Annotated in this window: 55 protein-coding genes (2 of these 55 only partly in view); 26 read left to right on the top strand and 29 right to left on the bottom strand. The window is 39.1% G+C overall.

All coding sequences use genetic code 11. From position 1 onward, the window contains the following. From hisD to PESP_RS19930, 10 genes are all read left to right on the top strand, one after another. A protein-coding gene (gene hisD, locus PESP_RS19975; protein ID WP_089349752.1) for a histidinol dehydrogenase crosses the window boundary here: on the top strand, positions 1 to 1,057 show its 3' portion. The gene continues 245 nt to the left of window position 1, outside the view; the window shows 1,057 of its 1,302 coding nt (coding positions 246–1,302); its start codon lies off the left edge, out of view; the stop codon is at positions 1,055 to 1,057. Next, positions 1,047 to 2,156, top strand: a complete 1,110-nt coding sequence (hisC, locus tag PESP_RS19970; protein ID WP_089349751.1) for a histidinol-phosphate transaminase — start codon at positions 1,047 to 1,049, stop codon at positions 2,154 to 2,156. The genes hisD and hisC overlap by 11 nt, the downstream gene beginning before the upstream one ends. Beyond that, entirely contained in the window at positions 2,153 to 3,214 is a 1,062-nt protein-coding gene (gene hisB, locus PESP_RS19965) for a bifunctional histidinol-phosphatase/imidazoleglycerol-phosphate dehydratase HisB (protein ID WP_058405289.1), read from the top strand. The genes hisC and hisB overlap by 4 nt, the downstream gene beginning before the upstream one ends. Next, positions 3,211 to 3,801, top strand: coding sequence for an imidazole glycerol phosphate synthase subunit HisH (hisH, locus tag PESP_RS19960; RefSeq protein ID WP_089349750.1), 591 nt, complete (start codon positions 3,211 to 3,213; stop codon positions 3,799 to 3,801). The genes hisB and hisH overlap by 4 nt, the downstream gene beginning before the upstream one ends. A 33-nt stretch (positions 3,802 to 3,834) precedes the next feature. Then, complete coding sequence (locus PESP_RS19955; protein ID WP_089349749.1) at positions 3,835 to 4,569, top strand: 1-(5-phosphoribosyl)-5-[(5-phosphoribosylamino)methylideneamino] imidazole-4-carboxamide isomerase; 735 nt, start codon at positions 3,835 to 3,837, stop codon at positions 4,567 to 4,569. Next, entirely contained in the window at positions 4,551 to 5,330 is a 780-nt protein-coding gene (hisF, locus tag PESP_RS19950; RefSeq protein ID WP_089349748.1) for an imidazole glycerol phosphate synthase subunit HisF, read from the top strand. Before PESP_RS19955 ends, hisF begins: the two co-directional genes overlap by 19 nt. Continuing rightward, on the top strand, positions 5,321 to 5,935 hold the full coding sequence (hisIE, locus tag PESP_RS19945; RefSeq protein WP_089349747.1) for a bifunctional phosphoribosyl-AMP cyclohydrolase/phosphoribosyl-ATP diphosphatase HisIE: 615 nt from the start codon (positions 5,321 to 5,323) through the stop codon (positions 5,933 to 5,935). Before hisF ends, hisIE begins: the two co-directional genes overlap by 10 nt. A gap of 121 nt (positions 5,936 to 6,056) precedes the next feature. Further along, the gene (locus PESP_RS19940) at positions 6,057 to 6,557 is read left to right on the top strand and encodes a hypothetical protein (RefSeq protein WP_089349746.1); all 501 of its coding nucleotides are present in this window, start codon (positions 6,057 to 6,059) and stop codon (positions 6,555 to 6,557) included. Next, complete coding sequence (locus PESP_RS19935) at positions 6,558 to 6,743, top strand: DUF1289 domain-containing protein (RefSeq protein WP_089349745.1); 186 nt, start codon at positions 6,558 to 6,560, stop codon at positions 6,741 to 6,743. It abuts the gene before it with no gap. Positions 6,744 to 6,806: 63 nt separating this feature from the next. After that, positions 6,807 to 7,613, top strand: coding sequence for a glycosyltransferase family 25 protein (locus PESP_RS19930; protein WP_089349744.1), 807 nt, complete (start codon positions 6,807 to 6,809; stop codon positions 7,611 to 7,613). 9 nt (positions 7,614 to 7,622) lie between these two features. Here PESP_RS19930 and PESP_RS19925 read toward each other — a convergent pair whose 3' ends face one another. The 3 genes from PESP_RS19925 to PESP_RS19915 form a co-directional block, all read right to left on the bottom strand. Next, positions 7,623 to 8,894, bottom strand: a complete 1,272-nt coding sequence (locus tag PESP_RS19925) for an O-acetylhomoserine aminocarboxypropyltransferase/cysteine synthase family protein (protein ID WP_089349743.1) — start codon at positions 8,892 to 8,894, stop codon at positions 7,623 to 7,625. Positions 8,895 to 8,997: 103 nt separating this feature from the next. Next, complete coding sequence (locus PESP_RS19920; protein ID WP_089349742.1) at positions 8,998 to 11,067, bottom strand: EAL domain-containing protein; 2,070 nt, start codon at positions 11,065 to 11,067, stop codon at positions 8,998 to 9,000. Positions 11,068 to 11,214: 147 nt separating this feature from the next. Continuing rightward, positions 11,215 to 13,002: a M61 family metallopeptidase gene (locus tag PESP_RS19915; RefSeq protein WP_089349741.1), complete on the bottom strand. Its 1,788-nt coding sequence runs from the start codon at positions 13,000 to 13,002 to the stop codon at positions 11,215 to 11,217. A gap of 204 nt (positions 13,003 to 13,206) precedes the next feature. Here PESP_RS19915 and PESP_RS19910 point away from each other — a divergent pair, with 204 nt between their 5' ends. The 6 genes from PESP_RS19910 to PESP_RS19885 all read left to right on the top strand — a co-directional run bounded on the left by PESP_RS19910 (position 13,207) and on the right by PESP_RS19885 (position 20,304). Continuing rightward, positions 13,207 to 14,742 carry a GGDEF domain-containing protein gene (locus PESP_RS19910; RefSeq protein ID WP_089349740.1) on the top strand — a complete coding sequence of 512 codons (1,536 nt, stop codon included), beginning with the start codon at positions 13,207 to 13,209 and terminating at the stop codon, positions 14,740 to 14,742. A gap of 80 nt (positions 14,743 to 14,822) precedes the next feature. Next, positions 14,823 to 16,166, top strand: coding sequence for a nucleotide 5'-monophosphate nucleosidase PpnN (ppnN, locus tag PESP_RS19905; protein ID WP_089349739.1), 1,344 nt, complete (start codon positions 14,823 to 14,825; stop codon positions 16,164 to 16,166). 10 nt (positions 16,167 to 16,176) lie between these two features. Further along, positions 16,177 to 16,950, top strand: a complete 774-nt coding sequence (gene xni / locus PESP_RS19900) for a flap endonuclease Xni (protein ID WP_089349738.1) — start codon at positions 16,177 to 16,179, stop codon at positions 16,948 to 16,950. A gap of 69 nt (positions 16,951 to 17,019) precedes the next feature. Further along, entirely contained in the window at positions 17,020 to 17,406 is a 387-nt protein-coding gene (locus PESP_RS19895; RefSeq protein WP_089349737.1) for a DUF3192 domain-containing protein, read from the top strand. Positions 17,407 to 17,412: 6 nt separating this feature from the next. Next, positions 17,413 to 19,107 carry a hypothetical protein gene (locus PESP_RS19890; RefSeq protein ID WP_089349736.1) on the top strand — a complete coding sequence of 565 codons (1,695 nt, stop codon included), beginning with the start codon at positions 17,413 to 17,415 and terminating at the stop codon, positions 19,105 to 19,107. 189 nt (positions 19,108 to 19,296) lie between these two features. Further along, complete coding sequence (locus PESP_RS19885; protein ID WP_006793428.1) at positions 19,297 to 20,304, top strand: isocitrate dehydrogenase; 1,008 nt, start codon at positions 19,297 to 19,299, stop codon at positions 20,302 to 20,304. A gap of 172 nt (positions 20,305 to 20,476) precedes the next feature. Here the strand turns inward: PESP_RS19885 and PESP_RS19880 are convergent, their stop codons facing one another. Beyond that, positions 20,477 to 23,497: an immune inhibitor A domain-containing protein gene (locus PESP_RS19880; RefSeq protein WP_089349735.1), complete on the bottom strand. Its 3,021-nt coding sequence runs from the start codon at positions 23,495 to 23,497 to the stop codon at positions 20,477 to 20,479. A gap of 443 nt (positions 23,498 to 23,940) precedes the next feature. Here PESP_RS19880 and PESP_RS19875 point away from each other — a divergent pair, with 443 nt between their 5' ends. Together PESP_RS19875 and ilvN are read left to right on the top strand one after the other, a co-directional pair. Then, positions 23,941 to 25,665: an acetolactate synthase 3 large subunit gene (locus tag PESP_RS19875; RefSeq protein WP_089349734.1), complete on the top strand. Its 1,725-nt coding sequence runs from the start codon at positions 23,941 to 23,943 to the stop codon at positions 25,663 to 25,665. After that, complete coding sequence (gene ilvN, locus PESP_RS19870) at positions 25,665 to 26,162, top strand: acetolactate synthase small subunit (protein WP_089349733.1); 498 nt, start codon at positions 25,665 to 25,667, stop codon at positions 26,160 to 26,162. Before PESP_RS19875 ends, ilvN begins: the two co-directional genes overlap by 1 nt. A gap of 109 nt (positions 26,163 to 26,271) precedes the next feature. On the opposite strand, the gene PESP_RS19865 is transcribed toward ilvN, so the two are convergent. The 16 genes from PESP_RS19865 to PESP_RS19790 all read right to left on the bottom strand — a co-directional run bounded on the left by PESP_RS19865 (position 26,272) and on the right by PESP_RS19790 (position 38,119). Then, positions 26,272 to 26,547: an HU family DNA-binding protein gene (locus PESP_RS19865; protein ID WP_089349732.1), complete on the bottom strand. Its 276-nt coding sequence runs from the start codon at positions 26,545 to 26,547 to the stop codon at positions 26,272 to 26,274. A gap of 206 nt (positions 26,548 to 26,753) precedes the next feature. Beyond that, positions 26,754 to 27,293, bottom strand: a complete 540-nt coding sequence (locus tag PESP_RS19860; protein ID WP_089349731.1) for a DUF3833 domain-containing protein — start codon at positions 27,291 to 27,293, stop codon at positions 26,754 to 26,756. 1 nt (position 27,294) lies between these two features. Then, complete coding sequence (locus tag PESP_RS19855; RefSeq protein WP_245852272.1) at positions 27,295 to 27,801, bottom strand: chalcone isomerase family protein; 507 nt, start codon at positions 27,799 to 27,801, stop codon at positions 27,295 to 27,297. A 14-nt stretch (positions 27,802 to 27,815) separates the two neighbouring features. Then, positions 27,816 to 28,325, bottom strand: a complete 510-nt coding sequence (locus PESP_RS19850; protein WP_089349729.1) for a DUF2878 domain-containing protein — start codon at positions 28,323 to 28,325, stop codon at positions 27,816 to 27,818. Beyond that, positions 28,300 to 29,562, bottom strand: coding sequence for an SAM-dependent methyltransferase (locus tag PESP_RS19845; RefSeq protein WP_089349728.1), 1,263 nt, complete (start codon positions 29,560 to 29,562; stop codon positions 28,300 to 28,302). The genes PESP_RS19850 and PESP_RS19845 overlap by 26 nt, the downstream gene beginning before the upstream one ends. 53 nt (positions 29,563 to 29,615) lie before the next feature. Further along, the gene (locus PESP_RS19840; RefSeq protein WP_089349727.1) at positions 29,616 to 30,353 is read right to left on the bottom strand and encodes a DUF1365 domain-containing protein; all 738 of its coding nucleotides are present in this window, start codon (positions 30,351 to 30,353) and stop codon (positions 29,616 to 29,618) included. Continuing rightward, the gene (locus PESP_RS19835; protein ID WP_089349726.1) at positions 30,346 to 31,602 is read right to left on the bottom strand and encodes an NAD(P)/FAD-dependent oxidoreductase; all 1,257 of its coding nucleotides are present in this window, start codon (positions 31,600 to 31,602) and stop codon (positions 30,346 to 30,348) included. Before PESP_RS19835 ends, PESP_RS19840 begins: the two co-directional genes overlap by 8 nt. Further along, positions 31,599 to 32,309, bottom strand: a complete 711-nt coding sequence (locus PESP_RS19830; RefSeq protein ID WP_089349725.1) for an SDR family NAD(P)-dependent oxidoreductase — start codon at positions 32,307 to 32,309, stop codon at positions 31,599 to 31,601. Before PESP_RS19830 ends, PESP_RS19835 begins: the two co-directional genes overlap by 4 nt. A gap of 2 nt (positions 32,310 to 32,311) precedes the next feature. After that, complete coding sequence (locus tag PESP_RS19825) at positions 32,312 to 32,740, bottom strand: nuclear transport factor 2 family protein (RefSeq protein WP_089349724.1); 429 nt, start codon at positions 32,738 to 32,740, stop codon at positions 32,312 to 32,314. A gap of 1 nt (position 32,741) precedes the next feature. Continuing rightward, on the bottom strand, positions 32,742 to 34,136 hold the full coding sequence (phrB, locus tag PESP_RS19820) for a deoxyribodipyrimidine photo-lyase (RefSeq protein ID WP_089349723.1): 1,395 nt from the start codon (positions 34,134 to 34,136) through the stop codon (positions 32,742 to 32,744). Continuing rightward, complete coding sequence (locus tag PESP_RS19815; protein ID WP_089349722.1) at positions 34,136 to 35,089, bottom strand: YbgA family protein; 954 nt, start codon at positions 35,087 to 35,089, stop codon at positions 34,136 to 34,138. The genes phrB and PESP_RS19815 overlap by 1 nt, the downstream gene beginning before the upstream one ends. Before the next feature lie 8 nt (positions 35,090 to 35,097). Beyond that, complete coding sequence (locus PESP_RS19810) at positions 35,098 to 35,769, bottom strand: ChrR family anti-sigma-E factor (RefSeq protein WP_089349721.1); 672 nt, start codon at positions 35,767 to 35,769, stop codon at positions 35,098 to 35,100. Next, the gene (locus PESP_RS19805) at positions 35,762 to 36,385 is read right to left on the bottom strand and encodes a sigma-70 family RNA polymerase sigma factor (protein WP_089349720.1); all 624 of its coding nucleotides are present in this window, start codon (positions 36,383 to 36,385) and stop codon (positions 35,762 to 35,764) included. The genes PESP_RS19810 and PESP_RS19805 overlap by 8 nt, the downstream gene beginning before the upstream one ends. 69 nt (positions 36,386 to 36,454) lie before the next feature. After that, positions 36,455 to 37,036, bottom strand: a complete 582-nt coding sequence (locus PESP_RS19800) for an LON peptidase substrate-binding domain-containing protein (protein WP_089349719.1) — start codon at positions 37,034 to 37,036, stop codon at positions 36,455 to 36,457. Positions 37,037 to 37,258: 222 nt separating this feature from the next. Beyond that, a complete protein-coding gene (locus PESP_RS19795) occupies positions 37,259 to 37,531 on the bottom strand; it encodes a hypothetical protein (protein ID WP_089349718.1) in 273 nt (90 codons plus the stop codon). A 228-nt stretch (positions 37,532 to 37,759) separates the two neighbouring features. Further along, positions 37,760 to 38,119: a hypothetical protein gene (locus PESP_RS19790; RefSeq protein WP_089349717.1), complete on the bottom strand. Its 360-nt coding sequence runs from the start codon at positions 38,117 to 38,119 to the stop codon at positions 37,760 to 37,762. Between the two features lie 185 nt (positions 38,120 to 38,304). Here PESP_RS19790 and trhA point away from each other — a divergent pair, with 185 nt between their 5' ends. The 3 genes from trhA to PESP_RS19775 all read left to right on the top strand — a co-directional run bounded on the left by trhA (position 38,305) and on the right by PESP_RS19775 (position 40,468). Beyond that, positions 38,305 to 38,934 (top strand): PAQR family membrane homeostasis protein TrhA, encoded by a 630-nt coding sequence (trhA, locus tag PESP_RS19785; RefSeq protein ID WP_089349716.1) that lies wholly within the window; start codon positions 38,305 to 38,307, stop codon positions 38,932 to 38,934. A gap of 278 nt (positions 38,935 to 39,212) precedes the next feature. Further along, positions 39,213 to 39,713, top strand: a complete 501-nt coding sequence (locus PESP_RS19780) for a hypothetical protein (RefSeq protein ID WP_089349715.1) — start codon at positions 39,213 to 39,215, stop codon at positions 39,711 to 39,713. Between the two features lie 359 nt (positions 39,714 to 40,072). Further along, entirely contained in the window at positions 40,073 to 40,468 is a 396-nt protein-coding gene (locus PESP_RS19775) for a hypothetical protein (RefSeq protein WP_089349714.1), read from the top strand. 529 nt (positions 40,469 to 40,997) lie between these two features. Here PESP_RS19775 and PESP_RS19765 read toward each other — a convergent pair. Both PESP_RS19765 and PESP_RS19760 read right to left on the bottom strand, forming a co-directional pair. Then, complete coding sequence (locus tag PESP_RS19765; RefSeq protein WP_089349712.1) at positions 40,998 to 41,309, bottom strand: MGMT family protein; 312 nt, start codon at positions 41,307 to 41,309, stop codon at positions 40,998 to 41,000. Then, a complete protein-coding gene (locus PESP_RS19760) occupies positions 41,293 to 42,195 on the bottom strand; it encodes a LysR family transcriptional regulator (RefSeq protein ID WP_089349711.1) in 903 nt (300 codons plus the stop codon). Before PESP_RS19760 ends, PESP_RS19765 begins: the two co-directional genes overlap by 17 nt. A 123-nt stretch (positions 42,196 to 42,318) precedes the next feature. Here PESP_RS19760 and PESP_RS19755 point away from each other — a divergent pair, with 123 nt between their 5' ends. The 5 genes from PESP_RS19755 (at position 42,319) to PESP_RS19735 (ending at position 48,511) form a co-directional block, all read left to right on the top strand. Beyond that, positions 42,319 to 43,401: an efflux RND transporter periplasmic adaptor subunit gene (locus PESP_RS19755; RefSeq protein ID WP_089349710.1), complete on the top strand. Its 1,083-nt coding sequence runs from the start codon at positions 42,319 to 42,321 to the stop codon at positions 43,399 to 43,401. Positions 43,402 to 43,403: 2 nt separating this feature from the next. Beyond that, positions 43,404 to 46,484, top strand: a complete 3,081-nt coding sequence (locus PESP_RS19750) for an efflux RND transporter permease subunit (RefSeq protein ID WP_089349709.1) — start codon at positions 43,404 to 43,406, stop codon at positions 46,482 to 46,484. A gap of 305 nt (positions 46,485 to 46,789) precedes the next feature. Then, positions 46,790 to 47,530, top strand: a complete 741-nt coding sequence (locus PESP_RS19745) for a putative quinol monooxygenase (protein ID WP_089349708.1) — start codon at positions 46,790 to 46,792, stop codon at positions 47,528 to 47,530. A 126-nt stretch (positions 47,531 to 47,656) separates the two neighbouring features. After that, complete coding sequence (locus tag PESP_RS19740; RefSeq protein ID WP_089349707.1) at positions 47,657 to 47,911, top strand: MetJ regulator of methionine regulon; 255 nt, start codon at positions 47,657 to 47,659, stop codon at positions 47,909 to 47,911. A 45-nt stretch (positions 47,912 to 47,956) separates the two neighbouring features. Beyond that, complete coding sequence (locus tag PESP_RS19735; protein ID WP_164504456.1) at positions 47,957 to 48,511, top strand: hypothetical protein; 555 nt, start codon at positions 47,957 to 47,959, stop codon at positions 48,509 to 48,511. Positions 48,512 to 48,527: 16 nt separating this feature from the next. On the opposite strand, the gene rluF is transcribed toward PESP_RS19735, so the two are convergent. The 7 genes from rluF to glgX all read right to left on the bottom strand — a co-directional run. Next, positions 48,528 to 49,514 carry a 23S rRNA pseudouridine(2604) synthase RluF gene (gene rluF / locus PESP_RS19730; RefSeq protein WP_089349705.1) on the bottom strand — a complete coding sequence of 329 codons (987 nt, stop codon included), beginning with the start codon at positions 49,512 to 49,514 and terminating at the stop codon, positions 48,528 to 48,530. 85 nt (positions 49,515 to 49,599) lie between these two features. Beyond that, on the bottom strand, positions 49,600 to 50,670 hold the full coding sequence (locus PESP_RS19725) for a DUF418 domain-containing protein (protein WP_089349704.1): 1,071 nt from the start codon (positions 50,668 to 50,670) through the stop codon (positions 49,600 to 49,602). A gap of 35 nt (positions 50,671 to 50,705) precedes the next feature. After that, positions 50,706 to 51,920, bottom strand: a complete 1,215-nt coding sequence (locus PESP_RS19720) for an EAL and HDOD domain-containing protein (RefSeq protein ID WP_089349849.1) — start codon at positions 51,918 to 51,920, stop codon at positions 50,706 to 50,708. A 92-nt stretch (positions 51,921 to 52,012) separates the two neighbouring features. Further along, the gene (locus PESP_RS19715) at positions 52,013 to 53,548 is read right to left on the bottom strand and encodes a glycogen synthase (RefSeq protein WP_089349703.1); all 1,536 of its coding nucleotides are present in this window, start codon (positions 53,546 to 53,548) and stop codon (positions 52,013 to 52,015) included. Between the two features lie 43 nt (positions 53,549 to 53,591). Next, positions 53,592 to 54,893, bottom strand: coding sequence for a glucose-1-phosphate adenylyltransferase (gene glgC, locus PESP_RS19710; RefSeq protein ID WP_089349702.1), 1,302 nt, complete (start codon positions 54,891 to 54,893; stop codon positions 53,592 to 53,594). A gap of 14 nt (positions 54,894 to 54,907) precedes the next feature. Continuing rightward, positions 54,908 to 57,445, bottom strand: coding sequence for a glycogen/starch/alpha-glucan phosphorylase (locus PESP_RS19705; protein ID WP_089349701.1), 2,538 nt, complete (start codon positions 57,443 to 57,445; stop codon positions 54,908 to 54,910). Next, positions 57,438 to 57,671, bottom strand: partial view of a glycogen debranching protein GlgX gene (gene glgX, locus PESP_RS19700; RefSeq protein WP_089349700.1) — the end only. It continues 1,830 nt past the right edge of the window; 234 of the gene's 2,064 nt are visible here — the last part of the coding sequence; its start codon lies beyond the right edge, outside the window; the stop codon is at positions 57,438 to 57,440. The genes PESP_RS19705 and glgX overlap by 8 nt, the downstream gene beginning before the upstream one ends.

Genomic DNA, 57,671 nt, shown 5'->3' with positions numbered 1-57,671 from the left:
AATTGACACCGCTTATGCAAACGTTAAACGTTTTCACGAAGCGCAATTGCCTAAAGATATTAAGTTATCAACCCAACCTGGTGTTGTATGTGAACTGAAATATCAGGCCATCGAAGCTGTGGGTATTTATGTACCAGGTGGCAGTGCTCCACTGCCATCATCGGTTATTATGCAAGGTGTACTTGCGCAATTAAGTGGTGCTAAAACCGTCGTACTTGCAACCCCTGTTCAAGGTAATGAAAGTATTAACCCTGCCATTTTATATGCTGCAAAACTGTGTGGTATTACAACGTTGATTGAAAGTGGTGGTGCAGGCGCAATAGCCGCAATGGCCTACGGCACTGAATCAGTGCCTAAAGTGAACAAAATTTTTGGCCCAGGTAATAGCTTTGTAACGATGGCAAAACAGCTTGTTGCGCAAACAATTCCTGGTATGGCAATCGATATGCCAGCAGGTCCGTCTGAAGTATTAGTTATTGCAGATGAGCGTGCAAACCCAGAATTTATAGCAGCAGATTTACTCTCGCAAGCTGAGCACGGCGCAGACTCGCAAGTTATTTTATTGTGTAACAGCGAAAATATCATTGAGCGAACGCAGCAGGCACTTACACGCCAGCTTGCTAAATTAAGCCGCAAAGATACAGCCGAGCAAGCTCTGGCTAATTCATCACTTATTTTAGTGGACTCTGTTGAACAAGCATTTGACGTATCAGCGCAATATGGCCCTGAGCACTTAATTTTGCAATTAGCAGATTCAACACCTTATTTAGATAAAGTAAAAAATGCAGGCTCTGTATTTGTAGGCGACTACACGCCAGAATCAGCGGGCGATTACGCATCGGGTACTAACCATGTGTTACCTACCTATGGTTACAGTGCAACGTATTCAAGTTTAAACTTGCTTGATTTTTTCCGTACGTACACAGTGCAAACTATTAGTAAAAGTGGCTTAACGCAGCTTTCAAAAGCTATATTACCACTAGCAGATGCAGAAGGCCTTGATGCACACGCAAATGCGGTTTCAATTCGTTTAGAGGCAATTAAAAATGAGCAATGAGAGCGCACAAGCGACAAGCTTATTACCACAAAACATTGCAGCACTTGCTGCCTATAGCTCTGCTAAAAGTGAAAAGCTAACCGGTACAACGTGGTTAAACGCCAACGAAAGCCCTTATGCTAAAAACCTTGAACTGAGTATTGAAGATTTAAATCGCTACCCAGATCCACAACCGCAACTGGTAATTGACCGCTACGCTGCTTATACAGAGCTTGAAAGCGAAAACGTATTAATGACGCGCGGCGCCGATGAAGGCATTGAGCTTTTAGTACGCACTTATTGTGAACCAGCTAAAGACAGCATTGCGTTATTTTTACCAACATACGGTATGTACAAAGTTACGGCTGATACTCATAACGTTGCCATTAATAGCCTAACGCAAGCGCTATTAATTGATGGCAGTGTAGATGAAATAGTAAAGGCTGTGGGCAGCTCAAAACTGGTGTTTATTTGTAATCCAAATAACCCAACAGGTAGCCTAACCCCTCTTAATAAAGTAAAAGCAATTGCAACAGCGCTTACGGGAAAAGCTTTAGTAATTGTTGATGAAGCCTATATTGAATTTTGCCCAGAGCAAAGCGCCACAGCACTTATAAACGAATTTGGTAATGTAGTGGTACTGCGCACACTATCAAAAGCATTTGCACTTGCAGGCCTTAGAACTGGTTTTACACTTGCACAACAAAGTGTACTGGCGCCAATTCGTAAAGTGATTGCGCCGTATCCGGTATCTGGCGTAGTGGCAAGTATTGCTGCGCAAGCAATTGCACCTGATGCAATTACATCAATGCGCCGCCAAGTGACTATTTTAAATAGCTTAAAAGCTAAACTTGTACAGTGGTTAAACGCCTCCCCCGCTGCATTAAAAATTCTCACTGGTGAAGGTAACTTTGTTACCTTAAAATTAGCCAACAAAAACTACTTTAAGGTAGCACTTGAGCAAGGTTTAGTAATGCGCGCGTTTACCCTATACGGTGAAGACGATTGGCTACGAATTTCAATTGGTAGTGAACAAGAGCTCGAACAAGTTAAAATTTGGTTAGATGGCTTACAAACGCCGGCTACCACAGCACCATTAGCAGGAAACGAAGTATCATGAGTAACCCCTATTTATTTATTGACCGCGACGGCACCATAATTGAAGAGCCAATTACCGACAAACAGGTAGACAGCTTAGAAAAGCTTGCCTTTTTACCAGGTGTTATCCCGGCTTTATTACAATTACAAGCCGCCGGTTACCGTTTAGTGATGGTATCGAATCAAGATGGCTTAGGCACAGACAGCTTCCCGACTGCTGACTTTGATATAGCACAAGATAAAATGATGGATATTATGCAAAGCCAAGGCATTAGCTTTGACGAGGTATTAATTTGTCCACACTTTGACGAGCAAAACTGTGATTGCCGTAAACCTAAAACCGGTTTATTAACTGAGCTTATGCGCTCTGGCAAAGTTGATTTAGCACGTTCATATGTAATTGGCGATCGCCAAACAGATATTGGCCTTGCACAAAATTTATGTTGTGAAGGCATTTTGTACGATGGCAGCTGGCCTGCCATTGTTACCAAGCTCACCACAGCTAACCGCGAAGGCCGTGTTACGCGTAACACCAAAGAAACACAAATTGATGTAGCCATAAACCTAGATCAAACTAAAAACGGTAGCATAGATACTGGCCTTGGCTTTTTTGATCATATGCTTGATCAAATTCGCACGCACGCCAACATTGGTTTAAACATTAAAGCAAAAGGCGACTTACACATAGACGAGCACCACCTTGTTGAAGACATTGGTATTGCCCTAGGTGTTGCGCTTAAACAAGCGCTTGGCACTAAATCGCAAATAGCGCGCTATGGTTTTGCACTGCCAATGGATGAATGTAAAGCAGAGGCACAAATTGATTTATCGGGCCGCGCATCATTTGTATTAAACGCTAACTTTAGCCGCGAAAAAGCAGGCGATTTAGACGTACAAATGGTTGAGCACTTTTTCAAAAGCTTAAGCGATAATGCCGCTATTAGCCTTATTTTATCGGTAAGCGACGGTAACTGTCATCACCAAGTAGAAGGGTTATTTAAAGCGTTTTCACGCGCCCTTCGTATGGCAGTAGCACAAGACACGACCCAACAAACAGCCAGCTCTAAGGGATGTTTATGATTGCCATAATTAATACCGGTTGTGCCAATATAAATTCAGTACGTTTTGCCTTTGAACGCTTAGGGCAAACGCCAACAGTAATTACCTCGCCAGAGCAATTAAAAGGCTTTGAGCGTGCAATATTACCAGGTGTTGGCCATGCATCGGTTGCTATGAAACGCCTTGTAGATAACGGCTGGCAACAAGCTATAAACGAATACCAGCGCCCACTTATGGGAATTTGTTTAGGTATGCAGTTACTGTGCGAAAGCACCGAAGAAGGTAACGTACAGTGCTTAGGTAAAATACCTGGGCAAGTAAAAGCCCTTGATGTTGGCAGTTTGACGTCCCCGCATATGGGTTGGAATAACTTAAGCATTAATAAAGAGCATGCACTTACTAAAGGGTTAACACAAGACGAGCAAGTGTACTTTGTACATAGCTTTGCACACACTGTAAACGATGCAACACTTGTAAGCGGCAAATACGGCCAAACCTTTTCAGCTATTGTTGCAAAAGACAACTACGCTGGCATGCAATTTCACCCTGAGCGCAGTGCAAAAGTAGGCACACGTTTATTACAAAATTTTGTTGATTGGCAGTTATAAACTGCCCATTAACCAACAATAAAGAGATTATTTGTGATTATTCCAGCATTAGACGTATTACAAAATCAAATTGTTCGTTTATACCAAGGTAAATACGACACCGCTCAGTTTTACCCTTTTGAGCTTGGTGCACGTTTAAAAGAATACGCCGACAGCGGCGCAGGTAAGCTACACCTTGTAGATTTAGAGGGCGCACGCGATCCGAGTAAAAAGCAGTGGCAACATATTCAAGCCGCAACTAAAGCGCTTAATGTACCGTACCAAGTCGGCGGCGGTATTCGCTCAGAGCAAGATGTAAGTGATTGGCTAAAAGCCGGCGCTAACCAAGTTGTTATTGGCTCAATGGCGGTAGAAAAACGTGAGCAAGTAAAAGCCTGGATTGAACAATTTGGCGCAGAGCACTTTGTTATTGCCCTTGATGTAAATAAAACAGCCACTGGCTGGGCACCAGCTACGCACGGTTGGTTGAGCGAGTCAGAGTTTGGTTTACTTGAGCTTGTTGATTTTTATGTAAGCTTGGGCGTTATTGACTTTTTATGCACGGACATCAGTAAAGATGGCACCATGACAGGTCCATCGTTTGAGCTTTACGAAGATTTAACTCGTCACAACAGCGCTATTAAAGTGCAAGCTTCTGGTGGCGTAAGTTCACTTGATGACATTAAAAAACTTAAAGAGCTTGGCGTAGGCGGCGTTATTTTAGGTAAGTCTCTGCTTGATGGCGCATTTAGTGTTGAGGAGGCGTTGGCATGTTATCAAAACGCATAATTCCGTGTTTAGATGTTAAAGACGGCCAAGTAGTAAAAGGCGTTAAATTTAAAGGCCATGAAGTTGTTGGTGATATTTTAACAATGGCTAAAGCTTACAGCGATGCCGGTGCCGATGAACTAGTTTTTTACGAAATCAGCGCAAGCGTTGAAAAACGCCTACTTGATGTAAATTGGGTAGAGAGCATTGCCCGCCATATTGATATTCCATTTTGTGTGGCTGGCGGTATTAAATCGGTAGCCGATGCAGCACGTGTACTAGAGCGTGGCGCTGACAAAATAAGTATTAACAGCCCTGCTATTGCACGCCCTGATCTTATAAAAGAGCTACACGATGAATTTGGTAAGCAATGTGTTGTTGTAGGTATTGATAGCTTTTACGATGAATTGACCGGCGAATACTTAGTGTATCAATTAACCGGCGATCCTAATGCATCAAGCCGCACACGTTATAAAACCGAGGAATGGGTTAAACGCGTTCAAGACTTAGGCGCAGGCGAAATTGTTTTAAACTGTATGAACCAAGACGGCGTACGTAATGGTTACGACAACGAGCAGCTAAGTAAAATACGCGCATTATGTAATATCCCGCTTATCGCCTCAGGCGGTGCAGGCAGCATGCAAGACTTTGTAGACGTATTTAAACAAAGCGAAGTAGATGGTGCACTAGCAGCCAGTGTTTTTCATAAAAATGTGATTAACATTAGCGAACTAAAACAATTTTTAACCGATAACCAAGTGGCAGCAAGATTATGCAATTAACACAACAAAACCAAACCCAAGTTGATTTTGCTAAAAGCGAAATGATCCCTGCTATTGTTCAAGATGCCCGCTCTGGTGTTATTTTAATGCAAGGCTTTATGAACAGCGAAGCGTTAAAAGTTACGCTTGAGAGCAATAAAGTGACCTTTTATTCGCGTTCTAAATCGCGTTTATGGACTAAAGGCGAGTCATCAGAAAACTACTTAAATGTGGTATCGGTTCATACCGATTGTGACTACGACTCCATTTTAGTATTGGCAAACCCTGAGGGCCCAACGTGCCACTTAGGCACACAAAGCTGCTTTGGTGATGACGCTAAACCAAGCTTAAGCTTTTTAGCACAATTAGAAGATGTCATTGTTGAGCGTAAAAACGATGACCCATCAAAAAGCTACACCGCTTCACTGTTTGCTAAAGATTTAAGCCGCAGCTGTCAAAAAGTAGGTGAAGAAGGCGTAGAAGTGGCCCTTGCCGCAATGAAACACGATAACGATGAGCTTACTAACGAATCGGCTGATTTAATTTATCACCTGACTGTATTACTACAACGCCAAGGCTTAAGCCTAGAAGACGTAGTTAAATGCCTGCAAGGTCGCCATAAATAATACGGCCGCTTTATATAAATACATTTTAAGGCCCATATTTATGGGCCTTTTTACGTTATAGTATTTATTTTTTTACACAGGTTGCGTATGGTGCAGCTTAAAACCACTTTAGCTGTTAAATATGACCAAAACACTGATTACTGCTTTTAGTTTACTCGTACTGACAGGGTGTGTAAGTAAGCAGCCTGAAACGCCTAACATTGTAAGTAAACAAAATGAATGTAGCCGTTTAAATACATTGCTAGATGCTCAAGCCTCTGGTTTTAAAAAATTAAAAGCACATAAAGTGAATAATGATTTTATAAAACAATGGCATGCAACCACACATTTTTTAGGTAGTAGCTGCACCATTACACAAGATGATAAGCAGAAAATCAGTTATCAATGTACCAAACATACTGATCATCAAAACCTTGCTAGTCGCTTACATATAAAAACAATTGATAAGGTACGCCAATGTTTAGCCGCACAGCAATGGCACGAAAGCACAAAAGAGTCAGACTCTTTTATAAGCAGTAACTTTGTACTTGATGACACACACCCAGTGATTACTTTATTTACATCTAAAATAGCCACCGGTTACACAACGCGGTTTGAAATAGCGCAAGCCCTAGGAAATTAAATGCAAAAGCGTACATCTAATGCCTCAAAGCTTAAAACAGACTGTTTAGGAATTTGCGAACGTCGCAGCGGTTACTGCACTGGGTGCGGCCGAACTAATGAAGAAATATTTGATTGGATCATTCTCTCGCAAGATGAAAAAAACGCAATTTTAGCGCAACCAAGAGCAGACTTAAAAAAGCCATAAATTTGCCACTGCCATGTAATACAGCCCTCTTACTATAAGTAAAAAATGTAAGAGGCATTAAGTATGGCAGCAATATTTGTAATTAATTTGGCACGCTCAACCAAGCGTTTAAAACAAACCACAGAGCGGCTATCTGCAGTTAACTTAACGTTTAAGCGTATAGACGCTATTGATGGTAATAACTTAACGGTTAAACAAAAATACCTTCATTACAGCTCACAAATAAACAAACAAAAATACCACTACGCACTTAGCAATGGCCAAATTGGCTGCTATTTAAGTCATCGTAAAGCATGGCAAAAAATAGTTGATGAAAAATTAAAATACGCGATTGTGCTTGAAGATGATTTTTATATTGATGAGTCCATTCATGATGCGATTAAAAATATTGAGCAGCTAAACCAGCCTTGGCAACTTATTAAACTTGCAGCCTATGAAAACCGCACACGCCCTATCGCCTATCAGCACAGCCTTAATAACCACCAGCAGTTAGTAATACATAAAAAACTAATGACCGGCTGCTGCGCGACAGCAATAAGTTATGAAGGTGCAAAACAACTACTTAAAGCCACAGCCCAATTTGGGCGCCCTGTAGATTGCGACTTGCAACATATATGGGAAACACAGGTTAATGGTTTTTCACTTATGCCATACCCAATTATGCAAGACGCCAACATAAAAAGTGACATTGCCAGCTGCACAACTAAAACACGAATTAAAAAAGCATTTTTGCGCCGTAAAATACAGCAGATTAAAAGCTGTATTTTTAATAAGGTTTATACAAGCAGCTTTATAAGGCATACAAAAATTATTGAACACAATAAAAAAGGAGCTTCAAAGGCTCCAAGTTTAGTTACTCATAACTCTTAATTTTATAAGTTATGCTTTATCGAGTGCCTGGCTAACATCGGCGATAATATCGGCAATATTTTCAATCCCTACCGATAAGCGAATTAAATCTCTGCTTACACCTGCATTAGCCAGCTCTTCATCGTTTAATTGGCGGTGTGTGGTAGACGCAGGATGACACGCAAGCGACTTGGCATCGCCAATATTAACTAAGCGTAAAATCATGTTTAGCGCATCAATAAACCGCGTACCTGCCTCTAGGCCACCCGCAATACCAAAACTTAAAATACCCGATGCTTTGCCACTGGTAATTTTTTTGCTCATTGCATTATACGGGCTTGATTTTAACCCTGCGTAATTAACCCAAAGCACTTTTGGATGATTTTCTAAATACTCAGCTAATTGTTGTGCATTTTCGCAGTGGCGATCCATTCTTAAGCCTAAGGTTTCAAGGCCAATTAGAATGTCAGATGAGTTTTTAGGTGCAAGCGCTGCGCCGGTATTTCTAAGTGGCACTACTCTGCAACGACCTATAAAAGCCGCTTCTGCAAAGGCTTCGGTATAAACTACATTGTGATACGACGGATCGGGCTCGTTCATCATTGCAAAGCGTGTAGCATTTGCTTTCCAATCAAACTTACCGGAATCAACAATCATGCCACCAATGGCAGTGCCGTGTCCGTTTATGTATTTTGTGAGCGAGTGCACCACTATATCGGCGCCTAGTTCAAATGGGCGGCATAAATACGGTGTAGCCACGGTATTATCAACAATAAGTGGCACACCTTTGCTATGAGCAATCTTAGCTAAACGCTCAATATCAACAATATTACCTGCAGGGTTACCAATAGATTCACAAAAAACAGCACGGGTATTGTCGTCAATGGCGTCCTCGAATGCGCTAAAGTCATCAGCCTTTATCATACGCGCTTCAATACCTTGGCGTGGTAATGTATGGGCAAATAAATTATACGTGCCGCCATAGACTTGACTGGTGCTTACAATATTAGTGCCTACTTCACACAAACATTGAATAGCATACGTAATAGCCGCCATCCCTGAGGCAACAGCCAGCGCACCAATCCCTCCTTCCATCGCGGCAATACGTTGCTCAAGCACGGCATTAGTTGGGTTCATTATGCGGGTATAGATATTTCCGGGTACTTTTAAATCGAATAAATCGGCACCATGTTGCGTGTTATCGAACGTGTACGATGAAGTATGGTAAATAGGCACCGCTGCAGATTTTGTCGTGGCCTCAGATTCGTAACCATGGTGCAGTGCTAATGACTCTAGTTTCATATTTATATCCTTTAATATTGTGTTGTTTTAACCTAGCATTTTTAGGTTATAAAATGCACATGAAATATATTAAAGGGTCATAAACTGATTAAATTTAAATACCTCAACCTTCAAAGCATAGTAGCTGCATAGCAGGTAGCGGTTTGCTAAAAAAATAACCTTGTATGAGATCGCAATTTAATTCGGCTAGTAAATGTTGTTGTGCTAGTGTCTCAACACCTTCTGCAACCACTGTTAAACCCAGACTGTGCGACATGGCAATCGTCGCTTTGACTAAACTGCAGTCCTCTTGGTTATCAGTGATACCATTTATAAAGCTTCGATCAATTTTTAGTACTTCAAAAGGGTATTGCCTTAAATAACTAAGCGAAGAGTACCCTGTACCAAAGTCGTCCATTGAAAGCTTAATCCCTAACGCAGCAATCGCATTAAGTGAATGCTGTATGTTAGTTTGCGCGCTCATAAGTACCCCTTCGGTAATTTCTAGCTCCACATTGGTTGCACTTATTTTAGTTTTATCTAATGTACGCTTTATAAAATTCAATAACTCTGAGTCTCTAAATTGACTGGGTGATAAATTAATTGCCATGCTGTAGTTTTGTTTAGCCGTAGCCTGCCACTGAGATAAAAAACTTAATGCACGCTCTATAACAAATTTACCAATAGGTATAATCAAACCTGTTTGCTCTGCCAAAGGAATAAACTCATCGGGTGTTACATTGCCAAGCACACGGTTATTCCAACGCAATAAAGCCTCCGCCCCCATTATTTTATTTGTTTTTAAATCACATTTAGGTTGGTAGAAAAGTTCAAACTCGTTATTTTCGAGGGCTGTGTGCATTTGTTCTTCAATGGCTAAGCGGCGCTTAATAGCGGTATTCATTTCGTTGGTAAAACAGGTATATGTATTTCTACCTAATGCTTTTGCTTGGTACATAGCAGTATCAGCATGGCGTAATAAATCTGATGCGGTTTTACCGTTTTCAGGATACAAAGCAACACCAATACTCAGGGTTAATAATAGTTCGCGGCCATCTATTTTAAATGGGCTCCTAAAGCTTTGGAGCAAAGTATTTACAATTAAATCAACTTTCTGTTTATTACAAAGCTCAGGCAATATAATAATAAATTCATCTCCACCTAAGCGCCCTACAATTGCATTGTCACTCACTAACTCAGTGAGCTTTTTAGCTGCACTAATAAGTAAAGAGTCGCCAATTTCGTGGCCTAAGGTGTCATTTACCTTTTTAAAGTCATCTAAATCTATAAAAATAACAGCTGCAATTTTATTTTTTTTACTTGCTTTATCTATAAGCTGAGAAAGTTGCTCTAATGAATAAAAGCGGTTAGGCAGTAGCGTTAAGCTATCGTAATAAGCTTGTTTTCGTATTAGTTTATCTGATTTATGCTGCTCTGTTATATCTCTGATTATGATCATAACTTGGCCTGAGTGATGTAAATAACTCACCCTTGCCTCAAAGTATAAAACACCCCGAGGCACTAAAAGCTCATATTCAAAGCTTAAGTTGTGCTTGTGAATTAATAGCTCTTCAATATTTGCTTGAAAAATCTTAGCCACCGTACCTGGCAGTACTTCGTACATTGTTTTACTTAAAAAAAGTTCTGGTTTTAAATACAGACTGCTCATATCGTTTGCATGGTAATCAACAATTGTGCCATCGGGTTTTAGTAAAAAGAACAAGTCAGGAATTGCTTCAAATATTTTTTCTAACATGTGTTGCTTGTACATTGCCTGCGCTTGAGCGTGTTTTACATCGCTTAAATCTATATCTATGCAGTACATTTGCTTCAACCCATGCTGATTAGTAAACATTACATGGCTAGAAAAAACCGTGACATTAATGCCATTTTTTTTAGTTAATGTCAGCTCGGCGGCGGGTATTTCAATATCGTGTACTAACCAGTTACTGTGGGCCTCTATAACGGCTTCACGCATGGGGGGAGGAATAATTAAATCTTCTAACTTTTTACCCGTAGCTTCATCTTTAGTGTAGCCATATAACAGTTCACTCCCCTTATTCCAATATATAACTTGGCGTTGCTCGTCATAACCCTGCACAGAAATAGCGTTAACCGCATCAAATAACTGATGCAGTGGGTCATTAAGTACAAATTGATGCGACAGTGTTTGAACCGTTTTTAATGACTTCATTTAAACCTAACCTTCAATCATTATTAAATTAATAATAGAAGATGTTTTTTAATTAGCACTTTAAGATTAGTTTTAAGTTAATATTATTTTTGTATTAGATATAAAAAAAGGAGCCTAAGCTCCTTTATTTACGTACAATTTAAGCTGTTAATCAGCTGCAGCATTTAATGGGTGTTCAACGCCCATCCACGCTTTAAATAATGCACGCTGTGTTAAGTTAGCAGCTTTGTTAGGTACAACCTTTTTAGGCATATCAAAGTCTTCTGATAGCACAAGTGTTGTTGATTCAAGCGCGTCACGACGTATGTAGTCAATAGTCACTTTATCGCCTGCTTTAAATACTTCTAGGCTCGCTTTTAAATCTTTACCAACATGATGCTTGTTTACAGCCACTATTTTATCATCTGTTGTTAAACCCGCTCGCCAAGCGGCACCGCCTCTACGTACATGTGTAAGAGTAAGTAATTCACCGGTGTTTTTAGCGCTCGCATCAATACTTGCTAATGATTTAGCTTTGGCTGGGCGCTCGAGTTTTAAGCCAACTTTATTTAACAAAGCATCAAAGTCTATACTAGCTGGGGTACTAACATTATCATGCCACCAAGTTGCGTAATCTTCACCGGTAAGTTCTTTTAAAATGTTTAATACATCTTGCTCAGTAAAACCTGCAGGTAGCTTATGCTCGTTATATAACGCATTGTGAACTTGTCGATAATTAACCTTTGCCTTAGTCGACTCTAATAACTTAATGTCCAATAGCATTGAAAGCAATGAGCCTTCTAAGTATATGTTAGTACTGTAGTTACGGGCGTGGTCTCCGCCTTGGTTAATCCATTTATCAAAACTTGTTTCGCTTGCACTTTGCACTTCGCGACCTGGTGTTTGTAAGTGGCGGTTTATAGTTTTTCCTAAAAGTTTAAAAAACTCATCGGTAGTTTCAATGCCTGAACGCACGAGCAAATGATCTTCGAAGTAACTGGTAGAGCCTTCTGAAATCCACAGTAGGTTTGAATAATTCATATTCGTATAATCGTATGGCGCAAGCCCTTTAGGGCGATATGCTTTTACGTTCCAAGTATGAATAAATTCGTGCGCAGCGGTACTTATAAAGCCTAAATAATCTTCGCGGCTACCAAAACGGTCTCGTGGACGTTGAATAATCGTCGAATTTAAATGCTCTGTTGCACCACCCGCGCCAGATGTAGCATGTACCATAAATACATAGCGTTCATACGGGTAGCTATCCCAAATTACGTTGCCTGTAGTAACCAGTTTTTTTAAGTCGGTAAGCATTAATTGCTCATCGTAATTGCCTTCTCCCCAAATGACGAGTTCGTATTTACGCCCTTCAACTTCAAATTTATGTAACTTATTAATACCTGTTTCAATTGGTGAGTCTACAAGCACATCGTAATCTGCAGCTTTAAAGCTATGCTTGTTTTTATGGTTATCCATTCCTGAAACAGAGCGCCACTGTTTAGGCACATTTAAATTTACTGTTACAGTTTCTTGGCGAAACGACTCACTAAACATGAAAAAACCCGATGCATCAACAAATGCATGGCTATCATCAATATGGCGTGCACGTTTACCTAGCTCGTTGGCATAAACTTGGTAATCAATATTAACTTCTGTAGGTTCATTCAAATGCACACGCCATGTGCTGTGGTTAATTTTTTCCCACTTAAGTGCTTTGCCAGCATCATCTTTTGCTTCAAAGTAGCGTACGCCATTTGCTAAGTTTAAAATTTCGTAACGACCAGTGCGCCATGCAGGTAGTTTTACATCAATATGTGACTGCGCCGATTTAGGAAACTCAACACTTACATCACCTAAATGGTGTTGTGGTTCGGTAATGCTCAAAGAATAATTTACATCGGCTAATGCAGGGGCTGAACACGCGGCTAAAATACAAAGGGCTAAACGCTTTTTCATAATCACTCAAGGTTACTTATTATTTGCAGCAAGACTAACAAGGCATAAATTAAAAGTGAATTAAAAACGATAAACGCCCTATTAGCTCGGTTTACACGCATAAGAAATGTTAAAAATGCTAAGTTTTTAATTAGATAACTACACTTAATATGATTTTGTTGTAAACTGAAGGTAATGTAATTAACACGATGGCGGTACGCTTAGGTGTCTGAAAACTCTAACGCTACAGATAAAAAGTTAAAGCAAGCAATTGAAGCAAGGATGGCCGTAGAAAGTGCGCGCAAATACCAAGTAGATACCTTGTCTAATTTAACTTCGAAACTGTCTTTAAGTTGCAAAGGGCTTGATACTGAGCTGGATAACAGATTAGCTAAATTTAGAAATTCATTAAATAAAGGTGTTGGTTTTGAAATACTATCGCCTTTAATTGATGACATTTTATTAATTTTACAAAATCAAGAAGCACTTCAAATTGCGCATCAACGAGAGCTATTTTCAAGCGTACAAAATGCAGGCAAGCTTTTACAAAAAACAAAAGGCTTACCCGATGACACCCGCCGTACTTTGAGGCACTTACTCGATCACGACATAAACAATGTTCAGTCTACCCATGATTATATCCCGCTTCTCAATCAGCTGATTAATTTTTATCATCATGCGTTACATAGTAAACTTTCAAGCAGTGATAGTGAGCAATGTGCTGTTTCGCCTAAAATGGCTAATAAGCTACTTGAGCTTGCAAACGAGTTAGTGTTAGAAGATGAATCAACTGAGCAAATTAAACAAATTAAAAATGCGATTACAGAGAGCGACAATCTCGAAGAGTTGCTTCAAGCCGCTATAAATATAATTAGTGTTGTTGTTAAAAATATCAGTAAAGAGCGTCAATCTGCGCAAAGTTTTTTAGTTTCTCTAAATCAAACTCTTGAAGAACTTCACTCATCAATCGTTTCGACTAGCCAGCATTCTAAGTCTATGGGGGTCGAATTTGACTCTTTAAATAAACGCATTGAAGGAAAAATTAAACATTTAAATGAGCAAACGCAAAGCGCTACGTCTATTTCGTCTTTAAAAGAACTGGTTGATAACGAATTAAAATCGCTAAGCCAAGATTTTATAGCCAAAGAGCAGCTCGAGCGAAAAGACCGTGAAATGCTCATTACCAGTTTTGATGAAATTAATGAGCGTATTGGCAGCTTAGAAGGAAAGTTAAGCAAATATAAAAAGCGCTTAAACGAGCAGCGCTTTAAAAGCCTACTTGATAGCTTAACTAAGCTGCCAAATAGAGCTGCCTTTGATGAGCGCTACAATCACGAAATGCATTTGTTTAATGTGCAGGCATCTGATGTTACTCTAGTTGTTATTGATGTAGACCACTTTAAGTCAATTAACGATAGGTTTGGCCACACAGCAGGCGATATAACGTTACAAGTAATAGCCAAAGCACTGCAAAAATCGGTAAGGCAGTCTGACTTTATTGCCCGTTATGGCGGTGAAGAGTTTGTACTACTTATGCCTGGGCTTTCACTTTCTCATGCAGCCCAGCCGCTTGATAAACTTAGAAAAGTAATTAAAAATATTCCTTTTAAATTTAGAGAAAAAGAGATAGAAATTACAATTTCGTTAGGCGCTACGCAATTTAAACAAGGCGATACCCCGCTCAAAGCATTTGATAGAGCTGATGACGCCCTCTACGAAGCTAAAAATACAGGTCGGGATCGTCTTTGCATTAGTAAATAATGTCATAATTCTCAATTACTTTGAGTGCTATTATTAATGACATGTCGTTTTTTACATTTAAAGCAGCAAGGAGAATGCCGATGTTAATACAGTTAAACCCAACAGGGGTTTTAGATTTACTGTCGCAATTAGAAGTTGATTTATTAGAGCAATCTTCAGCCAGTGAACGCTACAGACTTTTTAGAAACTGTGCGCTGGCCGTACTTAATGTAGGTAGCCATACCGACGAAAGTAACGAAATATACAATAAATACCAAGACTTTGATATTCGCCTAGTAAGCCGCGAACGCGGCATTAAAATTGAACTTGAAAACCCACCCGAAACAGCCTTTGTTGATGGCGAAATAATTACCGGTATTCACGAGCATATTTTTTCTGTTATTCGCGATATTTTATTTATCTGCCAAAAATACGAAAAAGATTTAAAAGAGCAAAAAGCCATTACTCACATGGTGTTTGATATGCTTAGAAATGCAGGAGCCTTACGAGTCAACAGCGAGCCCAATATGATTGTTTGCTGGGGCGGGCATTCAATAAATGAAACCGAATATAAATACACAAAACAAGTAGGCTACGAACTAGGCTTGCGCGGTTTAAACATTTGTACAGGTTGTGGACCCGGTGCAATGAAGGGCCCTATGAAAGGCGCTACAATTGGCCATGCAAAGCAAAGAATTAGTGAAAACCGCTATTTGGGCTTAACAGAGCCAAGCATTATTGCAGCAGAGCCACCTAATCCAATAGTAAACGAACTTGTAATTTTACCCGACATTGAAAAGCGCCTTGAAGCCTTTATCAGAACGGCCCATGCAATTATTATTTTTCCTGGTGGCGCGGGTACTGCAGAAGAGCTGCTTTATTTATTAGGTATTTTGCTGCATCCAGATAACAAAAAACAGTGTTTGCCTGTTATTTTAACCGGCCCTAAAGAAAGCGAAGCCTATTTTAGCGAGCTGTGTAAGTTTGTTGAACTAACACTAGGTAAAGAAGCGCTTGATAAATTTGAGGTGATCATTGATGATCCCGCCCTCGTTGGACAAAAATTAAAGTCTGGTATGGCTAACGTTCGTAATTATCGTAAAAGCCAAGGCGATGCGTATTACTTTAATTGGACACTTAAAATTGACAACGACTTTCAGCAGCCGTTTGCCCCAACCCACGAAAACATGGCGAGTCTAGATTTACACCTTGAACAACCTAAGCAGCAATTAGCGGCTAATTTGCGCAGGGCGTTTTCGGGCATTGTGGCTGGTAATGTAAAAGATGAAGGTTTACGCGCTATAAAAGCACATGGCCCGTATATTTTAAGTGGCGAACCCGACTTAATGAAAGATATGGATAAACTTCTACAAGCTTTTGTTGATCAGGGCCGTATGAAATTGCCAGGTAGTAAGTATATTCCTTGTTATAAAATAAAAGCATGAGTTAGATTATTTGAAACCCCATTTACTTTTAATTGATGCGCTTAATTTAATTAGGCGCATTTACGCTGTAGACGCAAACCAAACCCACCATAGTGATGAGCAAATGCTAAAAGCAAGCTGCGCTCGTGTAGCGCATGCCTGTAAAAAACTATTGCAATCGAGCAATGCAACTCATGCAATTGCTGTTTTTGATGGTGATAAAAGCTGGCGTTACCATTTTTATAAAGATTACAAACATTCAAGAGCCCCCATGCCACAAACGCTAAAAAATGCGTTAGTGGATTTTAAACACGCTATTGAACAAACAGGTATTGTGGTATTTGAGCCTATAAATGACGAAGCAGACGATATTATTGCAACCCTTGCAGATAAAGCCGCCACTAATCAAATAAATAGCACGATTGTATCTACCGATAAAGGCTTTTTACCTTTTTTAAATACCCATATTTGCGTTTACGATTACTTTAAAAAGTCATACCTAGATCAACACAGCATTAAAGAACGTTTTGGTGTGGAGCAAGCTAAGCTAGTTGACTTTTGGGCGCTCGCTGGTGATAAAACTAACGATGTACCCGGGGTTAAAGGTATTGGTACTAAGTCTGCTCAGCAAATTGTAAATAATTACAAAACAATAGATGACGCAATAGGTGATGATAGCTTAGCAATCGGTATTCAAAAAAAGTTAGTTGAACAAAAAAATATGTATGTAATTTCTAAGCAATTAGTAACTTTACGCACAGATATACAACTAGGCTTTAGTTTAAAGCAATTAAGGTTGAATTAGTCGCATGTTAATAGCACTGATGTGGCGCTGGGCATATACTCACTTTATTGTTTTAGGCTTGGGTTAATAATGATTAAAAAATTTATAAGATACTTAATATTAGGGTTAGGGCTATATGCGCTTATTGCCACCTTAGTGATCACATTTTATAAAGACGACCCACAAGCGATGATTTGGCAAGACCGTGAAGCCTTTAACGAGCGCTACATAAAAAAGCTCTCTATTGATGAATCGGTAACGCTTAATACTGTATTAGACTATTTAGGTAGCCCCGACTTAACCTATGCAAAGCGTAATAAAGACCAAGTATGGCAAATTATTTTTTACCGCACACAGCATAAAACATCAGATGGAATAACAACCATGGATGAGTGCACTGGTTTGCTATTTAAAAACGGTGAACTGTTTTTATGGGGACCAAGCGCGTATTCAACTTTTCAAGAAAACACTAGGTGATGGCAAATGGATGAGCCAATTTCGAAACAGCTATTACGGTTAATGCACAACACCAACCAAATACTTAAAGTTTATAATGATAAAGAGCAATGGCAGCACCTCTACCCGCTTGTAGTACACACTGCTCAGCAGTATAGAGAGCTTTATAAGCAACATCCGTACGCAATGCAAGCACGCATGAGTTTGTATATGAGCCAATACAACTTTGCCACAAATCTTGTTATTAATCAGTGCGTGCTAAGTGCAGCTATTTGCTCCAGCCAACACTATGACGAAGAATTAACCGAGTTGTATATAAGCATTGCGTTATTAGAGCACTGCTGCGTAGTTACACAGCTTAATAAAATTTCCCAGCAAACAATGCTCACGGTTGGTGATAAAAAAGCCTGGCGTTTTCGCCATCAACTGGCTGCAAAGGTGTTACTCACTGCCAAACCACCAGCGCAAACTATGGTTCATATATTAGCAAAACTAAATAAATACAAGCATGCATTGCTAAGTACCAGCGATATCATGCTTTATGATAATGCTATTACCTTGTGCGCACTGTGTAATATTGTTGCGATGAACATTACCTATACTGTAAAGAAAAACCCCCTGAGCTTTTACAAAGCGCTGGGCGAATTATACGTAAAAACAGCTAATCCTTTCGCGCAAAAACTTATTAAAGATTTAATAGCTAATATTGGCCCGCATTTACCGGGTAGCCGAATTATTTACTCAGATCAAGCTATGGTGTATCTAGGTAGTGATAAAGCAAATAAGCATATACTGATTAATGCTACTAATGAGCAAAAGTTGGCTTGGTACAAAGTAAAAACAACCTTGAAAGATCAACCCCTACAATGGCAATGTAGTGATAAACGCATTTTATTTTTAGCATGGAATACTGAGCACATTCCAAGCCCTAGCCACACTGCTGCCGTTCAAAGTAATGAACATGATTTAATAGATTTAGTGAGTCATATTAAAGTTGCCCATGAGTATAGCTTTAAAGGGCTAGACAAATTACTAACGCCTTTTAACGAAGTAAAAGCTAAGTTATGCCAAGCAGTTAAACCCTATAACAAAGAACACCAAGCAGCTAAAGACCTTCGTCATAGCTTATCTATGGTTGGTTACGATAATGCACCTGCTATTATTCAACGTGTCATCTTTGAGCAATTGGTTGACTCTTCTGCCCATCCACATAAACACTTAGTGCGTAATAAGCTCCATTGCTTTATTGATATATTAGCGTTACTGGTAAGTAAAAACCCTAATCATCAATTTGAGCATTTAGCACTGCCTATTTATGGTTATGTACATTACCTACTAACTCATTGCAGTGCACAAGTTTCACCAAAGGTATGTATTAGTCGCACGCCAAATAAAACCTACAGTGCAACGTTAGCTACTTTTTTTGGTGTAGAAGTGATTAATAACGATCACTTAAATTCAACACTCACCCATTTACTTCTAGACAACCCATGGACAGTGCCACTACTTGAAGCTGAACAACAACCAAAAAAGCAGCTGAACGAAAAAAACAAGTTATGGATTAGTTTAAAGGTAGTAGCACAAACTATTTTTAAGCCATCTTTGCAGTTAACTCCGTGGCAGCAACAAACATTAAACGAGCAATTAAAAGTGCAAGGCTTTGATTCTAACAACGACTTTTTTGAGCAACTGCAAGGGTTATCGCTTTATAACAGCATTTAAGTTACTTATGGCGACTATAAACACAGGTTATACCCTGTATTTATACTATAAACTGGCAAAATGAGTAATAAGTTGGTATAAATGCGCCCTCAAAATATATCCACATACGTAACATAAATGACCTAACAAGCAGTTACTATAAATAGTAATAATTTATGTTCGTTTTTTATTCTTTTAAAGGAAAAGTCAATGGCCAAACAAACCATCACAGTGATCAAAGGCGACGGCATCGGTCCGAGCATTATCGACTCAGCACTTGAAATATTAAAAGCCGCAGGTTGCGATTTTGATTATGAATTTGTTGATGCAGGCCTTGCTGCACTAGAAAAAACTGGCGAGCTACTTCCTCAAGAAACAATTGATACAATCGCTAAAAACAAAATCACCCTAAAAGGCCCATTAACTACGCCAGTAGGTGAAGGTTTTACATCTATTAACGTAACACTACGTAAGCAGTTTGGTTTATATGCAAACGTACGCCCTGTTAAATCATTTGTTGGTACTAAAGCACGTTACGACGATATCGATATCATTACTATTCGTGAAAACACACAAGGTATGTACTCAGGTGCAGGCCAAGTAGTTAGCGAAGATGGTAACGAAGCTGAAGCTAAATCAGTAATTACACGTGAAGGCGCAGAAAAAATCGTAACATTTGCATACGAACTCGCTGTACGTGAAGGCCGTAAAAAAGTAACCGCTGTACATAAAGCAAACATCTTAAAATCTACATCTGGCTTATTTTTAAAAGTAGCACGTGAAGTAGCTGAGCGTTATCCACAAATCGAATCAACTGAAATGATTGTTGATGCAACGTGTATGAAACTTGTAATGACGCCAGAAGAATTTGATGTTGTAGTGACAACTAACTTATTTGGCGACATTTTATCTGACCTTTGTGCTGGTTTAGTAGGTGGTTTAGGTATGGCACCAGGTGCAAACATTGGTGAAGATGCTGCTATTTTTGAAGCTGTACACGGCAGTGCACCAGATATTGCAGGTAAAAACCTAGCTAACCCAACATCTGTAATTTTAGCGTCTATTCAAATGCTTGAGCATTTAAACATGGGCGACACTGCTGAGCGTATTCGTAGTGCTGTTGCAGATGTAATTAAATCTGGCGACCGTACAACGCGCGATTTAGGCGGCAGCCACGGTACAACTGATTTCACTCAATCAGTAATTGACCGTTTATAATTAAAATAAGTTAACCTTGTTTTAAGCCTAAAAAGCCAGCTATTTGCTGGCTTTTTACTTTTAAAAAATTAGTAAGCTACTTCTAAATAATCGTGCAAACTGGTTTTAGGGTACTAAATTTAAGAGCTCTAGATTTTAAAGCACTAGCATCTTGTTTTTTACCCAAACAAAATTAGCTATTTAATCGCCTGCCAATACTGCCTATTAATAGTAAAGCCATTAAATACCCTATTGCGCCTCCCCCCGATGAAGATTCACTTTTCGCATTTTGCACTGTGACTGTAAGCTCATTAGTTAACACTTCATTTGACACGCTATCTGTAACTACAAGTTTGACTGAATAAGTACCTGGATTTTGATAAGTATGGCTTGGGTTTTGCGAAGTCACTGCCTGAGTGCTATCACCAAAGTCCCAACTATAATTATAATTAGCAGAGCCACCTAAAGCAGTGCTTGAAAAATGAGCTGTTAAGGCGTTAGTTAACACGCTACTATTAAGTTGCAGCGCTACCTCAACACTTAAAACTTGGCTATTTGTACGTGAAGTACCTTGCGCATCGGTTACAACTAGCGCCAATGTGTAATTGCCTGAATAACTAAATTGGTAGTCAAAGCTTTGTGTTTGTACAGGCGAGTTGTTATCTATAGTCCAGCTATAGCTATACGGTGCGCCGCCGCCCGAAACCTCGGCTTGTGCACTTAGCTGCCCATCAGTTAGCTGATAACTCACGCTTTCTATTTCAAGCGCTTTTACTAAGGTAATTTGCTTTGTTTGTTTTGTAGTGCCATTGTCACCCTGGGCTTCAAATGTGACCGTGTAACTGCCAAAATCCTCATAGGTATGGTTACTTGATAAATCAGAGCTTGTTTGTCCGTCACCAAAGTCCCACAAAAAAGTATCGGTGGGCGTTAGCTCTACGCCCGTAACATCAAAGCTCACCGATAAATTATCAATATCGGCTGTAATTTGCTGCTGTGCGTTATAGTTAAGCATAAGCTCAGCGTTTTCACTGTCAGCTTGTTGGCTAATTATTTCGAAACTGAAACCCTGCTTAACAAGGTCAACTCCCGACTCAGCTTGCGGTGAAAAACCATAATCAACACTGTCGTCAAATGTGTTAATTGCCGCTAAATTTTGATCGCCTAAACCTGCACTTTGCTGATATAAACTAAATGTCGCATCGCGCATTTGTATGGGCGTATCAGCAAGTGTAGTACTACTTGAGCCACGATAAATGGGGTTTTGATCTGCATCAACCACCAAATTAAAACCGCCTCCTGGATGCTCTGTAGTGTTGTTATCATCAAACGCAGTGTTGCTATACCATAGTAATACGCCAGGTGAGTACTGCTCATTTTGAAGTCCTGAATCCATTCCCTTGTGAGCACGTAGCTGTAAGTAATAGTACGATGGCTTAGCGTAAATATACGCACCTACTCTGCTAAACCCATTTAAAGCAAGGGTAGAACTTGGTTGTTCTGCGTTATTTTGCCAAATTACCGATGAGCCATTTGTCACTTTGATATCATCAGCCACAAAACCATAGTAATTAGTGTTGGTGTCTGTAATGTATTCAATGCTTAGGCTTATGGTTTGCCCTGCATAGTCACTTAAATCAAATTGATGGTTTAAGTAGCCATTGGGCTGCTGTGCATCCGCATTTAAAAAAGAATCTCCGGTTAAATACGGGCCAATATCGCCATAATAAGGATTTACAGCTTGGGTATAATTACCCGCAATTGGCGTTTGATTTACCTTTACCTGCACTATATCATAATCGCGCTCAATGCTATAAAAAGCTAAAAAGTTGAGCGTTAGCGCAAGTGAAGTTTCGGGCAAAGTAATTGTTTGATTAAGCGAATTAGTCAGGTTATTCCCTGTACCAGAAAAAAACTGAAAATCCCCTTCTACAGGGGTTTTAAAAGCTTCTAACCGGTTAGGCAAGGTTACTTTAATTTGACTTTGTTCCTGCAAGCTACTGCTTGAATATACTAGGCTTTGTAATGAATTATCGTTTACCTCTTCCATCGCTAAATTGAGCTGATTAACCCAATTACCGTTATATCTTTGCTGTAAGTACGCTAACGCTTGAGCACTAAACATCACAGGTTGTGAACCACGCAGCGCGCCTGCCCAGCTACCCGTTGACATAATAGACCACGAGGCAACAGGCTCTCCTACAGTATTAGATTGTAAATCGTATTCATCAGGTAACCCTAAGTCGTGGCCAAATTCATGGGCGACAACACCAATACTTGCATCAATAGGATTAATTGTGTAACCCGATAACTTAATGTTGCTCCCAGCTATAGTAACGGGGTCACTGTTTTCATCAAATACATAGTAGCGGTGCGACCAAATTGCATCTGTGCCTAAGTAACCGCCACCGGCCTCTTCACCAACACTAGAATGAAACACCATAACATGGTCAATAATACCGTTTGGTTCGTTAATAATGCCATCATTGTCTATATCATCGAGATCAGTTAAATCGTACTGTGTTAAATCAATATCAAACTGGCTTACTGCTTTTTCTACAGCCTCTTGAATTAGCGCTGGGGCATTTATATCTCGGGTATTCCCTACGCGCTCGCCATACTCTTTGGCGTTAAAATCGGCAGTTACCCAGCCATATACTTGCCCATTAAAAATAAAGCTTTGCCCAGATGCTCCGTAGTAATATTGATAAACGCTAGTCAATGTTTCGTTATTTGGACCTAAAAAGCCTTCGCTATTAAATAGCATGTTTTGATAGTGCTCAGGCGTATAGCTTTCATAAAACATATCTGTGTCTTGTGCACTTAACTGGTTGTTATTGTGCTTTAAGTCAGGAAAATCAATTAAAATAGCAAGCACTTTAGCGTTAGTGACTGTATCGTTTGGGCTAATCGTTGATGAATACGCTACTGAATTTTTAGTATTAGGCGCCTTTGTTAAACGCGCTTTCATAGCTGATACACGCTTGAGCGAACGAGCACTGTTGTAAGACGTATTTTGCAGGTAACTCTCTACACTATTTGTATTAGATGCACTTGTTGTATGCATATTTGTTATTTGTGAATTTTCAGCGCGTTTATTAAGCCAATACGCAATGCGCTCTTTATTGATAACACCAGGGTCATGCGGGCTTTCACTTGCTGCATTGACACTTAAACTGCTTAGCAACAAACTTAACCATGTTATTTTTTTCACTGTAATTTCCCCAAACAGATTATAGCCTTATGATACCTAAAATATACTTAAAGCATAGTGCATATAGGTGTATTTACCGATTATAGTTACCCATTAAAATAAGCATAATTTCTTCATATTTTTCATATAACTCAAAATAAGCTGCAAGCTTTTTAACTAAAAACAAATTAATTTGAAATTTTAATCCAAAACACCCTATTCACGGTTGACATAAGCGCGTAAAACCCTTAAAAATAACCCCATAAAGAATTTTTAATCTAAAGCAGCATTTTGCTTTTTATAAAGTGACAATTATGAAAAAACAACTTCACCTTTTAATCGTGCTCGTACTGGTCTTAGTGATAAGCCCAGCGGGGATGTATTAAAAAGTGAAATTGCTTTTTAAAAACCCTCGCACTACGCGGGGGTTTTTTTATGCATAAACAGCGCACAGAGGAATGAGGATGAGCAAACAAGAGTATAATGGTTCTGAACTAGTTGTTCAGGCATTAAAAGAGTTAAAGGTTAAGTATATTTTTGGCTACCCTGGTGGATCGGTCTTAGATTTATACGATGCGCTTTTTCAACAAGAAGACATTGAACATATTTTAGTACGCCACGAACAAGCCGCTACTCATATGGCTGACGGTTACGCCCGTGCCACTGGCGAAGTTGGTGTTGTACTTGCTACCTCAGGACCTGGTGCCACAAACTGTATAACAGGTATTGCCACCGCGTATATGGATTCAATTCCTATGGTGGTTTTATCAGGGCAAGTACCAACAAGCTTAATTGGTGACGATGCATTCCAAGAAACCGACATTGTTGGTTGTTCACGCCCTGTTGTAAAACACAGCTTTAACTGTAGAAGCGCAAAAGAAATCCCTGCGATATTAGCTAAAGCATTTTACATAGCCAGCACAGGCCGCCCTGGTCCAGTAGTGGTTGAATTGCCAAAAGATATGCTTAACCCTGCGGTAAAATTTGAATACGACTTCCCGCAAACTACCGAACTTAGAACATACAGCCCCAATACTAAAGGCCACTCTAAGCAAATCCGAAAAGCAGTAACGGCTATTTTAGAAGCGAAAAAACTGGTTGTTTATTCTGGCGGTGGCATCATTTTATCTAATACCTCAGAGCAACTAACACGCTTGGTTGAGTCATTAAATGCCCCTATTACAAATACGCTAATGGGCTTAGGCGGTATTTCAGGCATTCATCCAAATTACGTGGGTATGTTAGGTATGCATGGCACGTTAGAAGCAAATAAAGCCATGGCAAACGCCGATGTAATTTTAGCCCTAGGTGCACGTTTTGATGATCGTGTAACCAATAACGTTAAAAAGTTTTGCCCTAACGCAACGATTGTTCATGTTGATGTAGACCCAACCTCTATCTCTAAAACAATTAAAGCGCACATACCTGTTGTAGGTTGCTTAGCAACCGTTATGGAGCAACTACAGGCAGGCATAGATAAAAGCAGTATTCAAATTGATAGAAGCGCACAAGAAGATTGGTGGCGCCAAATTATAAGCTGGCGTGAACAAAAGTGCTTAAGCTACAACACAGATGGCGATAAAATTAAGCCTCAAGCAGTTATAGAAGCAGTTTACAAAGCAACAAATGGCGATGCATACGTAAGCTCTGATGTGGGTCAACACCAAATGTTTGCCGCGCAGTATTACCCATTTAAAAACCCGCGCCAGTGGATTAACTCTGGTGGCTTAGGCACCATGGGCTTTGGTTTACCAGCAGCGATGGGTGTAAAACTAGCGTTCCCAGATAAAGAATCTGTATGTGTTACAGGTGATGGCTCTATTCAAATGAACATTCAAGAGCTATCAACGTGTTTGCAATATAACTTAGCGGTAAAAGTGGTATCACTAAATAATCGCTCATTGGGCATGGTACGCCAATGGCAAGATATGATTTATGGTGGTCGCCATTCATCATCTTACATGGACTCACTACCTGATTTTGTAAAACTAGTTGAAAGCTATGGCCATGTAGGTATTAAAGTCGACACGCTCGATGAGCTACAACCTGCCATTGATAAAGCAATGAGCATTAACGACCGTTTAGTATTTTTAGATATAAACGTTGATGAAAAAGAACATGTATATCCAATGCAAATTAAACTAGGTGGCATTGATGAGATGTGGTTACGTAAAGGAGTAAAAGCATAATGCGTCGTATATTATCTATATTATTAGAAAATGAACCTGGTGCTTTGTCGCGCATTGTAGGGCTTTTTTCACAACGTGCGTACAACATAGATAGCTTAACTGTAGGCACAACCGATGATGAGTCATTATCACGTATTACCATAACAACAATGGGCAATGACAGAATTGTTGAACAAATCACTAAACAAGTTAATAAGTTAGTTGATGTACTAAAAATTATTGATTTAACAGAGATGAGTCACATAGAACGTGAACTATTACTAGTAAAAGTATTTGCCCAAGACGAAACCACCCGCGCTGCTGTTACACGCGTTGTAGATGTGTTCCAAGGTGCTATTTTAGATATGGGACGCCAAAGCTACAGCTTACAACTGGTAAGTAGTACAGATAAAATAGAATCGTTTTTAGACACCTTGCGTCATGAAACAGATATTATTGAAGTGGTACGCTCAGGCGCTGTAGGTATTGGCCGTGGTGATAAGGCCTTAAAAGCATAAAGCCTGCTTAACTAAATTTATAAATTAAAAGCCACTATTCGTGGCTTTTTTTGAAGGCAAAAAAAAAGAGCTAAATAGCTCTTTTTTAAAAAATTCTGTAAAGCGCCAATTAAGGGTTTACTTGGTCTTTAAGACCTTTACCTGCTTTAAAGCTTGGGATAGTTGCCGCTGCGATTTGGATCTCAGCACCCGTTTGAGGGTTACGGCCAGTACGTGCTGCACGTTCTTTAACTGAGAAAGTACCAAAACCTACTAATGCAACTGAATTACCTTCTTTTAAAGAAGTAGTTACAGCGCCAGTAAACGCGTCAAGTGCACGTGTAGCAGCAGCTTTAGAGATTTCTGCATCAGTAGCGATTTTTTCAACTAATTGAGCTTTATTCATTGTTAGATTCCTATTCGTTATTATTTTGCCTTCGCAAAACCTATCTTTATGCATTTTTAAGGAGTTAGCAACAGCAAATTGCGTTTTTTGCCTAAATACTTCGAAAATGCGTAAAATTTTAATAATTCTCGGTAAAATACAGCGTGTTGGGTTAACTAAAACTTAATTTAAGTGCACAAAAGGCGCACTTGAAACAACAAACTGCTCTATATTTTTTCGATCACTAAGGTCACTTCCCCAACCTCGACACCAAACTTAACAATAGACGTACGGTTTATCAAGCGCGATTGTGTAACCAGGTACATCCAATCATCAAAATTAACCTCAAGCGTACTGCCGTCATACGGCAGTGCCACATTATAATTCCAATGAAAAACACTTCCGGCGCTTTTACCTGTCGCAGTACCAAGCACATCATCGGCACGGCCAATTAAGCTGTTATCGTTATTTAAAGTGACATACCAAATACGTTTTTGTGTTTCACCATCGTCATACACAAAATCTTCTTCTATAACGCCTCGATTGCCCTCCCACGTCGCATTCATTTCAACTACGAGCTTGCGGGTTAGTTCACCTTTATAATCTTGTACAACGCCGTAGGCTTTTAATTTGCCATTAAAAAATGATTTAAAATCAAATTCTGGGTTACTGTCATTATAATGCTCTACTTTAGGCGCAGAGCAACTTACTAAAAACAGTGTGCAAGCTAAAATCAACAGTTTAGTAAAAGTGTTAAAATTACGCATATCAAATCCCTAATAGTTGTTTACGAAGTTTTGGCTCCGATGTTTGGGGGCTTAGCCAAATGGCTAAAAAATCAGCGGCAAAATCTGGGTCTGATATTTCACCAAGTAGCTCCCCATCATGATAAAAGCGAGCTACCCCAGAGTCCGAAGTTTTTAAACTAAGTGACTCACCTTTTTTTATATCCGGCCACATTGCTAAAAGTTGCGAGGCATATTTAGGGGCTAAATCGGTTTTTCCTAAATGCTGCCACTGCTCCTTTGTTGCTTTTACTATGTCTTTTGCGGCAAAATCGCGTAAGTAGGTAAGCGTAAATTTTACTGGGTTACTACCACTTTCATACTGCCCAGAAGGTGTATAAAGGCTCGCGTCGTATACATCCCAAAATAAGTACTCCATGCGTGCATCACCCACCTTTTTAAAATTTGTTTTCGCAGCGCTACAGGGTGACACTAAGGAAGCAAAACTAATGCACACAAGTAATAAACATACTTTTGCTGAAGGGTTCATAAAACCTCCTACTGTTATTTACTAAACTTTAGAAATGACGCTATTTTTGAATTAATAACAAGAATTAAAGTAAACCCAGCAGCCCAAATAGCACCATAAATCAACCAAAATAACCAAAGCGGCTTATAAATAGTAAGCACACCAAACTGAGCGCCAGAGTAATAACTAATAGGCGCAAAAGCTAAACACACTAAGTAGGCTTGCCAAAACTTCAGCCCATTCAAAAATGACATTGAGGTGTTAATACATAGCAACAAAGCCGCCCATAAAACAACAAGCCATAAAGGGAATGGCCAAACTTCAAACTCAAGTAAATTTAAGTTTACTGCAATATATTCACCAAGCAACGCTATGGGTAAGCCTTTGAGCAAAATGAGTGCATCGTGCTTATGCTGCTTAGATAAAGCAAACATAAGCACAACAATGGTCAAGGTATAAGGAAGAGAGTCAGCTTCTAAAAACAGTGATAAAAACCACACTGTTTGAAAAAGCACAAAATTAATAATTAAGGGCAATTTCGTCATTTTGACTTACAAAACGAGGTTTACGTGCCATTAAATGAACTGTACTGGTAGCGCGTGTTCTAAAGGCGCCCTCGCAGTAAGCAAAATAAAATAACCACAAACGCTGAAAGCGCTCGTCAAACTTATTGCTATCTAAGGTGTGCCAATTATCTAAAAATTTTGTACGCCAATCGGCAAGCGTTCTGGCGTAGTGGGCACCAATGTCGTTAACGGTATGAATAACCATGTTAGTGTTATTTTTAATTTGCTCGCTCATTTCATTAAGTGAGGGTAAGCAGCCACCAGGGAAAATATACTGTTGAATAAAGTCTGAATTTTTTAAGTAATGTTGATAGCGTTGATCGCCAATGGTTATTGCCTGAATCAACATTGAGCCATCTTCTTTTAATAAGCTATTACATTGCTTAAAAAAGCTAGGCAAATACTCATGCCCTACCGCCTCTATCATTTCGATAGATACAAGCTTGTCGTATTGCCCTTTAAGCAACCGATAATCAAGCTTTAAGAGCGTAATGTTTTGCTCAAGCCCAAGCTCTTTAATTTTGTTTTCGACATACGCGTACTGTTCATCAGAAATGGTTGTTGTTGTAACATGACAGTTGTAATGAGTAGCCGCATAAATTGCAAATGCGCCCCAGCCTGTGCCAATCTCTACAATTGTATCACCTTCATTAATTTCAACTTGTTCACAAATTTTCTTAAGTTTATTTTGCTGTGCTTGCTCAAGGCTAGCATTTTGCGAAGGGTATACCGCACACGAATACAGCATCTCTTTACTTAAAAATGACTCATATAAATCATTACCAAGGTCGTAATGAGCAACAATATTTTTTTTAGAGCCTAACTCTGAATTGCTATTTTTAATATGATTAAATCGATGGGCTAAACCACTAAAGAAGGAGAACTTTTTCTCAAATGCGTCGAGTTGGTCTTGATTAATTGCAAAGATTTCGATTAATTTAGTGAGGTTGTCGCACGACCAATGACCGAGTATATAAGACTCCCCGGCACCAACGCTGCCAGAAAGCGCGAACGCTTTATACATGGCGGTATCGTTAACAGTAATAGTGGTTTTTAAGTCAGCATGTTGGTTACCAAAAACCGTAGAGTTGTTGTTCTCTACAAGTACAATTTGGCCCGTTTCAATGCTTGAAAAGGCTTTTGTGACTAGCTTTTTATATAAATTAGTAAACCAACCAGTTTGCTCTTGGCAGCTTATACTCGACACTTTTTCCATTTTAAACCCTTTATAATTATATAACTACCGGCGTGTACCTATCAGTTAATATACTAGGGCTTCCCTGAATGACCTAAAAAAGGAACCCTTTTTATAAATAACTTTAGTGCCTGAACATAAATACCTTTGAAAATAGACCAAGTCATAGCAGGGAACTGCTTTAGCAGCACGCTTATCTGTTGTTTTGTTAGCTGACTTCGCTTTAATCGTAATGATGCGTCAAACAATAACTCGTCACCACGTTTATTTTCTATATGAATTAATGTGTTATCAGCAGTGTGTTTTACATGCCAATGGTAGTCCATATCCAAATTCATAAAGGGTGATACGGAAAACACCTTCTTAAAGTTCACTTTTTTTTGTAAAGGTACTAAATAATAGTGACGTTCATTCCACGGTGTATTACTCACTTCAGCCACCATGTACTCAAAATTGTCTTCACTATTGCCATAAAAGTAAAAATTAACCGGGCTAAAATAAATACCTAAACACCTCAATTGCCCCAACATATAAATATGGGAAAATTTTTTATTAACCCCTAATTTTTCAATTTGGCACTGCGCACGCTCAATAATATTTAAAGGCTCCGAACCTTGCGTTATTTCTAGGTAATCTGCCTGGTTAAAGCGAAGAGCTTTAAACCCAAAAGTACCTAGCATAGGGTGGATATTATTAAGTAATAGTGGGTTTTTAAGGTCAACCCACATCATGTAAAGTGGGTACTTAAACTGATGGCTTTTTACAGCAAAACGGCGATGCCTAACATCGCCTAAGTAAACGGCGCTATTCAAATTCAACACCTAATTGCCTAGCTACATCTACACCGCTTCGCACACCATCTTCATGAAAACCGTTGTACCAATACGCACCGCAAAAAAAGCTATTATTTTGGCCATCTACTGTGTGTTTAAGATTTTGCGCTGCAATAGATGACTCATTAAATACAGGGTGGTGATAGGTAAACTCGCGTAAAATTTTAGCTTCATCAATTCCCTCAAGGTGATTAAGGGTCACACAATATTGAGTATCAGAATCAATACCTTGTAAAATATTCATTGAATAAGTTACCACTGCCGCTTTGTCGGTATTATTATTTAGTAAATAATTCCAACTTGCCCAAGCAGCCTTTCTATCGGGCAACAGGCTTGTGTCTGAGTGCAGCACTACCGAATTTTCTGTATACGGAATGGCACCTAGTACTGATTGTTCTTGCTCTGTGGCATCGTTAAGTAATGCAAGAGCTTGGTCGGAATGACATGCAAACACAACTTTGTCGAAGTGCTCTTGCGCGCCGTTTTCAAAAGTAATAGTTACATTATCATCAGCGCGTGATACAGATTGGATATTGCTGTTTAATTTTATTTTTTCTGCAAAGCCTTTTATCAACGGCTTTATATACTGCCTAGAACCACCTGGGATCACATACCATTGGGGTCTGTTGGTTACATCAAGCAAGCCATGGTTATAAAAAAAGTTAACAAAAAACTCTACACCCACATTTTGCATTTCTTTAATACTGGTTGACCAAATGGCCGCACCCATAGGAAGTATATAATGGTATTTAAAAAAATCGTTAAACCCATTATCGTCAAGCAATTGCCCTAATGTTTGATCTTTTTTGTAGCTTTGCTCACTATGCATTGCTTTACATAGCTTATTAAACTTAACTATGTCGCTTAATAAACGCCAAAACTTTGGTCTGAATATATTTCTTTTTTGTGCAAATAAACTCGCAAATGTGTGGCCGTTATATTCAAAACCTGTAGCTTGGTTATGCACACTAAAACTCATTTGCGTTTCTTGGCGGTCAATACCAATTCTTGCTAGTAGTTTTTCAAAGTAAGGGTATGTGCGGTCATTAAATACAATAAAGCCAGTATCAATAGCACGCTTAATACCACCATCTGTTATATCTACCGTCGCTGTATGACCACCAATATAATCATTTTTTTCAAATACTGTTACGTCATAATGCTTATGTAGTAAATGAGCACAGGTTAACCCCGATACGCCAGAACCTATTATTGCTATTTTTTTCAACGGGTTAATCCTTTTGCTAAACGTAACCAAAGTGGTAACGGTAATATACGAAGTGCTTTTAAAAAAAGCGTAAAACGATACGGAAAATGAACTTCTTTACGGCGCTTATTAATACCTTTAAGCATGTAATCGGCAGCTTGCTCTGCGGTAACAGCCATGGGCATTGGAAAGTCGTTTTTATCAGTTAGTGGGGTTTTTACAAAACCTGGATGTACTAAAGTGACATCTACATCGTTTAAGTCTATTGCTAAACTTTTTGCTAAATAACTAACGCCAGCTTTTGAAGCACCATAAGCCTCTGAGCGAGGTAAAGGTAAATACGTAACACTTGAACTTACCAACACAAGCTGACCGCCAGAGCTTATTTTCGGCAATAATGCCTCAAGGCAGTAGCCCATAGCGAGTAAATTAACCGAAATAACACGCTCAAACAAAGCACTATCAAAGTTACGGGCGTCATCAACGTACTCGCAGTTTCCTGCGTTAAGAATAACTTTATCAAACGCTGGAAAACCAAGCGTTGCCTGTTTTATATCGGCCAAATCAGTAGCATCAAATTGGCATGCTTTAATATTAGTATGCTTTTCAAGCTCAGATAGCTTTTCAAGGTTTCTACCACATGCAATAACGGTATTTCCTTGCTTTGCATATTTTATTGCAAGTTGTTCACCAATGCCTGAGGTTGCGCCCGTAATTAATATATTCATAGCTACCCTGCTCGCTTATCAATGTAATTTATAACGCCACCTAATAAAGGAATATGCTTGTAAAGCATTTCGCCAACATTAAAGTAATCTCGGTGGTTTATAATTTTTCCGTCGTTAAACACAAGCTTGCTGTGGCCTTCTACAGAAATGGTTTTTCCTGAAGCAAGCTTTGGATGCGCATAATGCATAGTCCAGTACAAAAATGCTTTATCGTCACTCTCATAGGTGTCGCTAATATCAAACTGACAATGCTTTACGTTACTGTATAGGTTTGAAAAATATCGAGTAAGCTCACCCAAACCATTTATTTCGTGCATCGGATCTACAAATTTTATTTGCTCACTGTATATTTCGTCGAGTAAATGAAGGTTAGTTTTGTCGAGCTGCTGGTAAATTTCTACAAATTTTGCAACCGGTAATACTGTTTCCATATCACACCTTAAATGCAGCTAACGCACGTTCTCGCGCTGCTTTATGATCCACTATTGCAGGCCAGTAACACTGCTTATCAGCACCTATTGATGCTAAATATGCATGAGGAAAATGTATGTGTTTATCTGGTACTTTTTCGAGTTCTGGCAAATATTTACGTATAAACTTGCCGTTAGGATCAAAGCGTTCGCTTTGGGTAATAGGATTAAATACTCTAAAATAAGGTTGCGCGTCACATCCGGTACTTGCAGCCCACTGCCAGCCACCATTGTTAGAGGCTAAATCGCCATCAATTAAGTGCTGCATAAAAAAGCGTTCGCCTTCGCGCCAGTCAATTAATAAGTGCTTAGTTAAAAAGCTTGCTACAACCATTCTTAAACGGTTATGCATCCAGCCCGTTTGCACTAACTGCCTCATTGCTGCGTCAACTAACGGATAACCTGTTTTGCCTTCGCACCAAGCTTTAAATTCACTGTCACTTTTGCGCCATTTAACAGCATTATACTTTTCGTTAAAGTTTTCTCCGCGCGAAAGTTTGGTATATTCACTCAACAGGTGTCGGTAAAACTCTCGCCAAATAAGCTCGTTAACCCACGTAAATGTTTTGCTTTTTGAAGTGGTTAAAATATCTGGATAGCGGTTTTGAATATTTACTAGTAATTGCTTTGTGCTCACAATACCTAATGCCAAATAAGGGCTCAAACCCGAAGTACCTTTTATACTTGGTATATCTCGTTGGTCATCATAGCTGCTCATTTTATCGCAAATAAAGTTATCGACTATGCTGGCTAAACTATCATCATCTATTGGCCACTTTTCTGAGCTGCCGTCCCCTTCTAGTAAATCAGTGCTGGCTACATCAATTTTATTTTTTTTAGCAGTCCAAGGTAATAAACTAAAATGTGTGTCTTGGTGTTGCTTAAGCCATTGATTTTTAAAAGGCGTAAACACTTTGTACATTTCGTTACTTTGATTTTTTACACTACCAACAGGGGCAATTAAATCTCCCTCGTATAACGTAAAGGTAATATTTTTATCATCACACTTGGCTAAAATTCTCGCATCACGATTTACTTCGTTTAGCTCATACTCAGTGTTTGCAACAATATGTTCTATTTTATTTTTATCGCAAAATGACAAAAGCGCATCATCGCAATCATCAAAATAAGGAGCACTTATAACATGCAGCGTAACGCCAAAATCAGCTAAATGCTCGCGTATGTATTTAACACGTCGTTTGAGTAAATCAATTTGTATTGGGGCTGTGTTATGTTGCTGCCATTGTTTTTCGCAAACAAAAAAAATGGCCTGATTAGCGCCATTATTTAACGCTTCAATGAGCGCTTCATTAGAAAAAAGGCGCAAATCGCGCCTAAACCAAAATAGTGTATTCATTATATGCCGTAACGTAATTTTAATTCATTAGGGTAAGGATTAAAAAATACCTGCTTTTCTAGGTATTCATTAGGGTGAACCTTAAGGTGGTGTTTTAATAAAGTAAGCGGTACATATAAAGGTACTAAGCCTTCTCTGTATTCATCTATTGCATCTCTAAGCTCTTGCTTTTCAACTTTAGATAAATCTTTTTTAAAATAACCTTGTAAATGCATTAGCGTGTTACAGTTATTTCTACGCGAAGCTGGTTTTTTAAGGCCGTTCATCAGGCCTAGTATGTACTCATCAGCTAGCGCATTAATATCATCGCCTGTGTAGGTACCAAGTAAATTACCTAAATCTCGGTAAGCTTGGTAATTGTGGGCCATTAACAGGTATTTATATTGAGAATGAAACTGAGTTAACTTATGAACACTCAAAGGTTCTGCAGCTAATAATTGCCATTGCTTGTAAGCAAACACACGCATAACAAAGTTTTCGCGCAGATGCATGTCATTAAGGCGACCATTTTCTTCGCAAGGTAACAACGGGTTATGCTTCATTATTTGCTCGGCAAAAAAACCTACACCCTCAGATGTATTACCTGTTCCGGCTTCGTTATAAATTTTAATCCGTTCCATGCCACAGCTCGGGCTTTTAGCACAAAACACAAAACCACTTAAATCTTGTGCTTGCTCAGTAGCTACTTTTTTACCGTACTCGGTTAGTTGAGGGCCAACATCGCCAGAACCATCTGGTCTACACACTTTTATGGTATCACCTACCCTAACTTGGCGAATAGTCGGCCTTGGTATTGGCAAGCCTACTGCAACTTCTGGGCAAAAACGTGTGTACTCTACGTGTTTACCTAATTCATCCATACAGAAATTAGACTTTTTATGGCCCGTATCAAATCGAACTTTTTCGCCTGCTAGGCAGGCGCTTATACCTATTTTTATTGTGTCTGTTTGCATAAATTCTCTTAATAAATCAAGTTACCTATAGGATTAAGTAACTTACTGAGTCCCTTATTAAAATGTAGCGCACTACTGACTACTGTAAAGCATAAACACCCATCTTTTGTAAGAGGTGTGTGCTGATGTGTACCATCTTGCCAAATAAAGTCACCCGGGACGTAGTTTCCATCTTCATCACTAAACTCCCCGTCTAATAATAAAGTAACCTCAAAACCTGTGTGGGTGTGCTCAGGTATTTCACCGCCAGCACCAATATGTAATAAGCTTGAGCGAAGCGGACCATCGTCAATGGCTACTCGTGAACGAGCAAGTTTACCAACTTGCGTAAAACGCCCGTGCGAAATACGAGTAAGTGCACGAGGCAGCTGATAATTTTGCTCATTTACCTGTACAGTAACAGGCTCAACCTCGTAAACTTCATCAATACTTTCATCAGCAGTAATTAAGTTAAGTAAATCATCATCAAAATCTGCCAACTCGTTAGTTTCAACATAAGGTTGTGTGTTTGATTTTTCGTCAAAAGCAAGCTCAGCGTTTTGCGCTTCAAGCTTTGCCACTTTTGCTTGGCAAACCGGGCACATATCTACATGAATAGATACCGCAACACTTAAAGATGCAGGTAACTGCGCTGAACAATATTGAGCTAGTAAAGATTCACTAGGGTGATATTTAATCATGCTGATCTCCCATTTCATTACGTAATTTTTGCAAGGCTAAACGTAGTCGTGACTTTACCGTGCCTACAGGAATATTAAGTTGTTGAGCTAGTTGCTCTTGTGACATATCTTGAAAATAAACGCCTCTAACAACTTCACGTTGCGCGCTCGGTAATTTATCGAGGTAGCGCTTAATTTGTTTATCTTCTAAATGGTCACTAAATTCGTGCGATGTATCTTGTGTTTCGTTCAGCAATGGCCAAATGTCTTCGCTGATATTTTCTTCTTTATTACTTTTCATTTTACGAAGCATATCGAACGACGCATTACGCATTACGGTGTAAACCCACGTGGTAGCAGCACCTTTATCGCTATGGTACAAATGGGCTTTACGCCATACTGAGGTTAACGTTTCTTGCACAAGCTCCATAGCCTGGGCTTCTGAGCCAAATTGCTTAATGCCAAAACGTTTTATTTTTGGCGAAAAATATTCGAATAAGTAAGCAAACGCTCTTTTATCTCGCGAGCTTGCAACATCAAGCAAAGCTTGCATAAGCTCTGCACTTGGCGTTTCTGGCATGGCAGTATATTTACCTGTATTAGGTTCACAACGTGGTGACGGTTGTTGACTTACCATAATAATTATTCCCGTGAATGCTTTTGTAGAGAGTAATACGCTACTTAAACACACACAGATCACATTAAATTAGGCAAATTCATTGTTAATCACAGTATGGAGGAAGTTTAGTAAGTTGGCAAAGTTACTTTCAAACGCAAGTTGCTGTTTTTTATCGATTGATATGGGTAGTAACTCAAGCCAGCGGGCGGCAACCCACGCCAAATTATCAAACTTGGTTTGTGTATAAAGAGTTAAAAGTTCTTCATTGTTTATAAACACATTGTGCAGCGAATCAGCAAGCCTTTGGTTGTCAGGGCTAATGTCAGCATTGCTATCGTTGTACCAATAAGGCGTATTACACTCGCTTAGCAAGCCGTGACGAAGTGAATCTTCGTCTTGATACACATCGTTTATTTGCACGCTTTTGCAAGCGTATACGTCAATCAGCAACATATTGCTGGTATCTTGATCAAAATCAATTATGTCAACTAAGCAGCCTTGAGCGCTAATATTAAAAGGGGTGTCATGTTGGTATGTGCAAAGTACAAAACCTTGGTTGTTTTGTAGTGCGGTTTTTACCATATTTAAATACCTTGGCTCAAAAATACGCAAACGCGTATAGCCTTCAGGTAACACAAATATTGGTAATGGGAAAATCGCACGTTTCATAAAGTCTACTTCTTTAAATTACTCTGCCTTTATTTACGTGCGCATTTATTAAGTCGATCAGCTTTATTAAATCGAATTATTTACCCAGTTATCAAAAGTTAATCCAGCTTCCCATACTTTTTATAACCTGAACCATACAGTAAACACTAATCATGCTTACAACGGGCGCTAACATAAGTGCAAATAATCCTAATTCATTGCTCATCGTCTTATTCCTTGTGCTTATTTAACGTTAGCTTCAGTAGTTACTGGCTGTTTTGCACTTTTGTCGTCATCTTGCTGAGCTTGTTCAACTAACTCATCAAAAACAGCTTGGGCATCAAAGCTTAGACTTTGCGAAACTGATTGTTTAAACTCAGCGGTAGCTTGATTCACATAGCTTTTTACATTTTTGGTAATCATATCAGTTACATCTAGGTCAACTTCATTGGCGTGTACTTGCGTAGAACCTAATACTAATAAACTTGCCATAGCGATTTTAATTGAATGTTTCATAATGGTATTCCTTGTTTTGTATATTGTTTAGACGCAATAACATAATCAAGGGTTGTGCCAACAAAAAACTAAAATTTAACCAATTGTTTTTAAATAACTTTATTTACACTCACTTATAAACACAACATTCAGCGCTGGTTAATTTGGCCAATAAAATTAACGTTTTGACTAATTTTTAGGGAATATGTAAACCATAGTTTTATTCTTATATTCATTAGCATCAATACATTACTTACTTACGCCAGAAAGCTCTGCAGCTTTTCTACCTAGCCGATATGAATCAATAACGGTTAGTAGCCAAATAACAACCATTAACGGCACGTATTTATACTCAGCAAGCTTTGCGCACTCAGGTGATGGGTTTTGGGCTGCTTGTAAAATACCAGTAGCAGTCATTGGTATTTTCCCTGATAAAATTTCATTCGCGCTGCACTGTGCAATAGCCATAATGTCGCCAAGCGTCATAAACAGTAATACAGTGAATACGCCAGCAAAAATACACCCTATTAAGTACTTTTTTAACGCAAAATGGCCAGCACCTGGGTAAACAATAGCGCTCAATAATGCGGCTTTATTTTCTATTTTCATGATCAATGAACCTAAAATAATTGAAATCGTTCGACTGCGTTATAGTGTATTAATTCCTTTTAAAATCAATTAAAAAATAAAAACTTATAATTAAAAGACTACTACTAAGAGTTACTAAACATGAATTGAAACTTTGAGCGTACACATGTACACTCAAATACAATTAAATAGTGGTAGGACTTGTTATGACAATAGACGCGCCTTATTCCCGTAAAGAAGAAAAACTCAATGTAATTAGCCACGCATTAGGTATTGTTTTTGCTGTATTTGTAATGTGGGATTTGTTTAAACAAGCAAGCAGTGCCAAAGCATATATAAGCACAGCTGTTTATGGGGCAAGCTTATTTATTTTGTTTTTATCATCCACTCTTTATCACGCAAGCGTACAACCTAAACTGCGTGCCTTTTATAAAAAGTGTGATCACTGCGCAATTTACGTATTAATAGCCGGTACTTATACCCCCTTTTTATTACTATCGCTAAATGGCGCTTGGTCTTGGGGTACGCTTAGCTTTATTTGGGCAGTCGCGCTTGGTGGCGTTGCTTATAAAATACTAGTTAAAAATGGTAACAAAAAAGTATCGTTAGCTACTTACCTACTCATGGGCTGGTTTGCCCTAGCTATTGTATACCCGCTTTATTTAAATATTGATGTAAACGCACTTTATTGGTTACTCGCCGGTGGCATTTTTTACAGCTTAGGTACTTTATTTTACAGCGCTAAAAGCACCCAATTTAGCCATGCTATTTGGCATTTGTTTGTGATTGCTGGGTGTGTTTGCCATTATATTTCCATTAGTAAATATGTTTATTAGGCTAGTGAAGCCATTGGTCTGGTTTGAGCGATAGCTGGATATTGAGATTGGCCAAATATCGTCGTGGATTAATTGGTAGGCTGCTCTTTGTGCATTGATTCATGAAAATGAGCACTGCGCGCATATTGGTTCACTTAACTTTACCTAAAAATTTTAGAAAACTTAGTGATAGTAATACCTTAGGTTATTTGCTAAAACTATATCATGCAGGAAAATTAGCGTGGCGTCGACAGAAGTATGCGCGACTAGCGCACTATTAAATTATTATCAGGACTAAATTGAACTCAGGTGCATATTTTGAAACTCAGATAGGTTTTGCCTTAGTTCAGCTTTTACCTATTTTCCCAATAGTACTGATTTTATTTATGTTATTTAAATTTTCTGATATTACTCAATATATTTCAGAGATTTTAAAAATAAGTAGCCAAAAATTTCTTTTGGGATTTGGATTTTTATCTTGCGTTTTGGTATCGGATAGTATCTTTGGTTACTTTAAAGTTTCACATTTACGCCAAATCATTGATGAGAAAAAGTATCAGGTGGTAGCTGGATGCGTGAAACATTACAATTCTGAGACTTCACCAACAAACTACCGTACGGAAACGTTCGTAATTGAAAATACAAGATTCCAATTTAGTAATTACACTCAAAGTTTATATTTTACTGGAGATGATCATACCGATAACTTCATCACTAAAGGCCAGTGTATGGAAATCAGTTATGTCAGAGACGGGCAGAAAAATTACATTTTTAAAATCATCCCGTTAACGAGTCGTTAAATCATGCATTGATTGTTGCTTCATAGGTACAAAATCCGGCAGCTTTTCGTATTGAGTACGCCATGCTAGTGCCTGTTAATTAAAAGCGAGCTGAAATGTAGGGGTTGTGCAAAGTTTAACTTTAATAATTTTAAAATTATTAGAGAAATATGAAGAACTAACCCTAAAAGATCTAAATAAATCCTGGGATGTCTATATAAGCCATAAATAGGACGCGAGAACCAGATGCTTAATTTTTATAGTGGAGAAAATATGAGCGCTTGTAGATCATGCTTTTTGCGAAAGTAGCTTAAATCTCATTAAAAATGGCAAAGGTAATCTTATAAAATCACCAAAATGCTCTGACGTTGTGAGGGAATATGAAAAAAAGATATATCGGGATTGCATTGGTATTAGCGGGAGTTTTTATGTCCATACCACTGTTTTTATGGAGTAAAAACTTTGGACTTGGTCACGGTGGTACAACTGAAGCATGGTCCCACTTTGGGGCTTTCTTTAGCGGTATAGTTAGTCCTTTGCTTGCTTTGCTATCGCTTATTGGCGTACTTATAACAATACGTACACAAGGGGAAAGTAATAAACAGCAAGCTTACTCAAATCAAAGAGCAGAAGACAATCGAAAACATGCAAATGAGCTACAAATTAGAGTTGAAGAGAAACGGCAAGAAAACTTTGAGGTAAGTCTTCAAAATGAGAATGCTTTATGCTTTATGCTTTATGCTTTAAGGCACAGAGTAATTTGGTTCGCACTGTAGGAATCGAAATACTTAATAGCAGCTTAGATAAATCAAGAATACAGGTAGTCAAATCCGCAAGAACTTTACTGAGTGAGATGCACAACCTCAAATATGATATTCCAGATAAATTGAGCAGTTATAAAATCATTCAGCGGGATATTATTGTTCGATCACTATGCGCTGCAGTAACTAATGCTGAGATGGCCATAGAGCATTTACGCAGACATGGTTACGATAATAATGAGATAAATTTGATAAGTTTCGACAATACCATTACCCATTTAAGGCATGTAATTAAAGAAAATGGTGGCATGGACGATTGATAATCAGCTGTGAGGCATATTTATATTGAAGGTAGTTTCATTTTCTATGTATATAAGCATCAATTAAAAGCGACAAACCTTAACTCCAGAGAGTCTGCAATTGGCACTCTCTAGCCACTCGACATCATAAAATATTGAGAATAATTGGCTAGGTATTTTACTGTGTCGGATGGCGCTTCGCTTACCCGACCTACACTAGCACTTATCTTTCACGAGTTGTCTTATCACTCCCATCTACACTCGCGCATATTCACTTTATCATTTTTAAAACTAACACCTTCTGATAATAGCTTTTGGCGTTGTTCTTGGTATTTATCACTGCCTTCAGGAAACGATATTTTTCCTTGGCTGTTTACTACCCTGTGCCAAGGTATCACCGAGTCGTTTGGCATTACCTTTAATAAGCGCCCTACCAAACGTGAATTTTGCGGGTAACCTGCAAGCGTTGCTACTTGCCCGTAACTTGCCACAAAACCTGCAGGTATATTTGCAATAATGGTGTAAATGAGGGTTTCTTTATTAATATCCTCGTTCATTTAAATACGCCTCACTGAGTACTTTAAACTGATCCCAAATTGAGCGGGCAACGGGCCCGTGATGAATTGCATCTCGCCTGAATGCGCGAACTTCTATACCAAACTCATCTTCTCTGTCGTTTATATGTATTTGCTGTAAAAGCCCAGCTTCTATTTCCGGCGCGCAGTAATCTATATTCATCATTGCCCAGCCTGCGCCTTGTAATAAAAACGATTTTAAATTGGTTACGTCATCTATTTTCATTAAGGCTGAGCCTTTGGAATATGAAAGCTTATCGCTGTCTATACTTAAGTCGCTTTCAAACATGGCCAAACAGGGGTAATTTTGTAACTCGCTAAAGGTGATATTTTTTGGAAACGTATTGGCCGCTGCAATTATACCAATATTAAGTTTACCTATTGGCAGGCTTTCTAAGTGCCCTGTTGCATGGAATAAATCAAACCACGGGCCAATGCCTAGCTCTACTTGACCGCTATTTACTTGCTCTAAAGAAACAAAGCGTTTGCCACTGGTTAAATTAAATTCTGTACGTTTAAACAACCTAAAAGTATTACTTATGATCTCGTTGTAACTTTGCTTTTGGCAAATTTGCTCGTAGCATATTCTAAATTGCGGCTCGTTACCTAAAGCGAGCTCTTTGGCAAGTTGCGCTAATTCATCGTTAGCGTGTAAAAGTTGCTGTGCTTCGCGATGAAAAACGCGCCCCTTTTCAGTTAACTGTAATCGGTACTTGGTTCTATCTAGTAACTCAAAACCTATTTTTGCTTCAAGGTTTTTTATGGCAAGCGTAAGCGCTGGTTGAGTTTTATGTAATTTAAGCGCCGCGCCACTTAAACTTGCACTTTGTACAATGGCATCTAAAATTTGTAATTGATTCAGCTTCATACTGCGCTCAACATGATCATAAATAAAACTTATTATGTTTCTAAAATTTAATGAATTTTATTTTATATGGTTGCAGCGTATCCTGCACTTACTTATTTTGCCCATCATTGCCACGGAGAAGACATGAAACTCTTTCGTCTATGTATACTTACTACGACTTTACTTACCTTAATGGCCTGTTCAGAGCCTGAAAAGCAAGTAAAAGAAGAGCCCATAAGGCCTGTTAAATTATTTAATATTGGACATGATTCGCAAACAAATGTACGCAGCTTTCCTGCTGAAGTAGTTGCAAACCAAGGCTCTTACTTGGCGTTTAGAGTAAATGGTGAGCTTGTTGAGTTTCCGGTTTTAGCAGGTGAAGAAGTTAAAAAAGGTCAGCTACTGGCAAAGCTTGACCCAGAAGACTTTCAATTACAATACGATGATAGAAAAGCCCGCTATGAGCTTGCTAAGTCGCAACTTGGTCGTATTGAGCAATTACTTGAAAAAAGAATCGCAAGCCAGTCTGAATACGATGAAGCATTAGCCAATATGCAGGTAGCTGAATCTGCCTTTAAAATTGCCGAAACAAACCTAGAATACAGCGAATTACGCGCACCATTTGCAGGCACTGTGGCTAAAGTGTTTGTTAAAAACTTTGAAAACATTCAAGCCAAGCAAAACATTTTACGCTTAGAAACACGCGACTTAATGGATGTAGAAATACAAGTTCCTGAAAAAATAATAGCGCGCATTAAAAAAGGGACCGATTACCACCCTACCGTTGTGTTTGATGGATTTGCAAAAAAAGAATACACCCTTGATTTAAAAGAGTGGGATACACAGGCCGATCCAACCACCCTGACCTACCAAGTTGTTTTTTCGCTGCCAGTACCTAATGACTTTAATTTACTTGCCGGTATGACAGGGCGTGTATTTATTGATTTATCTAAAGTTACTAGCTCGCAAGTAGCGTATACCATATTACCCGTTGAGTCGGTTTTTTCTGAAGCAAAAGAAAGCGTCTCTGATAACGCGTATGTGTGGTTATACAACCCAGAAACAGGTGTTGTTAATAAGCAGGCTGTAAAAGTAGGGCAAGTTCACCGTGATGGTATTGAAGTACTTAGCGGTATTAAAGAAGGCCAAATGGTTGTATCTGCCGGTGTGCACTCACTAGATGAAGGCATGAAAGTACGTCCATGGAATAAAGAGCGAGGCTTATAATTATGAGCTTTGCGCAACTCTCCATAGAGAAAAAAGTAATTAGTTGGATGTTTGCACTGCTGCTGTTAATTGGCGGTAGTGTGTCGTATTTTGACTTAGGCCAATTAGAAGACCCAGAGTTTACGCTTAAAACAGCCATGGTTATTACCATGTACCCGGGTGCGTCGCCGCAGCAAGTAGAGGAAGAAGTCACCTTCCCTATTGAAAATGCGATTCAGCAGCTCCCATATGTTGATTACGTGACCTCTATTTCATCAAATGGTAAATCTCAAATTTCGGTAGAAATGAAAAGCACCTACCGAAAAGAGCAGCTGCGCCAAATTTGGGATGAAATGCGTCGTAAAATTAATGACCTTTCTCCTTCGCTGCCAAGCGGCGTTTACCCAAGCACTATTTTAGACGACTTTGGCGATGTATACGGCGTTTTATATTCGGTTACTGGCGATGGCTACTCTTACGATGAACTAAAAGACTACACCGATTACTTAAAGCGTGAACTAGTACTTGTTAAAGGTGTAAGTAAAGTGACTATTGCTGGTGAGCAACAACCACAAGTTATGGTTGAAGTATCTACACGTAAATTGGCTCAACTAGGTATAGCCCCAAGCCATATTTTTGGTTTGCTGCAATCACAAAATACGGTGTCTAACGCGGGCAAAATACGCGTTGGCGATGAGTCTATTCGCTTTCACCCAACCGGAGAATTTAAAGATGTAAGTGAGCTTGAAACCCTGCTTATTTCAAAACCTGGTGCAAGTGAGCTTATTTATTTAGGCGATGTAGCAAAAGTATTTAGAGAATACGCAGAAGTACCTACTAATGTTATTCGTTACAACTCAGAGCAAGCACTGTTAATTGGTGTGTCGTTTATGAACGGGGTTAACGTAGTTGATGTAGGTAAACGTATTGACGAGCACTTAGCAGAGCTTGAATACCAGCGCCCACACGGCATACATGTTGAATCGGTATATAACCAACCTAAAGAAGTAGAAAAGTCGGTAGATGGTTTTATTGTAAGCCTTGTAGAGGCTATTGCCATTGTAATTGTGGTACTGCTTATATTTATGGGTTTAAAAAGCGGTATTTTAATTGGCGGTATTTTGTTGCTGACCGTTTTAGGCACCTTTATATTTATGAAGCTGTTTGCCATAGACCTGCAACGTATTTCTTTGGGCGCACTTATTATTGCCCTAGGTATGCTGGTAGATAACGCCATAGTAGTAACCGAGGGCATATTAATAAATTTAAAACGTGGCCAAACTAAATTAAAAGCGGCAGTTAATATTGTTGAGCAAACTAAATGGCCACTACTAGGCGCGACAGTTATTGGTATTACTGCATTTGCTCCCATTGGATTAAGCTCTGATGCCACGGGTGAATTTGCTGGCAGCTTATTTTGGGTATTATTTATTTCGCTTTTATTAAGCTGGATCACCGCCATCACCCTTACGCCATTTTTTGCAAACTTAATGTTTAAACAAGACGAGTTTAAAAAAGGTAAAAATGCTGAGGGCGAAGAGGAAGACGACGACCCATACAAAGGCTTTATTTTTACAGGCTATAAAGCACTTTTAGATGTGTCTATGCATTATCGTAAAACAACACTTGTTCTTATGGTTGTATTACTTTGCTCTGCAGTAGTTGGCTTTGGCGCGGTTAAACAGTCGTTTTTCCCAGCCTCTAATACGCCGATGTTTTATGTAGATTACTGGCAGCAACAAGGCTCAGATATACGTGCAACGCTCGATGGCATTAAAAAGCTAGAAAACTACTTACAAAAAGAAGAGCTCGTTGAAGAAATAACAAGTACAACAGGTCAAGGTGCGCCGCGCTTTATGCTTACTTATGCCCCTCAAAAATCGTACTCTTCTTATGGACAGCTTATTATTAGAGTAAAAAACCGCGAGGCGGTTGCTGTAGTAATGCAAAAGGTGCGTGAATATTCGCAAAGTACGCCTCTTTCAGCCGAGCTTAAAATTAAGCCGATGGAAATTGGCCCATCTACCGATGCTAAAATTGAAGCTCGCTTTACAGGCCCAGACCCAGTAGTGCTTAGAAAACTTGCAGCTAAAGCAGAAGACGTTATAGCAAAGGATGAAGGGGCTTATAATATTCGTGATGACTGGCGTGCGCGTACTAAAATGATTCGCCCACAGTTTAACGAACAAAAAGCGCGCCGTTTAGGTATTAGTAAATCTGACCTTGATGATGTGCTGCTTACTAGCCTCTCTGGTAAACAAGTGGGCGTATACAGAGATGGTACGCAACTGTTGCCTATTATTGCCCGCTCCCCTGCTAATGAGCGTTTAAATGTAGAAAGCGTTCACGATTTACAAATTTACAGCCCAGTACTTGGCGTGTTTGTGCCAGTAACGCAAGTGGTTGACGAGTTTGTGGTTGAGTGGGAAGACAGCTTAATTATGCGCCGCGACCGTAAACGTACAATAACGGTAATGGCGGATCAAAACGTTTTAGGTGATGAAACCGCGGCTAAATTATTTGCCCGTATACGAGGGCCGGTAGAAGCGATAGAGCTTCCGCGTGGTTATAAATTAGAATGGGGCGGCGAATATGAATCGTCATCTGATGCGCAGGCCGCTATTTTTGGCTCGTTACCATTAGGCTATTTAGCTATGTTTGCGGTAACCATACTGTTATTTAACTCGCTTAAACAACCTTTAGTTATTTGGGCTACTGTGCCACTTGCTATTATTGGTGTAAGTGCGGGCATGTTAATAATGAATGCGCCATTTAGCTTTATGGCATTGCTTGGCTTATTAAGCTTAAGCGGCATGTTAATTAAAAACGGCATTGTGTTGGTCGATCAAATAAATCTTGAGCTCCGCGATGGTAAATCGCCTTATCAAGCTGTGTTTGAATCGGGTGTTAGCCGTGTGCGCCCTGTAGCAATGGCCGCAATAACCACTATTTTAGGTATGATCCCACTATTATTTGACGTGTTCTTCCAGTCAATGGCGGTAACTATAATGTTTGGTTTAGGCTTTGCCACCATACTAACGCTAATTGTGGTACCGGTACTTTACACCGTGGTATTTAAGATTGATTACGAACCAAGAAAGTAATCTAATAAAACTGTAAACACTTTAAACGCAGCTCCTTTTTATGAGCTGCGTTTTTTTTATGGGCTGTATTTTTAATTTAATCCCACTCAAATTTAGCATTAACTAATCTAATTCTATTCAACTTGGCTATTATATAGAAAATCTAAAAATTCATTTCACAATGAGCTCCATTATCAATTTAAAATTTCAGATGTAAACTTACTTCATTATCTAGTTAACGCAAACGCTAGGTATTAATTGCAGGAAAATCACTGCTTTTAATTTTAATTGCCCTTTGTGTGGGCCTATTTATAAGTGAGATTATTATGTTTAAGAATTTTGGATGGATAGTAGAAGCTAAACTTAACGCTGGTGAATTAGAAAACTTTAAAGCTGTTATGAACTCTCAAGTAAACCGCGCACTAACAGAAGTGGGCACAAAAAATTATCAGTACTACCTATCTGATGCAGGTGATGTACTTGTATATGAACGCTTTGCTGATGCAGACTCTTCACACGAACACATTGAAAACTGGGATGACCACGCAGAGCGTTGGATAGCAGCTGCAGCACCAACTCGCATGGTGCATTTAGGCGACTTACCTGATGATGTGCGCCAGCGCCATGCAGCACTAAGCCCATTATGGTTAAAACCTTTTGGTGGTTTTGCTCGCGAAGAAGCACAAACAAGCCAAGTTGAAAAAGACGGCAACACAACATTTGAAAACTTTGGCTGGATTGTAGAGGCTAAACTAAACCCAGGTAAACTAGAAGAATTTCGTGAAGTTATGAATTCACAAGTAGAGCGCGCTAAAACAGAGCCTGGCACACTAAACTACCAATATTATATGTCTGACGATGGCGACATTATGGTTTACGAGCGTTTTAAAGATTTAGAAGCATCGCACATTCATATTCAAAACTGGGACGATCACGCTGAGCGTTGGATTGCTGCAGCAACACCCACTCGCATGGTACATTTAGGTGATTTACCAAAAGAGCTGACAGATAAACACGCAGCACTAGCACCATTATTACTTAAACCATTAGGTGGTTTTGCTAAGTAATCTGACTCTTTTAATAACAATCGAGTTGAGCAAATATTATTGCAGCTTGCTCTATTGATACCTTATAGTTAAATGCCATAGCCTATCCGGTTATGGCATTTTTGTATTCAAGGTAAAGGTACAACAGTGCATAATTTAAAATTAATAATATTAATGACGGGCTGTGTTTTTATACTTTTTGGCTATTTATGTTTTATAACCGACGAAAAAGGTAACGTAAACTTAAATAACTATCGATTTACAGGGGGCTTATTGCTGGTAGTTTCCGGCATGATTGATGGCACCCAAGACTTAATTAACCGCCTACGTTCTAAAAACTCATTATCGGCGATTGCTATTTATTTAGGTATACTCTTATTTTATATTGGCTTTAGCATTTAATAAGTAGAACCTCGAGTGACAGCAAAGCAACTTTTTAGAATAATAATGACGTCTAGCTTACTATTCCCGCCCCTACTTTTTATTGCTTGGGACGAGAACCTAGACCCGCCATTTATTGCCAACACCGCTTATGATTTTTTAACACATAAGTTATTCCCTGTTTTATCAGTGGTACTAAGCATTGCAGCAGGTATGTACGGATATAAAAAGTACAACGCATGTATAACATTTAAATCAAATTTTAAAGATTATCTAGAACACGATGGGAAGCTTAGGGGCTGGCTTGGTATTTTGTTTATACCTGTTCTAGTTTACTTATGGCTGTGGGCTGCTTTTTGTATTTCAATAAAATTGTGGGCTTATTATTATAGCGATAATAGTTGGCAGCAAGAGTATCAGCTAGTTGCTGTAGAGGCATGCCCGACTGATTACGAATACAGCTGCGCTAAGCTGGTTGTGCTAGATTTAAATAATTACAGAAAGCGCTCTTTTAGATGGTATTTAGATAAGAGTAAGCTACAGCGCTTACAAAACGAAAATATAAACATAGTGGGCGTTAAAAGCCCTCTAGGGGCTATAGTTCATCAAATACAGTGGTAGTTAGGGTATATTTACACTACTTTTTTAAACTTAACGTGCCAGCTTTACGATTTGCTGGCTTTTTATTACTTGAGTTTTTACCATCGCCTTGCGTATTTTTACCTACTCCGCCTTTACCAACATAAGTAGTTGATCGTTTTTGAAAGGGTGAGTTACTTCTTTGCGTGCGTGTGCCTCGTTCATTATTAAATGCACGTGGGTTTTCGCCCTGAAAATCACGCTTTTTAGGCTCGCCTTTATTGTTATTACCGGTGCTATTTTGCTTATTGTTATCAACCGAGTGCTCTTGTGTTTTACCCGAATCGGCTATCGAGTCGTTAATTTGCGCCATTTCTACATCGGTTAAATGTCGCCACTGCCCTACTTTTAAGCCCTTTAGCGTCACGTTCATAATGCGTGTACGTTTTAATGTAACAACTTCATAGCCTAAGTATTCGCACATACGGCGAATTTGGCGGTTTAAACCCTGAGTAAGGACAATTTTAAATTCTTGCGGAGCAGTTTGAGTAACTTTACACTTTTTAGTAACAGTATCTAAAATAGGGATGCCGTTTGCCATTTTGGTTACAAACTGGCGATTTAGTGGTTTATCTACCGTGACTACGTATTCTTTTTCGTGATTATTACCAGCGCGCAAAATTTTATTTACGATATCCCCTTCGTTGGTTAAAAAGATTAGCCCTTCTGATGGTCTATCTAATCGCCCAATAGGGAAAATACGAGTTGGGTAGTTAACGGCTTTAACTATGTTACTTTGAATTTTACTTTCGGTTGTGCACGTAATACCAACTGGTTTGTTATAAGCTATGTATACACGCTTTGGCTTTTCACGAAGCGGATTACCATCAACCAAAACGATATCAATATCTGCTACTTTAACGCCCATTTCTGGCACATTACCGTTAACCGTTACACGACCTTGCTCAATATATTTATCGGCTTCTCGGCGAGAGCAAAACCCAGTTTCACTAATAAATTTATTTAAACGTTTTAATTCGGTCATGGCACTTAACAGTCGTAATTTTAAAGGCGACTAGTGTAAACCACACACACATATTTTTCGCCCCTAATTTAATATAAATAGGTGTTTAGGCACTAATTTTTGCTTGAGTGAGCTTGCGCCATATAAATTCAAGCGGCCCTTGTGTATAAAAACGGCTATAAAGCGCTGTGAATAACAGTTGCACAACGACCAAAGCGGTTGCCACTAACCAATAATCTATGCGGTTAAAGCTTAATGCCCAGTGTGGGAATAAAACTTTATAAAGCAGTAATTGCATTAAGGTTTGGCTTATATATAGGGTAAATGCTAATCGACCCGCTTGTTGAATAAGCGTACCGACATGTGCACGGTTATTACACAACTTAGCAATAAGGTGTATGTAAAGTACAGCGACAAAAAGTGCTGCGTATGCATTTACTAATTCTTGAATCGCTATACTTAAACCATCATTTTCCTGAGGGACTAATAACCTTAAGCTTGTAAAAGTAAGCGCCCCACTAACGCACACAAATAACTGCTGCGAAGTAAGTCCTTTGCTAAATACCTCTAACTTATATAAATACATACCAATTAGCATAATGCCCGCAAACATAAAAAAAGCTAAAAATGGGACCGCTATAACTGCAAGTATATTGTAGCCTAAGTTACTGATAAAATAGTCAATATAGAGTGGGTTATATAAATCTGAAAATGCTTTAGAATCTCGATAAATACTCTCATCAGGCATGTTCATTAAAAACAAAAAGTTTACAATGCAGGTTAGTAACATAAATAAAATGCCCTTTTGTAAAAGCACATTATTATTGCTATCGAGGTATTTAAGTACCCACCAACCACATACGCCGTACACAAATAAAATATCGCCAGCCCAAAGTAAAAACCCATGCGCTAAACCAAAAATAATAAGCCAATAAAGCCTCGCTTTAATAGGGATAGTTGCTTTGTAGCGCTGCCATTGTATAAATAGCCCAGCACCAAAAAGAAGGCTGAAAAGGGTTCTAAAGCGCCCATCAATAAAAATACTACTAAGGGTTTGAATTACGGCATCACTAAAAGGTGGCTTAGCTAGTGGTGTATAGATATAGTCCCCTAATCCAAATGCATAGCCGTTCATATAAACAAGGCAAAGCACGGCAATACCGCGTATAAAATCCATATTGTAATTGCGCATAAGTAAAGCGTTTGTACCTATTAAATGTTATTTTTGTAGTTGTCGGCCCAATCGACGGCTTGCTTGTATATGCCCGGTAAAATTTTACTATCTATATTTAATAGTACTACCGCTTGCTCAAGCGCCCACCAGCTTCCTGTTTCGTATGCTTTAACAACGTTTAAGATGTAGTAAAGTTGGTTTTTTTCGTTTAATAGTGCAGCTTTAATGTCGTCAGGAAAAGGTAGCTTTTCAACTAATAAACTCATTGGTTGATCAAGTATTGCATCTAATAGTGAGAACAAGCCAGTTAAAAATGCTTCTCCCGCAAGCGGTTTAGACACATGCTTAGCTAATAACTCACAAAACCGCGCTCTTACTACACACACTTGCATCAACTCTGCCGGCTTTTTCCCCGTAGTGTGGGCAGTAACAATTAAACTAACAAACTTTTTAAGGCGCTCATGACCTAAGTATACCAATGCCTGTTTAATAGAATGAATTTTGCTTTGAATAGGAAACACGCCGCTATTTAGTAAACGCATCAGTTTATAAGCAAGCGCTGCATCGGCTTCAAATAAGGTAGTAATTTGCTTTACATCCGGGCTTGGCTTCATTACCTGCGCATAAATAGCGATAACTAATGCGTAGTTATAATCAATATCCTTTTGTGCATGCATAGTCGGTTTTGCAAAAAAGTAGCCCTGAAAATAGTCAAAGCCCATTTTATGCGCTTGTTGATAATCAGCTTGGGTTTCTATTTTCTCTGCCAGTATTTTTATTTTTTTATACTGCTTTAATTTTGCAACTACCGAGGTGATCTCGCTCAAGGGGGTTTGTGCAATATCAAACTTAACCAGCTTTACAAACTTTAAAAAACGTTCCCATTGTGGTTTATATACAAAGTCATCAAGCGCGAGCTTATAATTGTTATGAAAAAGCGCTCGGCAAAGTTGGTAATTATCGTCTGTTGGTTCAATGGTTTCGAGTAGTTCTATGACTACATCTTTACAAGGTAAAAAAGCACATAAGTCGAGTTTTAGTGACTCTGGTCCTATATTTATTAGCGCAGTTTTACCAGAAGTAATGTGGCGAGTGCCTAAATTAAGCTGATTCTCCATAATTAGGCGTGCAGTTGCATGACCTTCTTCTATATCAGGAAAAAAGTTTTTCGGACTATTACGAAATAATAGTTCATAAGCAACTACATTTTGTTTACGATTAAATATTGCTTGCCTTGCAACAAATACAGACACATTACCTACTTTTATTAAATTTACCAATACCAAGTAATTAATAACGTAAATAAGCTGCTATGTCACGGAGCTAAGGTGTATTTACAATAACTTTATTGATATAAGTATGAAATATAATCAGTTGCCACTTGAGTCCACGAAAAACGTGCCCCTTTAGCATTAGCTTTAATTTTTTGCCATTGCTTAGGCTGTTCTTTGTGTAACGTTAGTGTTTCATGTAAACACTTTAGCAGTGAATCGGCTTGCTTACTAAGCATACCAGCATTAAAACTAAAACCGTTTTCATTATGCTTTACGGTATCTTTTAGTCCGCCAACACTGTGAACTAAACAAGGCTGCCCTGCTCGCATTGCCAGCATTTGGCTAATACCACAAGGTTCAAATGAGCTAGGCATTAAAAACAAGTCCCCTAATTGGTACATTAAATCACCAACACCTTGTCCGTAACCTTTCAAGAATAAAAGATTTGAATTGCGCGCCATTGCTTTAGTAAATACCTCTTCTAGTGCTTCTTCTCCTGAACCTAATATAATGATGCGACCATTAAATTCATCCACTATTTGACACACTTTATCGATAGCTAATGAGCTTTCAAAAGACTGACACAACAGTAAAACTTTTTGCTCAGTGAGCCTGCCAACACTTGTAACTAATGGCCCTTTAACAGGTGATGCCATAAACTGTTGTAGTCGTTGATGAGCAATATAGTAGCCACTTTCAAGCTGTGGCTTTTTTGCCATCCAAGTAAATAGTGTGCTTTCAATCTGTTGATATAATTGAGGTAAACTAGCACTATGGCTGGGCTCCTCAGGGTATTCACAACCATTTAAAATACCAAGCAGTTTGCCCTGTTTTTCGCAATTTTGTAAATCAAGCTCAAGGCCTTCTCCACCAAAAAAACCTTGCTGATAGTCACTTGGTTTTAATACTTCTTTGCTGTAAGTAGGCGAAACCAAATGTACTTTGTCTGCAAGGTTTATTGTACTGCGCATAGGATTAAAACAATGTGGGTAACGTGGGTCACATAAGTGTTGCCCGTTGTAACCTAACGAAGGAAACCAAGCTTCTAAACTTGATTCATCATGTTTAAAAGGCCTGATCCCTTGTAGTGCTAGGTTATGCACCGTGTATGCAATATGTACATTTGCCAAATCACGGTATCGTTTATCAAACTTTAGTAATACGGCAACACAGGCACTGTGCCAATCGTGTAAATGCAGTGCATTTGGCTGTTTAATGAGTCCTTGTAAAAGCGCTTCGCAAACAGCGGCATTAAATAAAGCATATTTAGTTGCGTCAGTTGCAAATGGGCGACCGGGTTCGTCGTTACAATACACCGAACCCGATTGACTAAACAAAGGGTGCGAAATAACAAATTGGTTTATGTGTGTGTTGTCGTCACAAAGTTTAAATAACGATAATACCTGTGGTTGCGCTCTAAAAATAACTGTTACGTCACCTATGTAGTCTCGCTGCAAATGCTCAAAACCATAATCGGGTATTATTACATCTACATTCACGCCTTGTGCTGCCAGTGCTTTTGGGGCGTCTCTTACAACATCTGCAACCCCGCCAACTTTAGCATTAGGTAAAGCATCGTTTTCTGCGGCAACCATTAATACATGCATTTATTTACTTCTTCCTTTAACCTTTTCGTTATTCGCACATGTGTTAGGCGAATTTTTTGTTTTCTTGAGATTGACGCTCAAGCTTTTTAGCAAGCTCACTGAGCATATCACGGGTTACTAACACGATCCCTTTTTTAGACACTCTAAAGCCATTTTCTTCATCGGTTTTTCTATCAAAACCTATTTCAAGCCCTGCGGGTATTTCACAGCTTCTATCAATAATCGCGCGTTTTATTTTACAATTACGATTAATAACAGCACCGGGTAATATCACCGATTGCTCAATTTCACAAAATGAGCGCACATGCACATTAGAAAACAGTAATGACTTTCTAACCACTGAGCCCGATACAATACACCCACCCGATACCGTTGAATCTACTGCCATACCACGTCTATCTTCATCATCAAAGATAAACTTAGCTGGAGGAAGCTGCTCTTGGTATGTCCAAATAGGCCACGTTGGATCGTATAAATCTAATTGTGGCTCTGGCATAACGAGTTCCATATTGGCTTCCCAAAATGAATCAAGTGTGCCTACATCGCGCCAATAAGGTTGCCCTTCTTGAAGTGGATCTCTAAATGGAAACGCATATACACTATGCTCTTCAATAATGGCAGGAATGATATCGTGACCAAAGTCACGCCCAGAGCCTTCTGTTTGTGCATCTTTTTTAAGTTGCTCAAATAAAAACTCAGTGTTGAAAACATAGTTTCCCATTGATGCTAAACACGTGCCTGGCTTACCGGGTACTGAACTTGGTATAGCGGGCTTTTCATCAAAACGACACACGCGGCTTTGTTCATCTACGGTCATAACACCAAACGTATCTGCCGCCTCCTCAACGGGTACTTCAAGGCAACATACGGTCATGTCAGCGCCTTTTTGTACGTGCTCAGCAAGCAGTGCACCGTAATCCATTCGATATACGTGGTCCCCTGATAAAATCATCACGTACTTTGGTAACTCATGACGAATAATATCCATATTTTGAAATACGGCATCAGCGGTACCGCAATACCATTCATCGCCATTACGTTGCGACGCCGGTAAAATCTCTACAGACTCTCCCAGCTCCTTTTTAAAGTGCCCCCATGCGCGATTAACATGACGAATAAGTGAATGAGACTTATATTGAGTGGCAATACCCACTCGCCTCACACCTGAATTAATACAGTTTGATAGCGGAAAATCAATAATGCGGTGCTTACCGCCAAAGTAAACTGCGGGCTTTGCACGCCAATCTGTTAACTCGTGCAAGCGTGAGCCGCGTCCACCAGCCAGTATTAACGCATATGTATCTCGGGTTAAGCTACTTATGTAACGATTTGCATAACTAGGCATAATACTCTCTCCGTTTAGTCTGTGCTCTTAGTGGCATGGCTCTTAGTTGCTTGTAAGTCTGTTTCACTAATAGTTAGGGGGGTTAAGTGCCAAATATCTTCACTGTATTGGCTTATGGTTCTATCGCTTGAAAAAATTCCACTTGCTGCGGTATTTAAAATACTCATTTGAGTCCAATGAGTTTGATCTGTATAGGCAAGCTCTACTTGTTTTTGCGCTTTAATGTAACTTTCAAAGTCGTGTGCAACCAGCCAAGGATCGTGAGGGCTTTTGATTGCATTAACTATATCGTCAAATAAACTGGGCTCAAATAAGTTAAATTGCCCACTTTCTAAAAGTTGCATAACGTTTTTTAAATCACTGTTTTGCTCTATTAAATTTGTTGGGTTGTAACGCGACTTAATATCGTCAATTTCATGCGCTTGTGCACCAAACAAAAAGAAGTTATCAGCCCCGACTGCATCTCTAATTTCAATGTTTGCGCCATCTAATGTGCCAATGGTCAAAGCGCCATTCATCATAAACTTCATGTTACCAGTACCAGACGCTTCTTTACCTGCGGTAGACACTTGCTCAGATAAATCGGTTGCTGGGCAAATAGTTTCCATTGCGGTTACATTGTAATTAGGCAAAAAGGCAACACGTAAATAAGGCGCAGCAAGCGGGTCTTTATTAACAACCTCTGCAACGTTATTAATTAATTTAATAATTTTTTTAGCCATGTAATAACCTGGGGCTGCCTTACCACCAAGTAACACACAACGAGGGACTAAGTTTTGTGTATCACCACGGCGTATTCGGTCATATAAATGGATAACATGAAGTACATTCAGTAACTGGCGCTTGTATTCATGGATACGTTTTACTTGTACGTCAAACATCATGTTTACATCAAAATCGACATCGCAACGCGCTTTAACTAAATCAACTAAACGCTGTTTGTTTTCACGCTTAACGGCTTGCCATTGCGTGTGGAAATTTTTGTCATCGTAGTATCGGCGTAATTGGCTGATTGTCGCAAAGTCACTTATCCATTTATCGCCAATCTTTTCGGTAATTAATTGACTCAGTGCAGGGTTACAATGCGCTAACCAACGTCTTGGGGTTACCCCATTGGTTTTGTTGTTAAATTTGTTTGGCCAAAGCGCGTAAAACTCTTTAAATAGGCCTTCTTTTAATAGCTGAGTATGCAGCGCTGCTACACCATTAACTGAGTAGCTGCCCACTATAGCTAAATAGGCCATACGAATTTGCGGTACATCGCCTTCTTCTATTAAAGACAATGTACGCTGTTTGTTAGCGTCGCCAGGCCAATGTTGTGCAACTTGAGCTAAAAAGCGTGCGTTAATTTCATAAATTATTTCTAAAATGCGAGGTAATAATTTAGCAAATAATGGGACTGACCATTTCTCTAGTGCCTCAGGTAGTAACGTATGGTTTGTATACGCCATAGTACTGGTAGTAATTTGCCATGCATTGTCCCAATCAAGCTCATAGTCATCTACTAAAATACGCATTAATTCGGCAACGGCAATACTTGGGTGAGTATCGTTTAATTGAAATACGTGATGATTGGCAAAATCGCTAAAATCTTCACCATACTGCTCCACCCATTGCGATACGATATCTTGAATACTGGCAGATGATAAAAAGTACTGCTGACGAAGACGCAGCTCTTTACCATTTTCACTGCTGTCATTAGGGTACAGCACCATGGTAATTTGTTCTGCTAAGTTTTTTTGTGCAACGGCTTCTGAGTAACTACCCGCATTGAATTCGGTTAAATTAAACTCATCTGTGGCTTCTGACTTCCATAAACGCAGCGTATTGACTATATCGTTTTTGTAGCCTGGAATTGGCACATCATAAGGCACGGCTAATACATCTTGGCAGCCTATCCATTGACGATGCTCGCGACCGTGTTTATCTGTGTAACTTTGTACATGACCAAAAAACTTTACGCGCTTAGCTTGTTCAGGCGCAGCAAGCTCCCAAGGGTGTCCTTCACGAAGCCAATTATCAGGTTGCTCTATTTGGTGGCCATTTTTTAATGATTGATTAAACATGCCGTATTCATAGCGAATACCGTAACCAACCACGGGAAGCGCAAGGCTTGCACAGCTATCTAAAAAGCAAGCAGCTAAACGGCCCAGGCCTCCATTTCCAAGCCCTGCGTCGTGCTCTGCTTCTGCGACAGTTTCAATGCTTGTGCAATACTCTTGTAGCGCTGATGATACTTGCTCATCTAAGTCTAAATTTAATACAGCGTTACCCAGTGCTCGACCCATTAAAAATTCAAGTGATAAATACGCTGTTTTACGTCGTTTTTCTTGTTTAATTTGTTGGTTGGTTTCTCTGCAACGCGCCACTAACCTATCGCGAATTGTAAGCGCTAAGGCGTGGTATAAATAAAGCTGAGATTCACCCACTTTGTCGCGCCCTAAGCTGTAGTAAAAATGCCGAGTTAAATCATCTTTTAAAGTGCTTTCATCAATTACAGGGCCTTCTTGCCACCCTTTTACCACACACACATTTTCGTCTTGCTTAGACATGACCTTCGTCCTCTAAATTGGCACTAAAAACCCAGCTACTTTGTGCTGAAATTTCGACTATTGCATCTCCTTTACTACTAACAGATGCGTTATGTACACTTGATAAAACCATTTCCCATTGCGCAGCAATTGGCGATGGGGGTAACTTACAAAAAACTGTTTTTTTACTCGCATTTAAAATGATCAATAAGGCGTATTTATTTTGCTTATCCAACAAGCTATACAT

Origin of the sequence: Pseudoalteromonas espejiana DSM 9414 (assembly GCF_002221525.1) — a bacterium.
Lineage (GTDB): Bacteria > Pseudomonadota > Gammaproteobacteria > Enterobacterales > Alteromonadaceae > Pseudoalteromonas > Pseudoalteromonas espejiana.
This window is presented reverse-complemented; position numbering and strand designations above follow the sequence as displayed.

Excerpts from the sequence above, each read along its gene's own strand:
- hisC (WP_089349751.1), top strand. The coding sequence starts at position 1,047 with ATGAGCAATGAGAGCGCACAAGCGACAAGCTTATTACCACAAAACATT.
- hisB (WP_058405289.1), top strand. The coding sequence starts at position 2,153 with ATGAGTAACCCCTATTTATTTATTGACCGCGACGGCACCATAATTGAA.
- hisH (WP_089349750.1), top strand. The coding sequence starts at position 3,211 with ATGATTGCCATAATTAATACCGGTTGTGCCAATATAAATTCAGTACGT.
- hisF (WP_089349748.1), top strand. The coding sequence starts at position 4,551 with ATGTTATCAAAACGCATAATTCCGTGTTTAGATGTTAAAGACGGCCAA.
- hisIE (WP_089349747.1), top strand. The coding sequence starts at position 5,321 with ATGCAATTAACACAACAAAACCAAACCCAAGTTGATTTTGCTAAAAGC.
- PESP_RS19940 (WP_089349746.1), top strand. The coding sequence starts at position 6,057 with ATGACCAAAACACTGATTACTGCTTTTAGTTTACTCGTACTGACAGGG.
- PESP_RS19935 (WP_089349745.1), top strand. The coding sequence starts at position 6,558 with ATGCAAAAGCGTACATCTAATGCCTCAAAGCTTAAAACAGACTGTTTA.
- PESP_RS19930 (WP_089349744.1), top strand. The coding sequence starts at position 6,807 with ATGGCAGCAATATTTGTAATTAATTTGGCACGCTCAACCAAGCGTTTA.
- PESP_RS19925 (WP_089349743.1), bottom strand. The coding sequence starts at position 8,894 with ATGAAACTAGAGTCATTAGCACTGCACCATGGTTACGAATCTGAGGCC.
- PESP_RS19920 (WP_089349742.1), bottom strand. The coding sequence starts at position 11,067 with ATGAAGTCATTAAAAACGGTTCAAACACTGTCGCATCAATTTGTACTT.
- PESP_RS19915 (WP_089349741.1), bottom strand. The coding sequence starts at position 13,002 with ATGAAAAAGCGTTTAGCCCTTTGTATTTTAGCCGCGTGTTCAGCCCCT.
- ppnN (WP_089349739.1), top strand. The coding sequence starts at position 14,823 with ATGTTAATACAGTTAAACCCAACAGGGGTTTTAGATTTACTGTCGCAA.
- PESP_RS19895 (WP_089349737.1), top strand. The coding sequence starts at position 17,020 with ATGATTAAAAAATTTATAAGATACTTAATATTAGGGTTAGGGCTATAT.
- PESP_RS19890 (WP_089349736.1), top strand. The coding sequence starts at position 17,413 with ATGGATGAGCCAATTTCGAAACAGCTATTACGGTTAATGCACAACACC.
- PESP_RS19885 (WP_006793428.1), top strand. The coding sequence starts at position 19,297 with ATGGCCAAACAAACCATCACAGTGATCAAAGGCGACGGCATCGGTCCG.
- PESP_RS19875 (WP_089349734.1), top strand. The coding sequence starts at position 23,941 with ATGAGCAAACAAGAGTATAATGGTTCTGAACTAGTTGTTCAGGCATTA.
- ilvN (WP_089349733.1), top strand. The coding sequence starts at position 25,665 with ATGCGTCGTATATTATCTATATTATTAGAAAATGAACCTGGTGCTTTG.
- PESP_RS19865 (WP_089349732.1), bottom strand. The coding sequence starts at position 26,547 with ATGAATAAAGCTCAATTAGTTGAAAAAATCGCTACTGATGCAGAAATC.
- PESP_RS19860 (WP_089349731.1), bottom strand. The coding sequence starts at position 27,293 with ATGCGTAATTTTAACACTTTTACTAAACTGTTGATTTTAGCTTGCACA.
- PESP_RS19855 (WP_245852272.1), bottom strand. The coding sequence starts at position 27,801 with ATGAACCCTTCAGCAAAAGTATGTTTATTACTTGTGTGCATTAGTTTT.
- PESP_RS19850 (WP_089349729.1), bottom strand. The coding sequence starts at position 28,325 with ATGACGAAATTGCCCTTAATTATTAATTTTGTGCTTTTTCAAACAGTG.
- PESP_RS19845 (WP_089349728.1), bottom strand. The coding sequence starts at position 29,562 with ATGGAAAAAGTGTCGAGTATAAGCTGCCAAGAGCAAACTGGTTGGTTT.
- PESP_RS19830 (WP_089349725.1), bottom strand. The coding sequence starts at position 32,309 with ATGAATATATTAATTACGGGCGCAACCTCAGGCATTGGTGAACAACTT.
- PESP_RS19825 (WP_089349724.1), bottom strand. The coding sequence starts at position 32,740 with ATGGAAACAGTATTACCGGTTGCAAAATTTGTAGAAATTTACCAGCAG.
- phrB (WP_089349723.1), bottom strand. The coding sequence starts at position 34,136 with ATGAATACACTATTTTGGTTTAGGCGCGATTTGCGCCTTTTTTCTAAT.
- PESP_RS19815 (WP_089349722.1), bottom strand. The coding sequence starts at position 35,089 with ATGCAAACAGACACAATAAAAATAGGTATAAGCGCCTGCCTAGCAGGC.
- PESP_RS19810 (WP_089349721.1), bottom strand. The coding sequence starts at position 35,769 with ATGATTAAATATCACCCTAGTGAATCTTTACTAGCTCAATATTGTTCA.
- PESP_RS19805 (WP_089349720.1), bottom strand. The coding sequence starts at position 36,385 with ATGGTAAGTCAACAACCGTCACCACGTTGTGAACCTAATACAGGTAAA.
- PESP_RS19800 (WP_089349719.1), bottom strand. The coding sequence starts at position 37,036 with ATGAAACGTGCGATTTTCCCATTACCAATATTTGTGTTACCTGAAGGC.
- PESP_RS19795 (WP_089349718.1), bottom strand. The coding sequence starts at position 37,531 with ATGAAACATTCAATTAAAATCGCTATGGCAAGTTTATTAGTATTAGGT.
- PESP_RS19790 (WP_089349717.1), bottom strand. The coding sequence starts at position 38,119 with ATGAAAATAGAAAATAAAGCCGCATTATTGAGCGCTATTGTTTACCCA.
- trhA (WP_089349716.1), top strand. The coding sequence starts at position 38,305 with ATGACAATAGACGCGCCTTATTCCCGTAAAGAAGAAAAACTCAATGTA.
- PESP_RS19775 (WP_089349714.1), top strand. The coding sequence starts at position 40,073 with ATGAAAAAAAGATATATCGGGATTGCATTGGTATTAGCGGGAGTTTTT.
- PESP_RS19765 (WP_089349712.1), bottom strand. The coding sequence starts at position 41,309 with ATGAACGAGGATATTAATAAAGAAACCCTCATTTACACCATTATTGCA.
- PESP_RS19760 (WP_089349711.1), bottom strand. The coding sequence starts at position 42,195 with ATGAAGCTGAATCAATTACAAATTTTAGATGCCATTGTACAAAGTGCA.
- PESP_RS19755 (WP_089349710.1), top strand. The coding sequence starts at position 42,319 with ATGAAACTCTTTCGTCTATGTATACTTACTACGACTTTACTTACCTTA.
- PESP_RS19750 (WP_089349709.1), top strand. The coding sequence starts at position 43,404 with ATGAGCTTTGCGCAACTCTCCATAGAGAAAAAAGTAATTAGTTGGATG.
- PESP_RS19745 (WP_089349708.1), top strand. The coding sequence starts at position 46,790 with ATGTTTAAGAATTTTGGATGGATAGTAGAAGCTAAACTTAACGCTGGT.
- PESP_RS19735 (WP_164504456.1), top strand. The coding sequence starts at position 47,957 with ATGACGTCTAGCTTACTATTCCCGCCCCTACTTTTTATTGCTTGGGAC.
- rluF (WP_089349705.1), bottom strand. The coding sequence starts at position 49,514 with ATGACCGAATTAAAACGTTTAAATAAATTTATTAGTGAAACTGGGTTT.
- PESP_RS19725 (WP_089349704.1), bottom strand. The coding sequence starts at position 50,670 with ATGGATTTTATACGCGGTATTGCCGTGCTTTGCCTTGTTTATATGAAC.
- PESP_RS19715 (WP_089349703.1), bottom strand. The coding sequence starts at position 53,548 with ATGCATGTATTAATGGTTGCCGCAGAAAACGATGCTTTACCTAATGCT.
- glgC (WP_089349702.1), bottom strand. The coding sequence starts at position 54,893 with ATGCCTAGTTATGCAAATCGTTACATAAGTAGCTTAACCCGAGATACA.
- PESP_RS19705 (WP_089349701.1), bottom strand. The coding sequence starts at position 57,445 with ATGTCTAAGCAAGACGAAAATGTGTGTGTGGTAAAAGGGTGGCAAGAA.